The following is a 57671-nucleotide window of genomic DNA, read 5'->3' as shown; positions in this document are numbered from 1 at the left end:
TCTCTTCGGCCACCGAGCTTTGCTCCTCGGCGGCGGCGGCAATCTGTTGGTTCATCTGCTGGATCAATGACACGGCCGCCGCAATGCTGCCCAGGGCACTTTCGGTTTCCAGGGCATCACTGACCGCCAGCTTCACCAGATCACCACTGTGCTGGATCTGCTGCACCGACGACTGCGCCGCGCTGCGCAAAGTACTGACCAGCCGTTCGATCTCTTCGGTCGATTGCCGGGTGCGCTTGGCCAGTGCCCGTACCTCATCGGCCACCACCGCGAAGCCACGGCCCTGCTCGCCGGCACGTGCCGCTTCAATGGCGGCGTTCAAGGCCAGCAGGTTGGTCTGTTCGGCCACACTGTTGATCACGTTCAATACGGTGCCGATATTCTGGATTTGCGCGCTGAGGCTCTCGATACTGGCGCTGGCGCTGCTGCTCGACGTTGCCAACAATTCGATACGTTGCAAACTCATGCGCACCACCTGCTGGCCGCTGTCGACCTTGTCATCTGCCGTCTGCGCGGCTTGAGCCGCTTGCTCGGCATTGCGCGCCACATCGTGCACCGTGGCGGTCATCTGATTCATCGCCGTGGCGACCTGTTCGGTTTCCTCCTTCTGGCTGCTGACCTCGAGGTTGGTCTGCTCGGTGACGCTGGACAGCGAATGCGCGGAGCTGGCCAGTTGTTCGATACCCGCCTGCAAGCCGCTGACCATCTGGCTCAAACCACTGCCCATCTGCTGCATCGCTTGCATCAATTGGCCGATTTCATCACGACGGCTGACCTCCATGCGCCCGCTCAAATCCCCCGCAGCAATTTGCCGGGCTACGGCGATCACACTGCGCAACGGGGCAACGATCAACCGGGTGATCACCCACGCAGCGATCAAACCCACCAGTAAAGCCAGGGCGGATGAACCGATGATCAGCATCGCACTTTGGTGCAACTGCGCCTGCATGGAACGGTCTTCGGCGGCGTACGCCTGGTTGACCTGGCTGACCACTTGTTCGGCCCGGTCATGCAGTTGCGTGTAGACGACTTTTTCCTGGGCCAGCAGCCCGGTGTACTCGCCGAGCTTTTCACTGAACGAAGCGATATGCCCGGACACTTCGTTGAGGACGGTCTGGTAGCCGGGGTCTTTGACAATAACCTTGAGCTTCTCGACTTCAGCCAGCGCCTGGTCGGCTTGCTCGATCTTGCCCTGCTCAGCGCCGTCTGCGTCTGCCTTGCGGCTCTGGTCCAGGCGCACGCGTGCCTCGTTCATGGCTTGCAGCATCAAGCGCGACACCTGGCTGACCTGCCCCGCCTGCTCGATAAACTCCGCGCCTTCCTTGCCTTGGCTTTCCTTGAGGCCATAGGTGCCGTCATCCGCCAGGCCGGCTTGCAACACATCCAGGTTATTCGCCACGCTGGACACCGACCAACTGGCCATTTCCAGCGCCAGGTCCTTGGCCTGGGTCAATTCGACGAACTCATCGAACGCCTTGCGATAAGCAACCAAGGCCTGCTCGACATCGCTCATCACCCGCTCGTTGGCGGCAGACCGTGCCTTGAGGCGGGTGGCCTGGGCCACCAACGCGTCGACACTGGCATGCAGGGCGTCAACGGCCTTGGGGTCGGCGTGCAGTGCGTAATCCTGTTCGATCAAGCGGACCTCGAGCAAGCCGCTGTTGAGCGAAGACATCTGCTTGAGGCCTTCAAACCGCTGGCCGACGGTTTGCAGGGACCACACACCTATTGCCGCCACCAGCGCAGTCAGCACAAGCACCAGGGTAAAACCCAAGCCCAGTTTTTTTGCCATACCGAGGTTGGCGAAACGTCGTTGCACGCCCGAAATCATTGCACTTGAATCCTCTTGCAATGGCATATGCCATGAGCCAGGTTTACAAGCACCGAGATTGGCAACCCCAAGGCATTGAGCACAAGCCGCTGGCGCCGGAATAATGGCAAAAAGCTACATTGGCGTCGTTTTCAGAATGGTTGAGGTCGATCTGGCAGGTCCCATGGCACGGAACAACGCCAATGCCCGCTGATCAGCCGCATAGGACACATTGATACGCAGCCACTCGCTGTACTCACCGTTGGGGCTGAACAACGCCCCGGGCGACAGCAGGACGCCTAGCCGTCGAGCACATGCCTGCAGCCGCGAAGGGTCTGCCAGGCCAGGTCGCACCCACAGGAACATGCCGCCAGCGGGTACGGCAAATACCTGCCAGTCTTCATCCTCCAATACCTGCAAAGTTGCGGCCATCTGCGTACTCAGGCGCTTGCGCAGGCGCTGTACCCACTTACGATAAGTACCGTTGCTCAACAAGGTGGCCACCATGGCTTCGGCAAAACGCGAGGTACCGATCCCTGTCAGGGTCTTGAGATGGGCCACTTGCGCAATGATCGCCGCACTGGCGCAGAGGTAACCCACGCGCAGGGCACTGCTCAGGGTCTTGGAAAAACTCGAAACATAGATCACCCGGTCATCATGGGCCAGTGCTGCCAAGCGTGTGCAACTGGCATGTTGCAGGTCGCCGTAGACATCTTCTTCGATGATCAGGAAGTCTCGGTCGCGCGCCAGCTCCAACAAACGTTCCGCCACGGTACGACACAGGCTGGTGCCGGTGGGGTTGTGATACAGGCTGTTGATGAACAGGCACTTGGGGCGGTGGGTTTGCAGCAGCAGTTCCAATGCGGGGATATCCGGGCCTCCTCGGGTGCGTGGCACCTCCAGCAGCGTGACGCCCTGAAAGGCCAATTGACGATAGAGGTTGCCGTAACCCGGCGTCTCGACCACCACCTCATCACCGGCCTTGAGCAATGTGCGTATCAGCAGGTCCTGGGCATGGCTGGCGCCATGGGTAGTGAGGATACGATCCAGGCTGGTAGCCACATGAATCCGGGTCAGGCGCCTGAGCAGTTGCGCGCGCAACGCCGGCAGCCCCAGGGGCGTGCTGTAGTTGAACAGGCCGCCGGTATCGGTGCGGCTGGTTTCGCGGATCGCGTAACTGATGTCATCGCTCTCGCGCCAGGCGTCCGGTAACCAGCCACACCCCAGTTTCAGCTCGCCCAGCGGACTATCGGTGAAAGCGCCCCATCCCTGTTCCGCACCTTCATACCAGTGCTGTTCGTGGCCAGTGGCTGGTTGCGCCACCATGAACCCCGAGCCGTGCTTGGAAGCCAGCAGCCCCTGGGCCACCAACCGTTCGAATGCCTCGATCACGCTGGACTGGCTGAGCAGGTTGTCGAGGGCCAATTGCCGTATGGACGGCAAGCGTGTCCCGGGGCTCACCTCATTCTTGCGAATCCATTCCGCCACCGCGCTGACGATCTGCTGAACCACCGGTACCGGGGCTTGTCGATCGATCCCTAAATCCATGAGCCACTCACTTCAACTGTCTGTTAACCCAAAACAGTTAAGCACAGAAGCTCGGCAAAATTTGCCGCCGATATTTATTAAAGTATTGATTTTATTGAGTTATTTACCTACTGATACATATTCGGCCGAGGCAGTCTGCCAGCTATGGAAACGCCCCACACCGCCCCGGGCCCTTTCGAACGGGGCACGGCGCGCAGTCCTAGATGGCTGTTGCACCACCGTCCACCGCCAAGGCCTGGCCGGTGGTAAAGGCCGCGCCATCACTGCACAGGTACAGCACGGCGCTGGCAATTTCCTCGACCTTGCCAATGCGCCCGACCGGGTGCATGGCCGCAGCAAATTCGGCCTTGCGCGGGTCGGCCTCGTAGGCGCGGCGAAACATGTCGGTATCAATGACTGCCGGGCATACCGCATTCACGCGGATGTTCTTTTTTGCGTACTCGATGGCCGCCGACTTGGTCAGGCCGATCACCGCATGCTTGGACGCGGCATAGATGCTCATCTTCGGCGCTGCCCCCAACCCGGCCACCGACGCCGTATTGACAATGGCTCCACGGCCCTGGGCCAACAGCAACGGCAACTGGCACTTCATGCACAACCACACGCCCTTGACGTTAACCCCCATGATGGCGTCGAACTCGTCCACGCTGCCATCGGCCAGCTTGCCCTTCTCGATCTCGATCCCGGCGTTGTTGAAGGCGTAGTCCAGGCGTCCATAGGTGGCAACCGTCTGCGCCATCAATTGCTGCACGTCCGTTTCGAGCGTGACATTGCAACGCACAAACAACGCTTCGCCGCCAGCCTGGCGGATCAGTGCGACAGTGCCCTCGCCACCCGCCACATCGAGGTCGGCGACCACCACCTGCAAGCCTTCGGCAGCGAACGCCAGCGCGGTGGCGCGGCCAATGCCAGCGGCGGCGCCGGTCACCAAGGCAACCTGGCCGGAAAACGTCATGCTCATGGGAAGTGTCCTATGGGAGTAGTTGCAGTGGGGGCGAGTCTAGCCAACCCAGGGAAAGACGCGTCAGCACTATCAGAGGGCCGGTTGGCACTGCATGAATCGCAGTGATAACTCCACCTGGGTGATCATCAGCGATGCCTATTGACGGGCATTCGCCTCCCTCGGACTACCTTGCCCTGCTGCCATTGAAGGTCTATCACTCATGATTCATTTCTACAGAGTCCCTGCCATGACCGCCCAGACCAACCGCCAATTCCTGCTCGCCAAACGCCCGGTCGGCGCGGCCACGCGGGAGACGTTCACCTACCAGGAAGTGCCGGTGGGCACGCCAGCTGACGGCCAGGTGCTGGTGCGCAACGAATACTTGTCACTCGACCCGGCCATGCGTGGCTGGATGAATGAGGGCAAGTCCTACATCCCGCCGGTAGGCATCGGCGAAGTCATGCGCGCCCTGGGCGTAGGTAAAGTGATCGCCTCGAACAACCCGACATTCGCGGTGGGTGATTACGTGAATGGCGCCCTTGGCGTGCAGGATTATTTCCTGGGCGAGCCCCGTGGTTTCTACAAGGTTGACCCCAAGCTTGCGCCCCTGCCCCGCTACCTGTCCGCCCTGGGCATGACCGGCATGACGGCTTACTTCGCTTTGCTGGATACCGGTACGCCGAAAGCCGGCGACACCGTGGTGATCTCCGGTGCTGCGGGCGCCGTGGGCAGCATCGCCGGGCAGATCGCCAAGATCAAAGGCTGTCGCGTGGTGGGCATTGCCGGAGGCGCCGACAAATGCAAGTTCCTGGTGGGTGAACTGGGCTTCGACGCGGCCATCGACTATAAAAACGAAGACGTGCCTGCCGCCCTCAAGCGCGATTGCCCCAAAGGCGTGGACGTGTATTTCGATAACGTCGGCGGCGACATTCTCGACGCCGTGCTCAGCCGCCTGGCGCTGAAAGCCCGCGTGGTCATTTGCGGCGCCATCAGCCAGTACAACAACAAGGAAGCCGTCAAAGGCCCGGCCAACTATTTGTCATTACTGGTCAATCGCGCGCGGATGGAGGGGTTTGTGGTGATGGACCACGCCGCGAACTTCCCGGCAGCAGGGCAGGAAATGGCCGGCTGGATGGCCCAGGGCAAGCTCAAGAGCAAGGAAGATATTGTCGACGGGCTGGAGACGTTCCCGGAAACGCTGATGAAGCTGTTCAACGGTGAGAACTTTGGGAAGTTGGTTTTAAAAGTCAGCTGACACAGCTTCGATGTGACGCTGTCGCGCAGCAAACTGTTTAGTAAGAGGGGTTCAGCTAACCAGGATGTTGGGGGGAGTGACCGAGTACATATCCGTTATTTAGGTAACGGCCACTTAGGGTTCCGCTCTTACAGCGGCTCACTTTTAGAAGGACCGGAATGCCGGCCCAGCCAAAAGTAAGCAAAAGGTCCTCGCCCCACCACTCGGCACCTCGCCTAGGCTCGGTGTGCCCGAACGCAGGCTTGGTTTAACAGGGCGCCTGAGATCAAAAGCCAAGTCAAAAGCAGAGCAAAAGCAGGTGAATATTTGCCTGATGTGTGGGGATCAAACTGTGGGAGGGGGCTTGCCCCCGATGGCGGTGGGTCAGTCACAGATGTGTTTACTGACACTCCTTCATCGGGAGCAAGCCCCCTCCCACATTTGCACCGAGTATCGCCAACCTGAATCGGTCGGCTCTAAGGCCGCCTCGCTGTGTTTTTGATTTTGATCTCAGGCGCCCCGTTAAACCACGCTGGCCGGAATTCGATATTGATTTGGGGGGTAAACCGGCAGGGATGCCGGTTTAGCCGCCCCGCGCCATGGATGGCGCGTGGCGGCGGCCCCCCAAATCCATGTCGGATTACGGGCACACCGAGCCTAGGCGAGGTGCCGAGTGGTGGGGCAAGAGCCTTTTGGTTACTTTTGGACTCTTTTCAAAAGTGACCCGCTGTAAGAGCGGAACCAATAGCCGCCGTTACCGCAGCAATGGATATGTACTCGGTCTGAAAACCAACAACCTGCTCGGCTGTCAGTCCGCCATCGGGGGGCAAGCCCCCCTCCCACAGGTATCAGGCGATTTCAGCAACCACTGCTGCCAGTGCCTTGGCAGGATCCGCCGCCTGGCTGATCGGACGGCCAATCACCAGATAGTCGGAGCCCGCATCCAGGGCCTGGCGCGGCGTCAGGATACGGCGCTGGTCATCCTGGGCGCTGCCCGCGGGGCGAATACCCGGGGTCACCAGTTGCAACGATGGGTGGGCGCTCTTCAGGGCCTGGGCTTCCAGGGCCGAGCACACCAGGCCGTCCAGGCCGGCTTTCTGCGCCAGGGCCGCCAGGCGCAGGACCTGCTCCTGGGGCTCGATATCCAGGCCGATGCCCGCCAGGTCTTCGCGCTCCATGCTGGTCAGCACGGTCACGCCGATCAGCAACGGTTTCGGGCCGCTGCGCTGCTCCAGCACTTCGCGACACGCGCTCATCATGCGCAGGCCGCCGGAGCAGTGCACATTGACCATCCACACGCCCATTTCGGCCGCAGCTTTCACTGCCATCGCCGTGGTGTTGGGAATGTCATGGAATTTCAAGTCGAGGAACACTTCGAAGCCTTTGTCCCGCAGGGTGCCGACGATTTCCGCAGCGCAACTGGTGAACAGTTCCTTACCGACCTTGACCCGGCAAAGCTTGGGGTCCAACTGGTCAGCCAGCTTCAGTGCGGCGTCACGAGTGGGGTAATCCAGGGCGACGATGATAGGAGTCTGGCAGACGGACATTGGAATGGGCTCTCAGGCAAGTCGAAATCGGCGCGGATTGTAGCGCAAGCAGCGCCGTTGCGGGATCCGATGATCGGTAAATACTGATCAAACGCCCGAGATACGCCATTTCGGGCAATTGTTTCAAAGCCGATACATACACGACACGCCCCCAACACGCCGCCCGGCTAGCCTCGCGCACATGACCGCCCGCCCGCACTTCCAGCCATGGAACCGGGCGCCTATGCTGACAGCAACAACCCAGGCAGATGATCGCACTATGCAGACCCCTTCCGTCCCTGTAAACGAAGAGCCAAAAGGCGCGGTGATCGCCGAAGACAAGCGCTGGAACACCCGCGCGCTGATCGTCGACGACGACGTGCCAATCCGCGAACTGTTGATCGACTACCTGGCGCGCTTCAATATTCTCGCCTCGGGCGTCACCGACGGCACCGCCATGCGCCAAGCCATGCAAGCCGAAACCTTCGATGTGGTGGTGCTCGACCTGATGCTGCCGGGTGAGGACGGGTTATCGTTGTGTCGCTGGTTGCGTGCCGAGTCGGACATTCCAATCCTGATGCTCACCGCCCGCTGCGAACCCACCGATCGCATCATCGGCCTGGAGCTGGGCGCCGACGACTACATGTCCAAGCCCTTCGAGCCCCGGGAACTGGTCGCGCGTATCCAGACCATCCTGCGCAGGGTGCGCGATGACCGCAGCGAGCAACGGGCCAATATCCGTTTCGACACCTGGCGCCTCAACAGTGTGCTGCGCCAACTGGTAGCCGATGATGGCCTGGTGGTACCGCTGTCCAACGCCGAGTTTCGTTTGTTGTGGGTGTTTATCGAGCGCCCGCGCCGCGTATTGAGCCGCGAACAACTGCTGGATGCCGCCCGTGGCCGCTCCATTGAAGCCTTTGATCGCAGCATCGATTTGCTGGTGTCGCGCCTGCGCCAGAAGCTGGGGGATGACCCCAAGGCACCGCAACTGATCAAGACCGTGCGCGGCGAAGGCTACCTGTTCGACGCCCGGGATATCGGTTGATGCGCGCCACCTTCAATACGCTGTTCGGACGACTGTTCGGCCTATTGCTGGTGGCTATTGTGCTGGCCCACGTGTTGGCGATCTTTTGGTTCCACCACTACGGCCCGCCACCACCGCCGCCCCGTGCGGCCTTCGTCGAGCAGCCCGATGGCAGCCTGAAGCCGTTGCACAAGGAGCATCGTCGCCCGTGGTTCGGCGGCCCGGTGGTACCGCTGACGTTTCAATTCATCTCGCTGATCATCGCCGCCTGGTACGGCGCCAAGCTGCTGAGTCGACCGATCCAACGCCTGAGCGCGGCAGCCGAGCGCTTGAGCGTCGACCTCGACAGCCCGCCCCTGGTGGAGTCCGGTCCGCGTGAAGCACGGCAAGCAGCGTCGACCTTCAACCTGATGCAAAAACGCATCCGCGAGCAAGTCAGCCAGCGCGCACGCATGCTCGGTGCGGTCTCCCACGACCTGCGCACCCCGCTGTCGCGGCTCAAGCTGCGCCTCGAACAGATCGAGGACACCAAGCTGCAAGGCCAGATGCGCCAGGACCTGGACGACATGATCGGCATGCTCGATGCCACCCTGAGCTACCTGCACGAGCAACGTACCAGCGAGACACGACACTGGCTCGACGTGCAGGCGTTGGTCGAATCTCTCAGCGAAAACGCCCAGGACCAAGGCTGCGACGTGCAATTTTCCGGCACCTGTGCGCCGTTGCAGGTGCAGCCGATGGCCCTGCGCTCATGCCTCAACAACCTGATCGACAACGCTCTGCGCTACGCCGGTACAGCCCGGATAGAACTGGCCGACAGTCGCGGGGCCTTGGTGATCAGGGTAATCGACCACGGCCCGGGGATCGCCGCGGATAAACGCGAAGCGGTGTTCGAGCCGTTCTTCCGCCTGGAGGGATCGCGCAATCGCAATTCCGGGGGCGTCGGCCTAGGCATGACGATTTCCAAGGAAGCGGTGGAACGCCTCGGCGGCCATCTGAGCCTGGAGGAGACGCCTGGCGGCGGCTTGACCGCTGTCATGTGGCTGCCAAGGGCTTGATAGCTGCCACCTATCTAAGCCCACTCCCAGATTGACCGCTATCCGTCAGTTACAACGGTTTGTCTTCACGGCGCACCTGCGCCTGAGTCGCGCTCCAGTCTGTCAACAGGCTGTAAGCCACCGCCAACAAGGTCGGGCCGATAAACAGGCCGATAAAACCGAACGCTATCAACCCACCGAACACGCCCAACAACACAATCACCAGCGGCAGGTTGCCGCCACGGCTGATCAGGTACGGCTTGAGTACGTTATCCACGCCGCTGATCACGAACGTGCCCCATACACCCAGGAACACCGCATAGGTATAGTCGCCCTTCCACGCCAGCCAGGCCGTGGCCGGGATCCACACCAGCGGCGGGCCCATGGGGATCAGGCTGAGCAGGAAGGTGACGATGCCCAGCACCAGCGCGCCCGGCACGCCGGCGATCAGGAAGCCGATCAGCGCCAACAGGGCCTGGGCGGCAGCGGTGCCGATCACACCGTTGACCACCCGTTGTACCGTGCCGGCCACCAGTTCGATGTAGTAGCCGGCACGCTCGCCGATCAGGCGCTCCAGCAGGCGGTGTACAAACATCGCCAGGCGTGGGCCATCGCGATAGAAAAAGAACACGAAGACCAGGCTCAAGGTCAGCTCGAGAATGCCACCGCCAATTTGCGCACTGCGCGCCAGCAACCAATTGCCGACCTGGCCAAGGTACGGCTTGATGCTGACCATCAGCGCCGCGCCTTGTTGATCAATGCTGTCCCACATCGCCACCAGGCGCTCGCCGACAAACGGGATCGAGCCCAACCAAGTCGGCGCCTCGGGCAAGCCGTCGACCTGGATATCCTTGATCAGCGCCACCGCATCCCGCACATGGTCGGCCAGGTTGAACCCCAGCCAGACCAGCGGCACCGCCACCAGCAGCATCCAGCCCAGGGTCAGGATGCCAGCAGCCAGGGACTCCCGGCCACCCAGCCAACGGGTGAGCAAACGCATCAGCGGCCAACTGGCAAACGCCAGCACCGCCCCCCAGAACAGCGCCGACCAGAACGGTGCCATGACCCAGAAGCTGGCACCGAACAGCACCAGCAGCAGGATTTGCACCAGCAGGCGATCGTTATTGAGCATCGGGTATCTCGAGAATAGGCTGTAGGAAGAGAGCTTAGGCGAACGGCGCGGGTCCGTTCGCCCTGTAACGGTCAGCGTATCAGATGCAGGTGCAAACCCTTAGCATCACCGGTGCCGGTTTCCAGGCGCGCGGCACGCACTCCTGCATCGACCAGGCCCTGGCGCCAGGCTTCGGCGTTCGGTCCGCTCAGGCTGATGCGCAACGTGGTGTCAAGGTTCAGCCCGCGGGAAATCAAGGTCAGCCAGGTGGCGTCAGGCTCGGCGCCCAGCGCGGGAAAGTCCAGCTCGCCAGTGCTTTTGAGTTCACGCAGCAGGGTGGCCGAGGTGGGCAGCAGATTGCCCAGAGGCGCGCTGGCGTCGAGTTGCTCGACATGCAGATAAGCGCGACGATTACCGCGGGTGATGCCGTACAGCGCTACCAACGAATTGTCCTGCGGGGCGGCCAGGCGCAGCAGCAGGTATTCCTGCTGGCCGTCGGCGCCCACCAGCTTGGCGTTGCCGAACACTTCGTTGGCCCACAGGCTGCTTTCGCCGCAGTCCCGGGCCTGGCACCAGAACAACAACTGCGCGCCCTTGGCCTGCAAGGCTTCGCGCGTTGCGGTGAAGGCGGCGCTGGAGCTGTGCTCGGCGGGCAGTTCATAGGTGATTGCAGTGGCCTGGCCGCGTGCGGTGGCCTGGCCTTCGGAGCGCAACTGGCCGCTGATCTTGCGGATCGCGCCCATGGGGTAGATGCGTTCCTTTTCTTCAGCGGGGCGATAATCGACGATTTGCGCGTCAACCTGGCGGGATACGGCAGGTAAATCCTGGCTGCCTGGAACATCGGCTGCAAACACCAGGGGGCTGAAACAGCAAAGGCCAAGGGCACGGATACATCCTTTACCCAGGCTCATCGGATCAATGAGCCCTGGCCAATGGTGGTCACAGCGGTATTGGGTTTGTTCATGGTTGACTCCCTTTCAATCCGCCCAGCCTCGGCAGTTGACCCCGCCAAGTCAAGGCGTGGAGAAGAACCGATTGAAACAGTCTGCAACAAGAGCGGCGCCGGGCTCATCATTCAGGTGTAAATGATGGCCGCCTGGCAGCGTGGTGACGCTGAAGGGTAGCTGAGAAAGCAATTCGGAATGTTTCGCCAACATGCCGTCAGCCGCGACCACCAACTGCGTAGGGCAACCCACACGACGCACGAAAGCCATGGCCTGCTCATCGGTCAGGCGCGCTGGCGATGCGAGGGTCAGGCGGCTGTCGCTGCGCCAGGTGTAACCGCCCGGTACCGGCATCAAGCCGCGCTGGGCCAGCAGTTCGGCGGCTTCGCGGCTGACTGCCACCACGCCTTTCATTCGCGCTTCAACCGCCCGATCAAGGGTGTGGTAGACCGGCTTGCGCTTGTCCTGCAGGCTTAATTGCGCCTGCAAGGCCATGCCCAGGCGCTCGGCCGCGTTCTCGCCGCTAGCGGTGGGTGGGATCACACCGTCGATCAATCCCAGGTGCGTCACCCGCTCCGGCAGGGCACCGGCCAACACCAGGGAGACGATGGCGCCCAAGGAGTGACCAAGTAATGCAAAACGTTTCCAGCCCAGTTGCTCGGCCACTTGCAGCACGTCGTAGACGTAGTCCCACAAGGCATAACCGGCCCCTGCAGGACGATGAGCCGAGTGCCCGTGCCCAGCCATATCCAGCGCGACGATGCGTAACCCGTTCAGCTTCGGCGCCAGGCGAGCAAAGCTGTTGGCGTTGTCCAACCAGCCATGCAGGGCAATCACCGGCAGGCCGTCCTCGGGTCCGAACAGATGAGCGGCCAGTTCGATGTGCGGCAGGCTCAGGCGAACTTCTTCGACAGGTGTGCTCATGCGCAGTTGCGCTCACGGGCTTGCCAGCGGGCGAACAGGTTCTTGATCAAGGTGGCGGTGTCCTGGGGGCGTTCGAGGGGAAACATATGGCCACCCGGCATGGTGAGCATTTCGCCCATGGGCAGGCGGTCGACGCCGCTGGCATGGTGGCGCATCACCACCCGGCTCTGGCGCCCCCGCACGACCGCCAGTGGCACCTTCAACTGGCGCACCTGGCCCGGGCTGGTGTGGGGCACGCCGCGGTAGATGCTGATTTCGGTGGCCGGATCGAAACGCAGGCGCAGGCGATCGCCCACTTGCTGCAGGCCATGTTGCAGGTACGCGTCAAAGCAGTCGGGGTCGAAGCCACGAAACAGGGTCTTACCGGCGAAGTAGCTGCGCGCGGCATCCTGGTCGGTGAATTCTTCACGTCGACCGAGGGTGCGTCCGGCCGGAGTCAGGCGGTCGATAAAACCAAAGCGCTTGGCGGCGCGGATCACCCAGCGGTCTGCGCGGGTCAGTACCGGCGAATCCAGCATCACCACGCCACGGTACAGTTGCGGGCAACGCATGGCCGCGTGCAAATGCAGCACGCCTCCGAGGGAATGGCCCACGCCCCACACTGGTTCTGGTTGCTGTTCCAGATGGTGGATCAGCTCGTCCACCAGGTTCTGCCAGTTATCGTCCACGGGGAACCTGGGGTCGTGACCGTGCTGCGGCAGATGAGCCACCGTATATTCCGGGGCCAGGGCGGCAAACAACTTGCCGTAGGTGGCCGACGGGAAGCCATTGGCGTGGGTAAAAAACACGTGCTGCGACATACAGGTTCCATCAACAAAAACAGAGATTGATTGTCACCATGCCGGGTGCCTACAGCAATGACTGTAACTGCCAGGAATGATGACACTCACGCCACGCCTATCGCGCCGGCGGTTTTTCGCCCAGCGGCACCACGGCCATGGTCAGGCGCGAGACGCAACTGGCCTTGCCATCGTCGCTGCTCAGGCGGATGTCCCACACCTGGGTCGTACGCCCGATATGAATGGCCTTGGCCACCGCCGTCACACGCCCGCTGCGCACACCACGCAAGTGGTTGGCGTTGACCTCCAGGCCCACGCAATAGAACTTGCTGGCATCGATGCACAGGTAGGCCGCCATGGAGCCAACGCTCTCGGCCAGCACCACCGAGGCGCCACCGTGCAACAGGCCGTAGGGCTGATGGGTGCGGTGATCGACCACCATGCTGGCGGTGAGGGATTCGTCGTCGAAGCTTTCGAAGCGAATATCCAGCAACTCACCGATGGTGTTTTTCTGGATGGCATTGAGTTGTTCGATATTCGGTTGGGTGCGCCACAGGCTCATAGGGTTGTCCTTGTTGATTTTATTACGTGCCTAATCCTGCCACAAAACGGTTTCGGCACGCTCGCTCCATGCCTGCAATTGTGGCCCGTACGTCGCCTCGATCACGCTGCGCTTAATCTTCAAGGTCGGGGTCAGAAAACCGTTTTCCACCGCCCAACTGTCTTTCACCACCACCAACTGGCGCACGCGCTCATGTTTATCCAGAGCAGTGTTGACCTGTTCCAACCAGCGCTCGAGGCCGCTGCCGAGCGCTCGACGGTCGTCATTCCCCGCCGACAACACACACAGCCCTACGGGTGCGCCGAGCCCCTCCCCGACGACACACACTTGTTCGATGCGCGCATGTTCGGCCAGGCGATTTTCAATCGGCGCCGGGGCCACATATTTGCCTTTGCTGGTCTTGAAGATTTCCTTGAGGCGCCCGGTCAAGCGCAGACGGCCGTCAGCGTCCTGTTCGCCCTTGTCGCCGGTACGCAGGTAGCCGTCCTCAGTCAGCGTCTCAGCGGTTTTCTGCGGGTCCTTGAAATAGCCCAGCATGGTCGCGCCGCTACGCACCTGCACTTCGCCTGACGGGTCGATGCGCACTTCCACACCTGGGCAAGGCAGGCCGATCCAACCGAGCTTCTGCGCACCCGGGCTACACACATGGGAATAGCCGCAGCTTTCGGTCATGCCATACACCTCCAGCACATCCAGGCCCAGGCGCTGATACCAACGCAGCAAGGCCTCGGGCACCGGGGCCGCGCCGGACAAGGCAATGCGCAGCGCATCCAGCCCCAGGCCCGCCAGGACTTTATGGCCGACGCGCTTGCCGATAAAGGGCAGGCGCAGCAGGGTATCGAGGCGTTTTTCCGGAATCTTGGCGTAGACGCCCAGCTGGAATTTGGTCCAGATACGGGGCACGCCAAACAAGGCCGTCGGCCGTGCCCTGCGCAAGTCAGCCAGGAAGGTCTCCAGGCTTTCAGCAAAAAATACGGTTTGCCCGGTATAGATCGACGCCAGTTCCACAAACATCCGTTCGGCCACATGGCAAAGCGGCAGGTAGGACAGCAGCCGGTCGCCCTCCCCCAGGCCGAACAACTCAGTACCGCGGGTGGCGGCGAAGCCCAAGGCACCGAAGGTTTGCATCACGCCTTTGGGCAGGCCGGTAGTGCCGGAGGTGTAGACGATGGTGGCAAGTGCCGAGGCAACGGGCTCGGGGTTGTCCTGGATCGGTGAGCAGGCTTGCAGGTCCGCCCAGCTGAAATCGAACGCCCCCTCCGGGCACAGCGGCAGGCTGATGGTCGGCACGCCCGCCGGGATACCCGGCGCCATCGCCGGCCAGTCATCGAGCTTGCCGATCAACGCCAGCGCCGCTTCGGAATGGGTGAGCACATGAGCAACGGAGTCGGCGGTGAGGTTGGGATAGAGCGGCACCGAGACATGCCCGGCCATCCAGATGGCGAGGTCGGCGATGATCCAGTGCGCGCAGTTTTTTGAGATCAGGGCAATGTGTGAGCCCTGGGGCAACTCCCGGGCCCGCAGCCAATGGGCGGCGCAACGGGCCTGATGGCCGACGTCACCCCAGGAAAGGGCCTGCACCTCGCCGTTGCCGACGGGTTGCACCAGGAAGACTTTGCGCGGGTGCCGCGCTTCACGCTCGAAGAAGACCTGCAACGGCAAACGAAAAGCGACAGGCATGGGACGCGCTCCTTTGTGGTCCGACATACAGCCAACCAAGCACTTGCTCGGTTGACTGTATAGCACACACAAAGACGAGTTTCGTCCTACGGATTCTTCACATCGACCAGTCTCATCAAGCCTGCCAGCGGAAAGTCACCCTCAAGCTCTGCCAGGCTGGCCGTGTACATCGGTTGCGGCTGACGCTGATGCCCGTGCTGCAAAAAGCTGATCAGGCTGCCCACCAGCGGTTGGTGGCTGACCAGCAGCACGTTGTCGTCGGTATCGAGTTTTTCCAGCACCTGCAGGGGGTTGCTCTCGGGCGTCAGCCACGGCGCCGTGCGGATCTCGGGCTGAAAATCCAACACGTCGCGCACCAATTGCGCCGTCTGCTGCGCCCGCACATAGGGGCTGGCGATGATGGCGCTGAGAGGTTGACCGATCAGGTGCGCTGCACTGCGTAATACTTCGGCCCGACCATGCTCGGTGAGGTTGCGTTCGGCGTCGGTGCGGGCATGCCCTTGGGCCTCACCGTGGCGCAGGATCCACACCTTCATAGCTTTGGCTCTTCATCACGTACCGGGTGAGGAGCCGGCGGCACGCTGTGAGCCGCTTCGCCCTCCGGTGCACGCGGGGTTGGCCAATCGGCGAACGGCCAAGGCTTTTGCTCGGTATGAAAGCTGCCGAAGCGGCCGATCTGCGCAAGAAACTGGCTGAGGCTGTCGCCAACATTCATCAGGCCCAGGTTCGGAGCGCCGTAAATCAGGCGGTAGATCAGTTGCACGACCACTAGCGCGCCGAGCAGGAATTGCGTGACCTGCCACACCAGCGCAAACACCAGCATCCACACAATGCGCAAGACAATCGACTCGTATTTGGGGGCTGCTTTCGGATCGTTCATGACGCGTTCCTCAGTTGAAACCGCTGGTGGAAATAAAGTCGACATCGGTCTTGGGCTCGGCCCGCATCAACAACTCAATGACCTGGTCCAAGGTGCGCCCTTCGAACAGGATCGCGTGCAACCCGGCGACCAGCGGCATATACACGCCCACTTCCTGGGCCTTGGCTTTCAACACCTTGAGGGTGTTGACCCCTTCGGCCACTTCGCCCAGGCGCGTCACCGCCTCCTCCAGGCTCAGCCCTTGGCCCAGGGCAAACCCGACCTGATAGTTGCGGCTCTTGGGCGACGAGCAGGTGACGATCAGATCACCCACGCCCGCCAGGCCGAGGAACGTCATCGGGTTGGCGCCCTGGTTCACCGCAAAGCGGGTCATTTCGGCCAGGGCACGGGTGATCAACATGCTCTTGGTGTTTTCGCCCATGCCCAAGGCCACGGCCATGCCGGCGATGATCGCGTAGACGTTCTTCAGTGCCCCGCCCAACTCGACGCCAAAGCGATCGCCGCTGGCGTACACCCGGAAAGTTCGGCCATGCAACACCGCCTGCACGCGCTCGCACAAGGCTTCGTCTTCGCTGGCGACCACGGTGGCGGTCAACGCATGTTCGGCCACTTCCCGCGCCAGGTTCGGCCCGGACAGCACGCCGATGCGCGCCTGCGGGGCGATCTCTACGAGGATTTCACTCATCAACTTGAAAGTGTGTGCCTCGATGCCCTTGGTCAGACTGACCAGCAGCTTGCCCGCCAGGCGTTCGGCATGGGGCGCCAACACCGAGCGCAAGGCGCTGGAGGGCAACGCGACAAAGCACAGGTCGCAGGCCGTGAGGGTGTCCAGCAGGTCGGTGACCGGCTCCACCGCTGGATGAATCTTGATGCCTTTAAGGTAACGGGGGTTTTCCCGATGCACGCGGATGGCTTCGGCCTGCTCGGGGTCGCGCATCCACTGACGCACCGCGTGGCCGTTCTCGGCCAGCAGGTTAGCCACGGCGGTACCAAAGCTTCCGCCTCCCAGGACCGCGATAGGGCGCTGTTCTGTCATATGCAATCCGTTAATCCATACCAGTGGCGATGGCGGCATTATACGGGGCGCCCCGCTTGCGGCCAGCCCCCGCTTCAAATCGAGTGCCCGTCAGAAAATGCCACGTTTGTGCGCAGTAATTGCAAGTCCGACGACTGGCAAATAGCCGCGCCTCGGTTAACATGGGCGGCTATCCGTCATTAACAAGGCCGTGCCGTGTATCTGGGCCCTCCTCCTCGCTCATCTCTGCTGTTGATGCTGTTGTGCAGCCTACCTGCACTGGCTGACGATCTGTTTCTCGACAGCCAGCCGCTGCCGCAGGTCTTGACCGCCACGCGCCTCAAGCAATCGGCCGCTGCCGTGCCTGGCAGCATGACGGTGATCGACAGCGAACTGATCAAGGCCAGCGGTGCCCGGGACATTTCGGAATTGTTGCGGTTGGTGCCCGGGATGATGGTCGGCTACACCACTGGCAATCAAGCGTCGGTGAACTACCACGGCACCAGCGCCAGTGATGCACGGCGCATGCAGGTGTTGATCGACGGTCGCTCGGTCTACCGCGCCGGCCTGGCCACAGTGGACTGGAGCGATATTCCGGTGGCCATGGAGGATATCGAGCGCATTGAGGTATTTCGTGGCCCCAACACCGTCAGCTACGGTGCCAACGCGTTGATGGCGGTGGTGAATATCCTCACGCGCTCGCCGGCCAACAGCCAGGGCTCTCGGGTAAAAGTCACTCGCGGCGAACGTGGAATCAACGACTTCTATGCCAGCCAGGGCGTGGGCTGGGAGACCGGCGATTTGCGCCTGTCCCTGTCCGGGCAACAGGACGACGGTTTTGACAGTGATGCCGTCGGCGCCGACCGCCGTGATGGTCAGCGTCTCAACCGTTTCAGCCTGGCGGTGAGCCAGACCCTGAACTCGCAACAGAGCCTCGATTGGCAACTGAACGTCAAGGAAGGCACCAACCAGCGTCCTTACACCTACACCCCAGTGTTTGACGGGATTACCGAAGGCGGCAGCAATTCCGATGTTGTCGCCAAGGACTACGCTGGCTCTTTGCGCTGGAACTTCGACTTCAACCCTGATCACAGCCTGTATATCCAGGGCTCGGCCCAGCAATGGGACCGCCGTCAGATCTGGAAAGCCTGTGACGCCAAGGTCTCGTTCAGCCCGGAGCTGACCCAGCTCTGGCAGCTCAACCCCAACTATGCCGAATTGTTGGCGCGGCATATGAACACCTACAGCCCAGGATCGCCGCCGCCCGGCAGCGCCGCCGAACAGGCATTGGCCAACCAGGTGCTGGATCAATGGAACAACCACGGTGGCAAGAACCCCGTCTGCGGCGATATCGACCAAAGCACCCGTGAAAGCCGCTACGACCTTGAGGTCCAGGACACCCTCAGCCTCTCCGACAGCCTGCGCCTAGTCAGCGGCATGAACTACCGCTACGACCGCGCTGACTCCGACACCTACTTCAATGGAACACTGAACGACACTACCTGGCGCCTGTTCGGGCACCTGGAATGGCGCGCCAGCGAACACTGGCTGCTGCAAGGCGGCGCCATGTACGAAAACACCCACCTGAGCGGCAACTCGCTGACACCGCGTGTGGCGGTCAATTACCTGATCAACCCACGCCACGGCTTGCGGGCGGTTTATTCCGAAGCGATCCGCTCGCCAGACATGTTCGAGAACAACGTCAATTGGAGCTACCGTGTCACCAATCTCAGCTCCCCGGCCTATGGGAAGAACTCGGGGCAATATTTCGTCGTGACACGCGGTCCTGGCGACCTGGACAAAGAATTGATGCGCTCACGGGAACTGGGCTACAACGGTTTCTTTGCCGATCTGGGGCTGAACGTCGACGTGAAGCTGTTCTATGACGAAATCACTCAGATGATCAGCTCGCCGCTGCGCAACAACCAATACATCGCAAGCAACGCCAACAGCTCGCGCTTTACCGGTGTCGAGTCACAGTTCGACTGGCGCGTGAGCAACGCCGACCGCCTGCGCCTGACCTATGCTTATGTCGACGCCGCCTCCAGCAACCCGCTGGACAAGGCGCAAACCGCTCGCAACAGCGGATCGGCCGGCTGGCTGCGTGAATGGGGCCAGGGTTGGTCCAGCGCAGTGTTCTACTATGGCGACGACGCACTCAACCGCTATCGCTTCCAACGGGTTGACCTACGAGTGGCCAAGCGTATTGCCCTGGGCACAACCAATGTGGAGCTGGCCGGCATGTTGCAACAACGCCTCGATAACCAGCCCACCACCTGGGCCGACAACAACTACGACCATCGCCACGTCCTCTACTTCAGCGCGCAGCTGGACTTCTGACATGGGCGATCAGTCACGGATGACCCTCTTCTTTATTTTACTGCGCGGGTGTCGCGGCCTGCTGCTGGCGTGCCTGCTGCTGGCGGCTCCTGCATGGAGCGCCGAAATCCTGCTGACTGCAGCCGAAGACGGTGCCGGCGTTCAAGCCTTCACCCAGGCACTTGCCCAAGAGCGCCCCGCAGACCATGTCACCTTCACGCCGTTCAAGGACTTGCCGTCGCCAAGCCAATTGCCCGCCAGCAGCCGCCTGATCCTCCTCGATCTGCCCAGCCTCGACTGGCGCCTGCAGGAGACCCAAGGCCCGCCGACCCTGGTGCTGCGCATCAGCCGCCTGCAGGCGCAGCAACGCCTGGGCAACCTGCACCCGGCGAAAATCAGCCTGCTGTGGAGCGACCCACCGCTGCAACGCCAGTTGCACCTGATCGCCGACATCCTGCCCCAGGCCCAACGCATCGGCGTGCTTTACGGCCCCGACAGTGAATTCCTGCTGCGCGAACTGATCCAGTTAGCCAAACCCATGGGCCTGGAGATCGTGCCCCAACTCTGGAACAACACCAACGACAGCCGACCGCTGCAAACCCTGTTCAAATACAGCGACGTGCTGCTCGGCCTCGACGACCCGCAACTGTACAACCCCAAAACGGTTAAAAACCTGTTGCTGAGCAGCTACGCCCAACAATTGCCGCTGGTAGGGCCCAATGCCGGGTTTGTCAGGGCCGGCAGCCTGGCCAGCACCTATAGCGACCAACCTGATTGGCTCGCGGTGCTGAACCGCCTGCTGGACCAGCCTCCGGGCAATTGGCCACGCACGCTTTACCCGCAACACTTCAAAGTCGTGGGCAACCCGCAAGTTGCGCGCTCACTGGGCCTCGAACAAGTCGATGAAGCCGCCGTCGCCGCCCGCGTGGCCGAAGGAGAAAAACGCCCATGACCTTGCGTCGTCGTTGGGATATCAACACCCGCACCCAGCTCATCACCCTGGGCCCCGCGCTGTTGCTGACCCTGCTGCTGATCAGCTTTTTCACCTTCGTGCGTATCCAGGATCTGCGCCAGGAACTGGACCACACCGGCCAACTGATCGCCAACCAACTGGCACCCGCTACCGAGTATGGGGTGATCTCCGGCAACAACGATGTACTCGAGACGTTGCTGCGCGCGACCCTGGCCACGCCCCACGTGCGCTTCCTGGAGATTCAGGACAGTGCCGAGAACATCCTGGTGTACGTCGAGCAGCCGTCGGAGAGACATGACCGCTCACTGTCGGTGAAAGTGTTCCAGGCGCCGATCCGCCTTCAACATATCCAGTTGGGCACTGACTTTTTCCAGGACAACCTCAGCGAACCCAAGGCGCCACGTGCAGACTACCTGGGCCGGGTGATCGTCGGCATGTCCAATGATGCGTTCAGCCAGCGCCAGCAAGAAATCCTGTTCAAGGCAGGGATCCTTGCCCTGTTCGCCCTGCTGTTTACCTTCCTGCTGGCGCGACGCCTGGCGGCAAGCCTGTCGCAGCCGATCAGCGCCATGGGCCATGCGGTCAAGGCCATCCAGCAAGGCGACTACAAGACCCCGCTACCGATTGTCGATGACTCTGAATTGGGCGACCTGTCGCGACATATCAACAACCTCGCCGATGGCCTCAACCAGGCCAGCCGCGAGCAGCAGCAAGCCATGGCCCAGTTGATCCAGACCCGTGAAGAAGCCGAGCGTGCGAACAACGCCAAGTCAGATTTTCTGGCGATGATGAGCCACGAACTGCGCACGCCCATGAACGGCGTGCTGGGCATGCTGCAACTACTGGAAACCACCGAGATGACCGAGGAACAGGCCGAGTATGCGGCGCTGGCTTGCGAGTCCACCGAGCACCTGCTCAAGGTGATCAACGACATCCTCGACTTCTCGCGCATTGAACGCGCCGCCCTGGAACTGGAACACATCCCTTTCAACCTGGCGGACCTGATCAACAGTTGTGCCCAGGCTTTCCAGCACAGTGCCCAGCAACGTGGGCTGACCCTGGAGCTGCCGATTCCCATGGGCATGGATGCCCTGCGAGTGCGGGGCGATCCGACGCGGATCCGGCAGATTCTGGTAAACCTGATCGGCAATGCGTTGAAATTCACCGAACACGGCAGCGTGACCGTCGAGCCCCATTGGCAAACCCTCGACCACGAATTGGTGTGGTTCACCTGCACCGTGCGCGACAGCGGTATCGGCATTTCCGCCGAACGCCTGGAACTGATGTTCGATGCGTTCCAGCAGGCCGACAGTTCTATTTCAAGACGTTATGGCGGTACCGGCCTGGGCCTGCCAATTGCCCGCACCCTGGCCGAACGCATGGGCGGCACCTTGCGAGCCCAGAGCGAAGAAGGCAGGGGCTCGATGTTCACCTTGGAAATACCGTTGGCCATCGACCAGCAACATGTGCCAGCCATTGCTCCAGATACCCCTGGCAAAGCCAGCGCCGGCGATGGGCGCCACGTGCTGTTGGTGGAGGACAACCCGGTCAACCGCACGGTGGTCGAAGCGATGCTGCGCAGCCTGGGTTTCGAAGTCAGCCTGGCCACCGACGGCGCCGAGGCGATCCGCAGCGCCGAGAGCCTGATTTTCACCGCTATCTTGATGGATTGCCGCCTGCCCCTAATCGACGGCTATGAAGCCACTCGGCAGATTCGCCAACTGCCCGGCTGCGCCGATCTGCCGATCATCGCCCTGACGGCCAACGCCTTGCAGGGCGACCGCGAGGCCTGCCTGGCAGCCGGAATGAACGATTACCTGGCAAAGCCGTTCAAACGTACGGATTTGCAGCAAATCCTGCAGCGCTGGGTGCAATAGCGCCCCGCCATCAGGCAACTGCGACTGGCGTGAAAGACGAAAGTGCGGCAGTCTTAGGCACCCGAACGGGCCGATAAACAGGCCCGGTTTAAAATTTCAGTGAACAAGTGTACATTCAGTGCCTTGCCGCTGTGACTTTCACTACAACGCAATAGTCTATGTGTAGGCTGCCGCTATGAGGCATGAACGCTTCATTCGGTTCGGGAGGATTTGCCCTACCCTGCCGCATGGGATTATTGAGGAGCTCGCATGACCAAACAAAACGCCTTTACTCGGGAAGACCTGCTGCGCTGCAGTCGCGGTGAGCTGTTCGGCCCAGGTAACGCGCAACTGCCCGCCCCGAACATGTTGATGGTGGATCGAATCACCCATATCAGCGAAGAGGGTGGCAAGTACGGCAAAGGTGAATTGGTCGCCGAACTGGATATCACCCCGGACCTCTGGTTCTTCGCCTGCCATTTTGAAGGCGACCCTGTGATGCCCGGCTGCCTGGGCCTCGACGCCATGTGGCAACTGGTTGGCTTCTACCTGGGCTGGCAAGGCCTGCCGGGCCGCGGCCGAGCCCTGGGTTCGGGCGAGGTGAAGTTCTTTGGGCAGGTCCTGCCGACCGCCAAGAAAGTCACCTACAACATTCAAATCAAGCGCGTCCTCAAGGGCAAGCTGAACCTGGCCATCGCCGACGGTTCGGTGACTGTCGACGGTCGCGAGATCTATACTGCCGAAGGCCTTCGGGTCGGCGTATTCACTTCCACTGACAACTTTTAAGGGTTATCCGCATGCGCCGCGTCGTTATCACTGGTCTGGGCATCGTTTCTTGCCTGGGCAATGACAAAGAGACCGTCACCGCTAACCTGCGTGCAAGTCGCCCTGGCATCCGCTTCAACCCGGAATATGCCGAAATGGGTCTGCGTAGCCAGGTTTCCGGCTCCATCGACCTGCCCCTCGAAGAGCTGATCGATCGCAAGATCTATCGCTTCGTCGGCCACGCTGCCGCCTACGCCTACCTGGCCATGAAAGACGCGATCGCCGATTCCGGCCTGAGCGAAGACCAGGTCTCGAACGTACGCACCGGCCTGATCGCCGGCTCCGGCGGCGCATCGACCCTCAACCAGATGGAAGCGCTGGACATCCTGCGCGAAAAAGGCGTGAAGCGCGTTGGCCCGTACCGTGTAACACGGACCATGGGCAGCACCGTTTCGGCCTGCCTGGCCACCCCGTTCGCGATCAAGGGTGTGAACTACTCGATCTCCTCGGCGTGTGCCACCAGTGCTCACTGCATCGGTACTGCCGTTGAGCAGATCCAACTGGGCAAGCAGGACATCGTGTTCGCCGGCGGCGGTGAAGAAGAGCACTGGAGCCAGTCGTTCCTGTTCGACGCCATGGGCGCACTGTCCACCCAGTACAACGAAACCCCGGAAAAAGCATCCCGTGCCTACGACGCCAAGCGTGACGGTTTCGTCATTGCCGGCGGTGGTGGCATGGTCGTGGTCGAGGAGCTGGAGCACGCCCTGGCCCGTGGCGCGAAGATCTACGCCGAAATCGTTGGCTACGGCGCGACGTCCGATGGCTACGACATGGTTGCGCCAAGCGGCGAAGGCGCTATCCGCTGCATGCAGATGGCAATGTCCACCGTGGATACCCCAATTGACTACCTGAACACCCACGGCACCTCGACTCCGGTCGGCGACGCCAAGGAAATGGAAGGCGTGCGTGCGGTATTTGGCGACAAGGCTCCGGCGATCAGCTCGACCAAGAGCCTGTCCGGCCACTCCCTGGGCGCCGCTGGCGTTCACGAAGCGATCTACTGCCTGCTGATGATGGAAGGCAACTTCATGGCCGGTTCGGCCAACATCGAAGAGATCGACCCGGCCGTTGCCGACATGCCGATCCTGACCAAGACCGTCGAAAACGCCAAGATCGACACCGTGATGAGCAACAGCTTCGGTTTTGGTGGCACTAACGCCACCTTGGTACTGAAACGCTGGAAATAAGCTAAGAGCGACAAGCTACAAGCGGCAAGAGAAAGCAGTTATTCACCTGCTTCTAACTTGCCGCTTGTAGCTTGTAGCTTGCCACTGCTCCCCCCCTACACCGAAAACCGCGCCACCATCGTGTTCAGATCCACCGCCAACCGCGACAACTCCTGGCTCGCCGCACTGGTCTGGTTCGCCCCGGTAGACGTCTGATGCGCCAGGTCGCGGATATTCATCAAATTGCGATCCACCTCCCGCGCTACCGCCGCCTGTTGCTCCGAAGCACTGGCAATCACCAGGTTGCGTTCGTTGATCAGGGTAAACGCCGAGGCAATCTCTTCCAGCGCCATACCCGCCGACTTGGCGATTTCCAGCGTGGAACGCGCTCGCGTGTTGCTCTGTTGCATGGAGCTGACCGCCTGGTCGGTGCCCTGCTGAATCCCACTGATCATCTGCTCGATTTCCTGGGTCGACTGTTGCGTGCGATGGGCCAAGGCGCGCACTTCATCAGCCACCACCGCAAAACCGCGCCCGGCATCGCCGGCTCGCGCCGCTTCAATCGCCGCGTTCAGCGCCAGCAGGTTGGTTTGCTCGGCAATCGAACGAATCACGTCCAGCACTTTGCTGATACCGTAGACCTTCTGCGCCAGATCCTCGACCTGGGTCGCATTGGCGGTCACATCGGTAGCCAGGGCTTCAATCGACACCACCGTTTGCTGTACCTGCTCACGTCCCTGCTGGGCGATACGGTCGGACTCGCGCGAAGCATGGGAAGTGGCCACCGCGTTACTCGCCACCTCTTCTACCGCCGCCGTCATCTGGTTGACCGCCGTGGCAGCCTGTTCGATTTCCTGGTTCTGCTGGTGCAGGCCCCGCGTGGCGTCCTCAGTCACACAATTAAGCTCCTCTGAGGCAGAGGCTAATTGGTTCGACGATTCGGCAATACGCCGGATGGTATCGCGCAGGTTCCCCTGCATGTCCTTGAGGGCCTGCTGCAAACGCGCCGGCTCATCGCTGCCGGTCACACTGATCTCGCCAGTCAGGTCACCAGTGGCTACGCCCTGGGCTACTTTCAGCGACTGCGCCAGTGGCAGCACAATGCTGCGGGTCAGCCAGACCGCCAAGCCGATGGTGATCAACGCCGTGAGGATGATCATGCCAATGACCCCAGTCCGCGATTGACTGAACACGCTTTGCGCGAGGCTCGCCGCCTGGTTGGCATTGATCTTGTTCAGGTTGACCAAGTCGTGCAGGGTCACGGCCATGTCATCGGCCAGTTGATTCATTTCACCGTTGACCACCTTGATCGCCGCGTCGAGCTGGCCGGCTTTGGAGAACGCCATCACCTGCTCCTGGCGTTGCAGGTATTGTTGCTCCTGGCTCTTGAAGCGGTCGAACAAGGTGCGCTCTTCAGGGAGGACAATCAGCCCTTCATAGAGCGTTTGCGCGTGATGCAGACCACCTTTGAGGTCTGTCAGCTTTTGCTCATTCTGCGACACCGCCTGCGGATCGCGATTGACCAATAGGCGCAAGGTCAGGGCGCGCACACGCAGCAAGTCCTGACTCATCTCCCCCACCGCCATCACGCTGGGCAGCCAGTTGTTCTCCACCTGGTCCGACTGCTGGCGCATATTGGCCATCTGCAACAGGGCGAAGCCGCCCAATGCGAAGACCATCAAGGCCAGCACGCCAAAGCCCAAGCCGGCGCGCGGTGCAATATTCAAACTACGGATACTCATGCCAGGATTCCTTCCAAAAGAACTGCATCCACCTGCAGCGGGTCTCTTGGACGTTATCGGCACCCGGCCCCGTTTACATAAGACCGAAACGCGATATCAACGCGCGCCCCCATCGCGAGGTGGCTTGGGCAGTATGGCGAGGAAGTTATCCCGTGCGACCTTGCGGGCCACATCCTCGGGCAAGGCATCGAGGAACGGCTCGAAGCGGCGCATCTCCCTACCCAATTTATTGAAACGCCCTACCACGTCGGACCCCAGCATGAAGCGCTCCGGGAAGCGCTCCACCAGCTTTAACCATTCTGGCCGAGGCTTGCCCGCCTCATCCAGCAGGTAAGGTGTGAGCACGCTCCAGGACAGGTCGATATACAGATTGGGGTATGCCTCAAGCATGCGGCTCAAGGTAGGCAGCAAAAAGTCCATCTGCACCTGGTGCCGGTGGATTTCCTTGCTGGTGCCAGCATGGGCCCAGATGAAGCGCGTATGCGGGTGGTTGCGCAATGGCTCTTCGACTTCCGCCAGGTACAGCGGGTTGCGCTCGCGCTTGGAGGTGATGTTGGAGTGCAGCATCACTGGCAGGTCGTTTTCGGCGGCCAAATGATAGATGCGCGTCATGGCTTCGTTGTTGGCGCGAGGGGTGTCACCGGAGGTCAGGGCGGTGAGGTCGTCGTGGCGGGTGAACACTTCGCCGATGCCCTGCCACAGCCCCGGGTCAAGGTCGAGCATGCGCTGGATATGGGCAGCGGAGTTCTTGTCGTTAGGATTGAAGCCGGCCAGGAACGGATGAAAGTGCTGACGTTGCTCGGGGGTCAGTTTATTCACCGCCGCCGCGACAATCACATCAGTGGCGCTGTACCAATAGGCATCGGCATCGTCACCGGCGTAATAGCGCGGACGCTTGGGCTCGTCTTCGTGCCATTTCTTGGCCACGGGAATGCCGGAGATCATCACATGCTCGACGCGGTTTTTCGCCATGGCCTCGAGCAGTTTGTCCATCCCTGCCGTCTCCTGGAAGAAATCCACGTAATGCAGGTGCGCGTCGCTGTAGGCATAGTCGCGAGCCTGCGCGGCAAGGCTGCTGGCGGCGAGCAACAGGGCAAGACTCAGGCGGGTCCGAAGCACGGTAAAACCTCAATAAGGGCTGATACGGGTAGACCTTGCGCCAGGCATCCGGGTTCAGCGCAGAAAAAACCGGAACACTCGCGGGCCAGCATGTTCTATAACTGCATGACCTTCATCCTGCCCATTGTGAGGTGCTCTATGCCTGTTACCGTAAATACCCTGAATCACGATAACTTTCGTCACAGCGTCAACATCAATAATCACGAGCTGTTTACCGACCTGCCCAAAAGCCTGGGCGGCGATGACTCGGCGCCCTCGCCCCACGATTACTTCGATGCTGCACTGGCGTCGTGCAAAGCCTTGACCGTCAGGCTCTACGCGCAGAAAAAAGATATCCCGCTGACCGGCGTGACGGTGGAGGTCAGCCACGACAGCACCGAGGAGCAAAAGGGCAAATACAAGCTAAACGTCAAGCTGACCCTCAAGGGCGTCCTCACCGACGCGCAGCGCGATGAGCTGCACCGCGTCGCTGACAAGTGCCCGGTACACAAGCTGATGACCACCGCCGAGGTCACTATCGAGACAAAATTGTCGGAAGGCGCCTTCAGCCAATAGTCCCAACCTCCTGTCGAGCGGGTTATGCTCATTACCATCTAACCCGCTCAGACAGGGATGCCCCATGACCACCCTCACCGTGATCCACGCCCGCGCTGAAGATGTAGAAGGCCAGCCGATCCTGCGCCCGCTGCCCTCCCGTGAATGCCGCAGCGTGGGGCCGTTTGTGTTTTTCGACCATATGCTGCCGACCTGCTATGCCCCGGGTACCGGCATGAATATCCGCCAGCATCCGCATATCGGCCTGTCCACCCTCACCTATCTGTTTGAAGGCGTGTTGCAGCACAAGGACAGCCTTGGCTCGGACCAGGTGGTGCAGGCCGGCGATGTCAGCTGGATGACCGCTGGCAGCGCAATTGCCCACGTCGAGCGCACGCCTGAAAACCTGAAGGCCAGTGGTTTCAACCTGCATGGCCTGCAAGTGTGGCTCGCCTCCCCCAAGGACCACGAGACCGGGCCGGGCCATTACAGCCATCACCCGGCGTCGAGCCTGCCGATGAGCGATAACCTCGGCGTGCAGGTGCGCCTGATCGCCGGCGATGGCTTCTGCCTCAAATCACCCGTGCCAGTGCTCTCGCCGACGCTGTATGCCGAGGTGCAGATGCAAACGGCTACCACCCTGCTGATCCCCGATGAACATGAGGAGCGCGCGGTGTATGTGCTGGAGGGAGAGGCGCAGTTGGAGGGCGAGTTGCTTGAAGTACATAGCCTGGTGGTTTTGCCTGGCGGACAAGAAATGACACTGTTTGCCGAGACCGATTGCCATGTGGTGATATTTGGCGGTGCTCCGCTGGATGGGCCACGGCGGATCAACTGGAATTTCGTGGCAAGCGATCCGGCGATGATCGAGCAGGCCAGGCAGCGGTGGGCGGCTGGGGATTGGCCCACAGTGCCGGGGGAGTCAGAAAGAATTGAGTTGCCTGTGAGATAGCATTCGCGAGCAAGCCCGCTCCCACATTTTGACCGCATTTATCCTGCAAGAATGCGGTCAAAATGTGGGAGCGGGCTTGCTCGCGAAGAGGCCGGAACAGGCGCTGAAAAATCAGCCCTTGAACACTTCATCCAGCAGGTTATGCATTGACTGGAACGCCCGCGCAGCAGTCTTCGCGTCGTACATCATCTTGCCCGGCACATTGGCATGGGGGTCGGTAAAGGAATGCACCGCGCCGCCATAGCTCAGCAATTGCCAATCCACACCCGCCGCGTTCATCTCATCTTCGAATGCCGGCAGCTGCTCTTTGGGCACCAACGGGTCGCTAGCACCGTGCAGTACCAGCACTGAGCCCTTGATGTTTTTCGCATCGGCCGGGTTCGGCGTGTCGAGCGTGCCGTGGAACGAGATGGCCGCCTTGAGCGGTGCACCGGTACGCGCCAGCTCGAGTGAGCAGCAACCGCCGAAGCAGAAACCGAACGTCGCCAGCTTCGAGGTATCAACAACTGCCTCGGTCTGGCCCTGCAATTGTTCGAAGGCCGCCTGCATGCGCTTGTTCAGCAACGGACGATCGTTTTTCAAGGGCATCATCGCCGCGCCGGCTTCATCGCCATTGCTCGGACGCACAGTCTGCCCGTAGAGGTCGGCAATCAACACCACGTAGCCTTCACCGGCAACGCGCTTGGCAATCTCTTCAGCACCTGCACTCACCCCCATCCAGTTCGGCGCCATCAGTAACCCGGGGAGCGGGCCCTTGTGGCTGGCATCGAACGCCAGGCGGCTTTCATACGACTGGCCATCAATCTGATAGACCACGGAACGCACAGTGACTTGGCTCATCATTTACTCCAGTTGAGGGGGCATTAAACGAAAAAACCCGCCGAAGCGGGTTTTTCTACAACGTTGTCAGACCGACAGTTCAACCAACAGCTTGTTCAGTCGGCGCACATAAGCGGCCGGGTCTTTCAGGCTGTCGCCGGCTGCGAGGGCGGCCTGGTCGAAGAGGATGTGCGACAAGTCGCCAAAACGCTCTTCGCTCTGCTCGCCATCGAGCTTCTCGATCAACGGGTGAGCCGGGTTGAATTCAAAGATCGGCTTGGAGTCCGGCACTTTCTGGCCGCTGGCTTCCAGGATCTGGCGCATCTGCATGCCCAGGTCCTGCTCGCCGATGGCCAGGATCGCCGGAGAATCGGTCAGGCGGTGGGAAACCCGCACTTCGCTGACTGCTTCGCCCAGGGATGCCTTGATCCGCTCAACCAGGCCTTCTTTGGACTTGGCGACTTCTTCGGCTTCTTTCTTCTCTTCTTCGGAATCCAGGTTACCCAGGTCAAGGTCACCACGGGCCACGTCGACGAAGGATTTGCCATCGAACTCGGTGAGGTAGCTCATCAGCCACTCATCGATACGGTCGGTCAACAGCAGCACTTCGATGCCTTTCTTGCGGAAGACTTCCAGGTGCGGGCTGTTCTTGACCTGGGCGTAGGTTTCGCCGGTCAGGTAGTAGATCTTATCCTGACCTTCCTTAGCGCGTGCTAGGTAGTCAGCCAAGGACACAACCTGCTCGCCGTCATCGCCCTGAGTCGAAGCAAAACGCAGCAAGCCGGCGATTTTTTCCTTGTTGGCGAAGTCTTCCGCCGGGCCTTCCTTCATCACCTGGCCGAAGTTCTTCCAGAAGCCCTTGTATTGCTCAGGCTCGTTCTTCGCCAGTTTTTCCAGCATGTCGAGCACGCGCTTGGTCAGCGCTGACTTCATGGAATCGATGATCGGATCTTTCTGCAGGATTTCCCGCGAGACGTTCAGCGACAGGTCGTTGGAATCAACCACACCTTTGATAAAGCGCAGGTACAGCGGCAGGAAGGATTCTGCCTGGTCCATCACGAACACGCGCTGCACATACAGCTTCAGGCCTTTTGGCGCTTCACGCTGGTACAGGTCGAACGGAGCACGGGCTGGCACGTAGAGCAGCGAGCTGTATTCCAGCTTGCCTTCAACCTTGTTGTGGCTCCAGCTCAGCGGGTTTTCGTAGTCGTGACCGATGTGCTTGTAGAACTCCTGGTATTCCTCGTCCTTGATCTCGGTACGCGGACGGGTCCACAGGGCGCTGGCACGGTTGACGGTTTCCCATTCTTCGGCCGGTTTCTCTTCGCCTTCGGCAGCACTCTGCTCCTTGGGCAACTCGATCGGTAACGCGATGTGGTCGGAGTACTTCTTGATGATGTTGCGCAGGCGCCAGCCATCGGCGAATTCGTCTTCACCGGATTTCAGGTGCAGCACGATGCGGGTACCGCGGTCAGCCTTATCAAGGGTGGCGATTTCGAACTCGCCCTCGCCTTTGGAAGCCCAGTGCACGCCTTCGCTGGCGTCGAGACCGGCACGGCGGCTGAACACTTCAACCTTGTCGGCGACGATAAAGGCCGAGTAGAAGCCCACGCCGAACTGGCCGATCAGGTGCGAATCCTTTTTCTGGTCGCCCGACAGGTTCTTCATGAAATCAGCAGTACCGGATTTAGCGATAGTGCCCAAATGGGTGATCGCGTCTTCACGGCTCATGCCGATACCGTTGTCTTCGAGGGTGACGGTCTTGGCGTCTCTGTCGTAGCTCACACGGATTTTCAGTTCCGCGCCGCCTTCCAGCAATTCAGGCTTGGACAGGGCTTCGAAACGTAATTTGTCGACAGCGTCAGAGGCGTTCGAGATCAATTCGCGAAGGAAGATTTCCTTGTTGGAATACAGCGAATGGATCATGAGGTGCAGCAGTTGCTTCACCTCGGTCTGGAAGCCCAGGGTTTCCTTTTGAGTTTCCACACTCATGGTCATCAAACTCCAATTTGGATGGCAGTGGCCGCGCCCTTGAGGGTTGGCGGCGGGTTGTCATCAAAGTTGGGGGCTAAGACCAGGATTTCAAGGGCGGCCCAATTCCTCAATTTTGAAATGTGCGCGGGCAGTAGCAATCGGTTCGGCCGCAGTGCTCTGCCAGGCGGTGATCGCCACATTGGCCACGCGCCGGCCCTGGCGCCACACCTGGCATTTGGCGTAGGTGTCGCGAAACTGGCCGGCGCGCAGGTAATCCAGGGAAAAATCGATGATTTTCGGTAAACCCGGGGCACCCGTGAACACCAGCAAGTGCATCGCCGCCGACACCTCCATAAAGCCGGCGATCACCCCGCCATGCAATGCCGGCAATATGGGGTTACCAATGTTGTCCTTGTTGGCCGGCAGGCGAAATAGCAGCTCATCGCCCAGGCGAGTGCATTCGATACCGATCAGCTTGGCATAGGGCACCAGATCGAGCAGTGCGTCGTAATTGCCGCGATCGAGGGCTTGCTCCAGGCGGGTCTTGAATCGATGGGTCATGCCTGTTCTCCCTTGATCGTGCTGCCCAGCCCCTGCGTGCCTTTGAGACGCTTGCCCATGCGCATGAACGTGCCGACCACATGGGCGATGGGTTGTTGCGGGTCATCCTGATAGGCAACGCCACGGGTAAAGATCACGTCGGTGGTCACCCGGTAGCATTGCGCAAAGCCATAGACCGGTTTGTGGGGCTCGGCTGGGTGCATGTAGTCGATGCGCAGGTCCAGGGTCGGGCACACCTCGAATTCAGGTAATACACACAGGGTGGCGATCCCGCAGGCGGTATCCATCAGAGAGGTCAGTGCGCCGCCGTGGATCACACCGGTCCGGGGATCACCGACGATAGGCGGGCCATAAGGCAGCACGAGGGTCATGCCGTCCTCACTGGCCGCATGGACAGCCACACCCAGCACCTGGCAATGGCGCAGCGCTGAAACAAAGCGCGCGGCACGCTCTAACAAAGGGTTTTCGGTCATTGGTTTCAGACTCTTATTAGTGTGAATTCGGCGGACTAAAAACGCCGGAAAAAGTTTTTGTGCGAAAAGCTTTATATATCTGTGGGATAAAAGGAACTAATGCTGGCCCCTTACGCTCGAAAGGCCAGTAGATATCTTCAATAAGGAGAAACACCCCATGCGCAAGACATTAGCTATTTCCATGATGCTGGCCGCTGCCCTCGGCCTGGCTGCCTGCGACAAGAAATCCGAAGACAAAGCCCAAGATGCCGCTGCTCATAAAGAGCAAGCTCAGCAAGACATGGCAAAAGCACAGGATAAAGTGAACGACGCAGCAAAAGAAAACGCCGATGCTGCCAAAGCTCAGGCTGAAGCGAACGAAGCTGCCGCAAAAGAAGCTGCACCTGCCACACAAGTAGAACCTGCCAAGCAGTAATAGCTTGGTTTGACGCTGCACTGCCGCACAAAGAAAAGCCCGCTTACACAGCGGGCTTTCCTTTGCCTGCGATTTGATTCAGCACACAAAGTTGGACTTGCGCAGCCCCCCTAGAGCCCTGGTTCTCTAGACGCCTCCGGCACCGACATATCAGTCGGTGTATAAACCATCACCTCAAGTACGGCGGAATGAAATTCGCGGCGGTAAAGCACCAACACCACCCCGCTGCTCATCAACATGAACAGCCAGGGGCTGACAAACCACGCCAGCATGGTCATGCCGAAGTAATAAGAGCGCAGGCCCAGGTTGAATTGGTTGGCTGCCATGGAAATGACCCGCGCCGCCCGCAAGGCGAACGCCTTGCGCTCCTGTTCGGATACTTGCCGCTCACCGATCATTGGGGCCGAACCCACCAGCACTGCCGCAAAGTTGTACTGGCGCATGCACCAGCTGAAGGTGAAAAAGGCGTAGACGAACACCAGGGCCAGGCAGAGCAATTTGATCTCCGACATGCCCTGTGACGCCTGTTGCACCATGGGAATATCTGCCAGCAACGACACCGCCCGCTCGGAGGCACCCAGCACAGTGAGAATACCGGCAAGAATGATCAGGGTGCTGGAGGCGAAAAACGAGGCGTTGCGCTCCAGATTGCCGATCACACTGGCGTCGGCGATGCGGTTATCGCGCAGCAGCATGCGACGCATCCAGTCTTCGCGGTACAGGTGCAACACGCTGGCCAGGCAGGCGGTGTCACGGGCTTTCCAGATGGCGTATCGGGTGTAGCCGCCCCAGCAGAGAACAAACCAGAGTGCGGCGAGCAGGTGGACTTGATTGGTTTCAACGAACGACATGCGGGTCCTTGTACACGGTAGCTATGGTGAAACGCAGTGGAACTGTGGGGCTTGCTCGCTCCCACACTTACCGATTTCAAGTTAGAAAGATGTAACCTCATACGCATAAAAAATGCCCCGTATCGTTTGATACGGGGCATTTCAATACAGCGTGAAACCGCGTGTTACGCGATCGCCTCAGTACGTTTGCCAAGCAGGCGGTCGACCACCACGGCCACGACCAGCGTCATCACCGACGGCACCAGCCACGCCAGGCCCTGCTCGCTCAGCGGCAGATGCGTCAACTGCGCTGGCATCCAATCCGCCAGGCCCGCGCCCTTGAGTGCATCGATGCAGCCAAAGATGAACGACACCAGCATCACCGGGCCAACGATACGGCCCTGTTCCTGCCAGAAGTCTTTGCAGAAGCTCAAAGCCACCAACACGATGCACGGCGGGTAGATCGCGGTGAGCACCGGGATCGAGAAGGCAATCAGCTTGGTCAGGCCCAGGTTGGACACGAACAACGAGAACAGCGCCAGGATCACTACCAGCGTCTTGTAGGACAGCGGCAGGACTTTGCTGAAGTACTCGGCGCAAGCGCAGGTCAGGCCAACCGCGGTCACCAGGCACGCCAGGGAAATCAGCACGGCGAGGAAGCCGCTGCCCAGGGAGCCGAAGGTGTGTTGCACGTAAGCGTGCAGCACCGCGGCGCCGTTACTGGCACCGGCGGCTACGGCGTGGCTGCCCGAGCCCAGGCGGAACAGGCTGATGTACACCAGCGCCAGGCCCACGCCAGCAATCAGGCCGGCAATGATCGCGTAGCGGGTGATCAGCTGTGGCGACTCGACCCCACGGGAGCGGATGGCATTGACGATGACGATACCGAACACCAGCGCGCCCAGGGTATCCATGGTCAGGTAACCATTGATGAAGCCTTGGGAAAACGGCGCAGCAACGTATTCCGGTGTGGCAATGCCGACATCACCGGCCGGCAAGGCAAACGCGGCGATACCGAGAATGGCCAGGGCGATGATTTTCAGCGGCGCCAGGAAGCGACCAACGGTGTCCAGCAGGCGTCCCGGGTAGAGGGAGACGAAGAACACCACCAGGAAATACACCGAGCTGTAAAGGAACAGTGCCAGCGGGCTTTCGCCGGTCAGCGGCGCCAGGCCCACTTCAAACGACACGGTCGCGGTGCGTGGGGTGGCGAACAACGGCCCGACCGCCAGGTACGCCGCCGCCGCGAGCAGGCCACCGGCGATCTTGCCAATCGGGCTGCTCAGCGCATCCATGCCACCGCCGACCTTGGCCAGGGCGATCACGGTGACCACCGGCAGACCGACCGCAGTGATCAGGAAACCCAGCGCCGCCATCCAGACATGAGGCCCGGACTGCAAGCCAACGATAGGCGGGAAGATGATGTTGCCGGCGCCCACGAACAGGGCAAAGGTCATAAAGCCTAACGCCAGGACATCCTGGCTTTTCAACACTTTCATTTGAGGAAATACCACACTACTGAATCGGAATTTAGAGAGGGATTCCCTATGGATGAGGGAACTGCTGCCGGTCCTTATGGGGACCGACCGGTCTAGCGCGCAGCTTCCTTTTGGGATGCGGACGCATAAAGAGGCGGCTAGGGTACAGAATTAGGCTGACAAACGCACTGTTGCGGGGCGCCCTGTCCGATAAGCGACATTCGGATGTCGCGTTTTCATACAAAATTTGGCAATACAGACAAAAAAATTGGATCGAGTACATCCAAAATGCACAAAGGCCACCCGAAGGTGGCCTTTGTGTGGTGAAGCGTCAGCTAAGCGCGAAGCTTACTTGATCGCCCAGCCAGTCAGCTCGGACAAAGCCTTGCCGATGTCTGCCAGCGAACGCACGGTTTTCACGCCTGCGTCTTCCAGGGCAGCAAACTTCTCGTCTGCAGTGCCCTTGCCGCCAGAGATGATTGCGCCAGCATGGCCCATGCGCTTGCCCGCAGGGGCAGTCACACCAGCGATGTAGGAAACAACCGGCTTGGTCACGTGTGCCTTGATGTAGGCAGCCGCTTCTTCTTCAGCCGAACCGCCGATCTCACCGATCATCACGATCGCTTCGGTCTTCGGGTCTTCCTGGAACAGCTTCAGGATGTCGATGAAGTTCGAGCCTGGGATCGGGTCACCGCCGATGCCGACGCAAGTCGACTGACCGAAACCGGCGTCAGTAGTCTGCTTCACAGCTTCGTAGGTCAGGGTGCCGGAACGGGAAACGATACCGACTTTACCTGGCAAGTGAATGTGACCTGGCATGATGCCGATCTTGCATTCGCCTGGAGTGATCACGCCTGGGCAGTTAGGGCCGATCAGAACTACGCCCAGTTCGTCGCACTTAACTTTAGCGTCCAGCATGTCCAGGGTAGGAATGCCTTCGGTGATGCACACGATCAGCTTGATGCCGCCGAATGCCGCTTCCAGGATCGAGTCCTTGCAGAAAGGAGCCGGAACGTAGATCACGCTGGCAGTGGCGCCAGTGGTTTCTACCGCTTCTTTCACGGTGTTGAACACTGGCAGGCCCAGGTGCTCGGTGCCGCCTTTGCCCGGAGTTACGCCGCCAACCATCTTGGTGCCGTATTCGATGGCTTGCTGGGTGTGGAAACTACCTTGCGAACCGGTAATACCCTGGCAGATAACTTTGGTGTCTTTATTGATCAGGACGCTCATTATTTGCCCTCCGCAGCTTTGACAACTTGTTGAGCAGCGTCGGTCAGGCTGGTAGCCGCGATGATGTTCAAACCGCTTTCTGCCAGTACTTTAGCGCCCAGTTCAGCGTTGTTACCTTCAAGGCGAACAACAACCGGGATTTTAACGCCAACTTCTTTCACTGCACCGATGATGCCTTCGGCAATCATGTCGCAACGAACGATGCCACCGAAGATGTTGACCAGTACTGCAGCGACGTTGGAGTCGGACAGGATGATCTTGAACGCTTCGGTAACGCGTTCCTTGGTAGCGCCACCACCTACGTCGAGGAAGTTGGCTGGTTTGCCGCCATGCAGGTTGACGATGTCCATGGTACCCATGGCCAGGCCAGCACCGTTGACCATGCAACCGATGTTACCTTCCAGGGCTACGTAGTTCAGTTCGAACTTGGCAGCGTGCGCTTCGCGCGGATCGTCTTGCGACGGATCGTGGAAAGTCTTCAGCTTAGGCTGACGGTACATGGCGTTGGCGTCGATGTTGATCTTCGCGTCGAGGCAGTGCAGATCGCCGTCAGCCTTGATCACCAGCGGGTTCACTTCCAGCAGGGCCAGATCGTGATCCTGGAACAGTTTGGCCAGACCTACGAAGATCTTGGCGAACTGGGCAACTTGCTTGCCTTCCAGGCCCAGCTGGAACGCCAGTTCACGACCCTGGAATGGCTGAGCGCCAACCAGTGGATCGATAGTGGCCTTCAGAATTTTTTCTGGGGTTTCGTGAGCGATCTTCTCGATGTCCACGCCACCTTCGGTGGAAGCCATGAACACGATGCGACGGCTCGAACGGTCAACGACAGCGCCCAGGTACAGCTCTTTAGCGATATCAGTGCACGATTCAACCAGGATCTTGGTGACTGGCTGGCCATTGGCATCAGTCTGGTAAGTCACCAGACGCTTGCCCAGCCACTGCTGTGCGAAGGCCTTGGCGTCTTCTTTGCTGCGAACCAGCTTAACGCCGCCCGCTTTACCGCGACCACCGGCGTGGACCTGGGCTTTGACAACCCACTCGCTGCCGCCGATTTTGTCGCAAGCTTCTGCTGCTGCTTCCGGGGTGTCTACTGCGTAGCCCTTGGAAACTGGCAGGCCGTATTCAGCGAACAGCTGCTTACCCTGATACTCGTGAAGATTCATGCTTTTTACCGTCTTCGTTAGGTACTGCGCATTCGGCGCTGCGCTCATTATGAGTGCCGCGCCACCTGTGACTGCTGCTTGCACACCTTCACCGGCCTAGGGCCTGCAAAGCTGCACAAGACTGCGTCCAGCGGATATTCCGCGGTGAGTCTTGCGCGCAAGGCTCACGACGGGCAACTCCGCCGTGGTTTCTTATTATCTCGCTTAGCGCTTCTTCTTGTTGGCGATGTGGATGGCGCCGCCATTCACTGCCAACGCGGCTTCGTGCAGCGCTTCGGACAAGGTCGGATGGGAGAAGACCATCATGCCCAGGTCCTCGGCACTGGTACCGAATTCCATGCCGATCGCGCCTTGCTGAACCAGTTCTGCAGCGCTTGGGCCAATCACGTGGACGCCCAATACGCGGTCAGTCTTGGCATCAGCGATGACTTTGACAAAACCACCGGTGTCGTTAGCTGCCATGGCACGGCCAGAAGCGGCAAACGGGAAGGTGCCGACGTTAACTTCAACGCCTTCAGCTTTCAACTGCTGTTCGTTCTTGCCGACCCATGCAATTTCCGGATGGGTGTAGATAACCGATGGGATCAGGTCGTAGTTCATCTGGGTCTTGTGACCCTTGATGCGCTCTACAACCATGATGCCTTCTTCGGAAGCCTTGTGCGCGAGCATCATGCCACGAACCACGTCGCCGATGGCGTAGACGCCAGGCACGGTGGTCGCGCAGTGATCATCAACGTGGATGAAACCACGCTCGTCGATGTTCACGCCGCTGTCGGAAGCCAGCAGGTCGTTGGTCACTGGACGGCGACCCACGGCTACGATCAGCTTGTCGAAAGTGATGGTCTGCTCGCCATCCTTGTCGGTGTAGGTCACGACCACTTCTTCGCCGTTGACTTTCGAGCCGGTCACGCGAGCGCCGAGCTTGATGTCCAGACCTTGTTTGGTCAGGGTTTTCAGCGCTTCCTTGGAGACTGCGGTATCGGCAGCCAGCAGGAACGTGTCCAGGGCTTCCAGCACGGTCACCTGGGAACCCAGGCGGGACCAGACCGAACCCAGTTCCAGGCCGATCACGCCAGCGCCGATCACGCCCAGGCGCTTAGGAACGGCTTGGAATTCCAGGGCGCCGGTCGAATCAACGATCACGTTCTGGTCAACTGGAGCCGGCGGAATGTCGATTGGACGCGAGCCTGGCGCCAGGATCACGTTTTCGGCTTCGATGACTTCAACCGAACCGTCCGGCTTGGTGACTTCGACTTTCTTGCCGGCCAGCAGCTTGCCGTGGCCCTGGATGGAAGTCACACCGTTGGCCTTGAACAAGGTGGCAACGCCGGACGTCAGGCCTTTTACGATGTTGGCTTTACGGCCGACCATTGCTGGCACGTCCATGGTCACGCCAGCATGGTTGATGCCGTGGATCGCGAAGCCGTCTTGGGCTTCGTGGAATTTCCAGGAGCTGTCCAGCAGCGCCTTGGAAGGAATGCAACCAACGTTCAGGCAGGTACCGCCCAGTGCCAGTTTGCCTTCCTTGTCGGTGTATTTTTCGATGCAGGCAGTCGAGAGGCCCAGTTGCGCGGCCTTGATGGCGGCAACATAGCCGCCAGGGCCTGCACCAATCACTACAACGTCAAATTTCTGTGTCATGAAAATAGATCCTCTATTTGCGACAAGCTTCTAGCCACAAGCTGCAAGCCAAGCTGCTTTTTCCTACAGCTTGTAGCTCACAACTTGCGGCTGCTTCTATCAGATGTCCAGGAGCAGGCGAGCCGGGTCTTCCAGCAGGTTCTTGATGGTCACCAGGAACGTCACGGCTTCTTTACCATCGATCAGGCGGTGATCGTAGGACAGTGCCAGGTACATCATCGGGCGAATCACGACCTGGCCGTTGATGGCCATCGGACGCTGGATGATGTTGTGCATGCCCAGGATCGCGGCTTGCGGCGGGTTGACGATCGGCGTCGACATCATCGAACCGAAGGTACCACCGTTGGTGATGGTGAAGGTACCGCCGGTCATCTCGTCGATGGTCAGCTTGCCGTCACGGGCTTTCTTGCCGAAGCCGGCGATGCCGCCTTCGATTTCTGCCAGGCTCATCAGTTCGGCATTACGCAGAACCGGAACCACCAGGCCACGGTCGCTGGACACGGCAACGCCGATGTCTGCGTAGCCGTGGTAAACGATGTCGCCGCCGTCGATGGAAGCGTTGACTGCCGGGAAGCGCTTCAGCGCTTCGGTGGCTGCTTTCACGAAGAACGACATGAAGCCCAGGCGTACGCCGTTGTGGGACTTCTCGAACAGATCCTTGTACTTCGAACGCAGGGCCATGACTTCGGTCATGTCGACTTCGTTGAAGGTGGTCAGCATGGCCATGTTCGACTGGGCTTCAACCAGGCGCTTGGCCACGGTGGCACGTACGCGAGTCATCGGTACGCGCTTCTCGGTGCGGTCGCCGGCAGCGAACACAGGAGCAGCGGCAGCCGGGGCAGCAGCCTTGGCAGGTGCGGCAGCTGGAGCGTTTTTCTTGGCTTCAACGGCAGCCACCACGTCTTCCTTGGTGACACGGCCGTCTTTGCCGGTGCCCTTGATGGAAGCCAGGTTGATGCCGTTTTCGTCAGCCAGTTGACGCGCAGCCGGTGCGGCGATTGGATCTTCACCACCTGCAGCCGGAGCGGCAGCAGGTGCCGAAGCAGCGGCCGCAGCAGGAGCAGCAGCGGCAGCGGCAGGAGCAGCGGCAGCGCTGCCCTCTTCGATCGAGCCCAGTACCTGGTTCGACAGAACGGTAGCGCCTTCTTCGGCAACGATTGCGCCCAGCACGCCGTCAGCTTCGGCCAACACTTCCAGCACGACCTTGTCGGTCTCGATGTCGACGATCAGGTCGTCACGCTTGACGGCCTCACCTGGTTTCTTGTGCCAGGTGGCAACGGTGCCATCGGCAACCGATTCCGGGAATGACGGGGCTTTGATTTCGATAGCCATTATCTGTAGGTCCTTAAAATTCGGTTTCAGTCAGCGCGAAGGCGTTAAACAGTGAAAGCATCTTGCAGCAGTTTTTCCTGCTGCTCGGCGTGCATCGACGCATAACCACAGGCAGGTGCAGCAGAAGCATCACGACCGGCGTACTCAAGGCCAAGGCCTGTCTTGTGGTTACCGACGCTGCGACGCAAATGATGCTGGCTGCTGTACCACGCGCCCTGGTTCATCGGTTCTTCCTGACACCACACCGCGTTGGTGAGGTTGGTGTAAGGCGCGATGGCCTCCATCAGGTCGTCTTCCGGGAACGGGTAAAGCTGCTCGATGCGCACGATGGCGATGTCTTCGCGGCCTTCGGCACGGCGTTTTTCCAGCAAATCGTAGTAAACCTTGCCGCTGCACAGGATCAGGCGAGTGACCTTGGCGGCGTCCAGCGTGTCGATTTCTGAAATAACGGTCTGGAACGAACCATCAGCCAGATCTTCCAGGGTCGAGACGGCCAATTTATGACGCAACAACGATTTCGGCGTCAGCACGACCAGCGGCTTGCGCAACGGACGGATCACCTGGCGACGCAGCAAGTGGTAGATCTGGGCCGGGGTAGTCGGCACGCACACCTGGATGTTGTGCTCGGCGCACAGCTGCAGGTAACGCTCCAGACGGGCGGAGGAGTGCTCCGGACCCTGACCTTCATAACCGTGTGGCAACAGCATGGTCAGACCGCACAGACGGCCCCACTTGTGCTCGCCGCTGGTGATGAACTGGTCGATGACCACCTGGGCACCGTTGGCAAAGTCGCCGAACTGGGCTTCCCAGATCACCAGCGCCTGAGGCGTAGTGGTCGAGTAACCGTATTCGAACGCCAGTACGGCCTCTTCGGACAGGAACGAATCGTACAGGTCGAAACGTGGCTGGCCTTCGTACAGGTTCTGCAACGGGATGTAGGTGCCCGCGTCTTTCTGGTTGTGCAACACAGCGTGACGGTGCGAGAACGTACCACGGCCGATGTCCTGGCCGGTCATGCGAATCGGGTGACCTTCGAACGCCAGGGTCGCGTACGCCATGGTTTCAGCGTAACCCCAGTTGATCGGCAGGCCGCCGGCTTGCATCTTCTGACGGTCTTCGTAGATCTTCGCAACCTGGCGCTGTACGACAAAGCCGTCTGGAATTTCCAGCAGCTTGGCAGACAGTTCCTGCAGGGTTTTCAGATCGAACGAGGTGTCATGGCGCGCAGTCCAGGCGTGGCCCAGGTACGGACGCCAGTCAACGAACAGCTCTTTGTTCGGCTCTTTAACCAGGCTTTTAACTACATGCAGGCCGTTGTCCAGCGCGTTGCGGTATTCATCGATCTTCGCCTGAACACGCGCATCGTCAACCACGCCGGCCTTGATCAGGCTGTCGGCGTACAGCTCACGGGTGGTGCGCTGTTTAGTGATTTGCTGGTACATCAACGGCTGGGTGCCGCTAGGCTCATCCGCTTCGTTGTGACCGCGGCGACGGTAGCAGACCAGGTCGATCACTACGTCACGCTTGAATTGCATGCGGTAGTCGATGGCGAGCTGGGTCACGAACAACACGGCTTCCGGATCATCACCATTCACATGGAGAATCGGGGCCTGGATCATCTTGGCAACGTCGGTGGCGTACTCGGTAGAGCGCGCGTCCAGCGGGTTGCTGATGGTGAAGCCGACCTGGTTGTTGATCACGATGTGAACGGTACCACCGGTCTTGAAGCCGCGAGTCTGCGACATCTGGAACGTTTCCAGGACCACGCCTTGACCGGCGAATGCCGCGTCACCGTGGATGGAAATCGGCAGGACCTTTTCACCGGTGGAGTCGTTACGACGATCCTGGCGCGCACGTACCGAACCCTCGACCACTGGCGAAACGATTTCCAGGTGGGATGGGTTGAACGCCATGGCCAGGTGAACTTCACCGCCGGTGGTCATTACGTTGGAGGAGAAGCCCTGGTGATATTTAACGTCACCGGAACCCAGCTCGACCTTTTTCTTGCCTTCGAACTCGTCGAACAGCTCACGCGGGTTCTTGCCGAAGGTGTTGACCAACACGTTCAGGCGACCACGGTGAGCCATGCCGATTACGACTTCCTTGGTACCGTAGGAACCGGAACGCTGGATCAGCTCGTCGAGCATCGGAATCAGGCTTTCGCCGCCTTCCAGGCCGAAACGCTTGGTGCCCGGGTATTTGGTGCCCAGGTATTTCTCGAGGCCTTCGGCCGCGGTCACTCGCTCCAGCAGGTGGCTGCGTACATCGGCGGACAAAACCGGACGGCCACGCACGCCTTCCAGGCGATGCTGGAACCAGTGGCGCTGCTCGGAGTCGGTGATGTGCGTAAACTCAGCGCCGATGGTGCGGCAATATGTCTGCTGCAACGCTTCGTGAATTTCGCGTAGGCTCGCTTCCTCTTTGCCGATGAACAGGTCGCCGGCACGGAAGGTCGTATCAAGATCGGCATTGGTCAAGCCGTAATGATTGATCGACAGGTCTGCAGGTGCAGGACGCTGCCACAGCCCCAGCGGGTCAAGCTGGGCTGCCTGGTGGCCACGCATACGGTAGGCCTGGATCAGTCGCAGTACTTCAACTTGCTTCTTCTCATGCTCACTGCTCACGCTGCCGGCGGAAACCGGTTGGGCGCGGCGCTGGTTCTTTGCCAGCAGCACAAACTGATCGCGAATTGTTGCGTGCGATACATCGGTGGCAGCGTTGCCGTCTGAAGACAACGTCTGAAATTTGGTGCGCCATTCTTCTGGCACAGCGTTAGGGTCGTGCAGGTAGAGCTCATAAAGCTCTTCCACATAGGCAGCGTTACCACCTGAAAGATAGCCGCTGTTCCACATGCGCTGCATCACGCTTTCTTGCATGCTTGGTCACCCTCGTTTTGGGGACACCACCGGCGAAAACACCGAGTTTGCTTGCAAAAGGCCAAGTGCAGCGACCAAAACAAGCCACTAGGATCACGCTGATAGTTCGGGTACCAACCCGAATGCCCCTGCTTGTCTCATTTCTTCAAAATAAGAGCCGCGGCTTTGTAAGTCGCTGCTCAAGTTAAAACTACGGCGCCGGTTGAAGCCTGCGCCGCAGCATTTACGGGCACAACGGTCCTGCTTTTACTTCAACGTCAGTTACACGCCGCTCTGCAGCAGCATGTTACGGATGTGACCAATGGCCTTAGTCGGGTTCAGGCCTTTGGGACATACGTTGACGCAGTTCATGATCCCGCGGCAGCGGAATACGCTGAACGGGTCATCCAGAGAAGCCAGGCGCTCGGACGTCTTGGTGTCACGGCTGTCTGCCAGGAAGCGATACGCTTGCAGCAGGGCAGCTGGGCCCAGGAACTTGTCCGGGTTCCACCAGAAGGACGGGCACGAAGTCGAGCAGCAAGCGCACAGGATGCACTCGTACAGACCGTCGAGCTTTTCACGCTCTTCTGGGGACTGCAGACGCTCGATGGCCGGAGCCGGCGTGTCGTTCTGCAGGAACGGCTTAACTTTCTCGTATTGCTTGTAGAAGATGCTCATATCGACGACCAGGTCACGGATAACCGGCAAACCTGGCAGAGGACGAACGATCAGCTTGTTGCCTTTAACGACGGCGGACAGCGGCGTGATGCACGCCAGGCCGTTCTTGCCGTTGATGTTCATGCCGTCGGAGCCGCAGACACCTTCACGGCAAGAGCGACGATAGGAGAAACCCTCGTCCTGCTCTTTGATCAGGGCCAGCACGTCCAGCACCATCAGGTCTTTACCACCGGTATCGACCGAAAATTCCTGCATGAACGGCGCAGCGTCCTGATCAGGGTTGTAGCGATAAACACTGACTTTCAACATGGCAGCCACCCTTAGTAAGTCCGAATCTTCGGTTCAAACGTCGGAACCGTCTTCGGCGAGAAGTTCACGGCACGCTTGGTTACGCGCTTGTCACCCGGGAAGTACAGGGTGTGGCACAACCAGTTTTCGTCATCGCGATCTTCAAAGTCTTCACGAGCGTGAGCACCACGGGATTCTTTACGAACCTCAGCGGCGATCGCAGTCGCTTCAGCCACTTCCAACAGGTTTTGCAGCTCAAGGGCTTCGATACGAGCAGTGTTGAACGCCTGGCTCTTATCATTGATCTTGACGTTGGCGATACGCTTGCGCAGGTCGGCCAGCTGGGCGATACCCTTCTGCATGTATTCGCCGGTACGGAACACACCGAAGTAGTTCTGCATGCAGTTTTGCAACTCGCGACGCAGGGTTGCCACGTCTTCGCCATCAGTGCGCTCGTTCAGAGCGTTGAGGCGCGCCAGGGCAGCTTCAATATTGGCGTCGGTGGCGTCATCGTATTCGATGCCGTCGGTCAGTGCTTTTTCCAGGTGCAGGCCGGCTGCGCGACCGAATACCACCAGGTCGAGCAGCGAGTTGCCGCCCAGGCGGTTGGCACCGTGAACCGATACGCATGCCACTTCGCCTACCGCGAACAGACCATGGATGATCTCGTCCTGGCCGTCGGCGTTCTGGGTGATCGCCTGGCCATGAATGTTGGTCGGCACGCCGCCCATCATATAGTGGCAAGTCGGAACAACCGGAACCGGTGCAACCACCGGGTCAACGTGTGCGAAAGTCTTGGACAGCTCGCAGATACCAGGCAGGCGGCTGTGCAGTACTTCTTCACCGAGGTGATCGAGCTTGAGCAGTACGTGGTCGCCATTCGGGCCACAGCCGTTGCCGGCAATGATCTCTTTAACCATCGAACGGGCCACAACGTCACGACCAGCAAGGTCTTTGGCGTTCGGAGCATAACGCTCCATGAAACGCTCGCCATGCTTGTTGATCAGGTAGCCACCTTCACCACGGCAACCTTCGGTCACCAGTACGCCGGCGCCGGCGATGCCGGTCGGGTGGAACTGCCACATTTCAATGTCTTGTACCGGTACGCCTGCACGCAGTGCCATGCCGACGCCGTCACCGGTGTTGATCAGGGCATTGGTAGTCGACGCGTAGATACGACCTGCACCGCCGGTCGCCAGAACGGTAGCCTTGGCGCGGATGTAGGTGGTTTCACCGGTTTCGATGCAGATAGCGATCACACCGACGAACTCGCCTTGCGCGTTCTTGACCAGGTCAACCGCGTAGTACTCGTTCAGGAACGTGGTGCCGGCTTTCAGGTTGCCCTGATAAAGGGTGTGCAGCAGTGCGTGACCGGTGCGGTCGGACGCAGCGCAGGTACGGGCAGCCTGGCCACCTTTACCGTAATCCTTCGACTGGCCGCCGAATGGACGCTGGTAGATACGACCCTGCTCGGTACGGGAGAACGGCAGCCCCATGTGGTCCAGCTCGAACACCGCGGCCGGGCCTTCCTGACACATGTATTCGATAGCGTCCTGGTCACCGATGTAGTCGGAACCCTTGACGGTATCGTACATGTGCCAGCGCCAGTCATCGTTCGGGTCGGCGGACGCGATGGCGCAGGTGATGCCACCCTGGGCCGATACGGTGTGGGAGCGCGTCGGGAACACCTTGGTGATCACGGCAGTCTTGTGACCACCCTGGGCCAGCTGCAGCGCAGCGCGCATGCCAGCACCGCCGCCACCAATAATGATGGCGTCGAATGAAATAGTTGGAATGTTAGCCATGAATCAGATACCCCAAAGAATCTGCACACCCCAGACGAAGTAAGCGAACATCGCGACGCCGCATACTGCCTGGAAGAGGAAACGTACTGCAGTCGCGGACTTGCCCAGCGCCATCGGCGTCAGGTAGTCAGTCGCGATGGTCCACATGCCAACCCAGGCGTGTGCGCCCAGGGCTACAAGGGCCAGCAGACTGAAGATTCGCATCGCATTGTGGGAAAACAGGCCGTGCCATTGCTCATAGCCGATGCCCGGGTTTGCGACGAGGTATCCGATCAGGAAAATGAAATAAGCCGCGAGAACGACCGCAGACACACGCTGTGCCATCCAGTCATAGAGGCCCGAACGCGACAGATTCGTAACGCTGGTTACCATATCCAAACTCCTGCCAGAACGATCAGCACCACGGAAATGGCGATGATGATTTTCGAGCCCAGGCGGCCGCCTTCCAGCGTCTCACCGATGCCCATGTCCATGATCAAGTGGCGCACACCGGCTACCAGGTGATACAGAAGAGAGGACAAGAGGCCCCATGCTACGAACTTGGCCAGCGGGCTGGTCAAGCATGCCTTCACCTCGGCGTAACCTTCCTCGGAACCCAGGGATTTGCTCAATGCATAAAGCATGATGCCCAAGCCCAGGAACAGGATGATGCCGGAAACACGGTGCAGGAACGACGTAACGCCGGTGATGGGGAGTTTGATGGTCCTTAGGTCTAGGTTTACAGGTCGTTGGCTATTCACGGCTTTTTTCACACTTAAGAGCCCCTAACAATCAGGGCAAAGTTGTCGGGGAGTGCACTGGTCAGGTAAGCACCACCCAGGGAGTGCGACCCCCAATGAAAGCAAGCCCAAAAGCCCTTGGCGGTCGGTGGCCGAGTATAGACAGTTAGGTTACTAATGACAACGCGCACACCTCACCCTAATAGCTGATTGCGCTGACGGGATAAAAGGCGTAAATGGCAGTCAATTTCGACGAAAAAGTACGGTTAAAGCCTTCTGGCGCAAGACTTTAGGCAAATTGACATCTGGATTTATATCAATATAGTGGTGCGGGCCCTGCGTGGGGGGTCTGTCTGATGATTTGAAGCATAAATAGGAGGCCACATGGCTGACAAAAAAGCGCAGTTGATCATCGAGGGCGCAGCCCCCGTCGAGCTGCCCATTTTAACCGGCACCGTTGGTCCCGATGTTATCGACGTACGGGGCCTGACGGCCACGGGCCGTTTTACTTTCGACCCAGGCTTCATGTCGACCGCGTCCTGCGAGTCGAAGATCACCTATATCGATGGTGACAATGGCATCCTGCTTCATCGCGGTTACCCGATCGAGCAACTGGCTGAAAAGTCGGACTACCTGGAAACCTGCTACCTGCTGCTAAATGGCGAATTGCCAACAGCCGAGCAGAAAGCCCAGTTCGTCAGCACCGTGAAGAACCACACCATGGTTCACGAGCAGTTGAAGACCTTCTTCAACGGCTTCCGTCGCGACGCCCACCCGATGGCCGTCATGTGCGGTGTGGTCGGCGCCCTGTCGGCCTTCTATCACGACTCCCTGGACATCAATAACCCGCAGCATCGCGAAATCTCCGCGATCCGCCTGGTTGCCAAGATGCCGACCCTGGCCGCAATGGTTTACAAGTACTCCATGGGCCAGCCCATGATGTACCCGCGCAACGACCTGACGTACGCGGAAAACTTCCTGCACATGATGTTCAACACCCCGTGCGAGATCAAACCGATCAGCCCGACGCTCGCCAAGGCCATGGACCGGATCTTCATCCTCCACGCCGACCACGAGCAGAACGCCTCCACCTCCACCGTACGCCTGGCCGGTTCTTCGGGTGCCAACCCGTTCGCCTGTATCGCCGCCGGTATCGCTGCGCTGTGGGGCCCTGCCCACGGCGGTGCGAACGAAGCCGTATTGACCATGCTCGATGAAATCGGCGATGTGTCCAACATCGACACCTTCATCGCCAAGGCCAAGGACAAGAACGATCCGTTCAAGTTGATGGGCTTCGGTCACCGGGTCTACAAGAACCGCGACCCACGCGCCACCGTGATGAAGCAGACCTGCGACGAAGTGTTGAAGGAACTGGGCATCAAGAACGATCCGCAACTCGAACTGGCCATGCGCCTGGAAGAGATCGCCCTGACCGACCCGTACTTCATCGAACGCTCGCTGTACCCGAACGTCGACTTCTACTCGGGGATCATCCTCAAGGCGATCGGCATTCCAACCAGCATGTTCACCGTGATCTTCGCCCTGGCGCGGACCGTGGGCTGGATCTCCCACTGGAAAGAAATGCTCTCCAGCCCGTACAAGATTGGCCGCCCGCGCCAGCTGTACACCGGCTACGAGTCGCGTGACATTACCAAGCTGGAAGATCGCAAGTAAGCACTCAACTGCTTGGTTGTACTGAAAACGGCCTCCCTCAGTGGAGGCCGTTTTTATGTGTGGTGCCTGGTGTACCGCCATCGGGAGCAAGCCCCCTCCCACACTGGATTGGGTTCACAGATTTCAACTTGTGAACACAGTCAAATGTGGGAGGGGGCTTGCTCCCGATGAGGCCAGCCCACCCACTACAGATTTTCAGGCAAAAAAATACCCCGGCCTTTCGACCGGGGCATTTCTTATTGAGCTACTACCTTAGTGGTTAACCGCCCCGCTCGCCCCCAGGCCAGTCTGCGAACGCACAAACTGCGGGAAGTACAGCGCACGCTCTTTCTCTGCCGCCGCCGACTTGTCGGTGATGGAGAAGAACCAGATGCCGACGAACGCAATGATCATCGAAAACAGCGCCGGGTATTCATACGGGAAGATGGCTTTTTCATGGTGCAGGATCGAGACCCAGATGGTCGGACCAAGGATCATCAGGCCCACGGCACTGATCAAGCCCAGCCAGCCGCCGATCATGGCGCCACGGGTGGTGAGGTTTTTCCAGTACATGGAAAGCAGCAGCACCGGGAAGTTACAGCTGGCAGCAATCGAGAACGCCAGGCCGACCATGAACGCAATGTTCTGGCTTTCGAACAGGATACCCAAGCCAATCGCCAGCACTGCCAGGGCGATGGTGGTGATCTTCGACACGCGAATCTCATCCTTCTCGTTGGCCTTGCCTTTCTTGATCACGCTGGCATACAGGTCATGGGACACCGCCGAAGCACCGGCCAGGGTCAAGCCGGCAACCACCGCGAGGATAGTGGCAAACGCCACGGCCGAGATGAAGCCCAGGAAGATACTGCCCCCCACCGCGTTGGCCAGGTGCACCGCCGCCATGTTGTTACCCCCGAGCAAGGCACCTGCCGCATCCTTGAACGCCGGGTTGGTGCTGACCAGCAGAATCGCGCCGAAGCCGATGATAAAGGTCAGGATATAGAAGTAGCCAATGAAGCCCGTGGCATACAGCACGCTCTTACGCGCTTCCTTGGCGTCGCTTACAGTGAAGAAGCGCATCAGGATGTGCGGCAGGCCAGCGGTACCGAACATCAGGGCCAGGCCCAGGGAGAACGCCGAGATCGGATCCTTGACCAGGCCGCCCGGGCTCATGATCGCTTCACCTTTAGGGTGAACCTTGATCGCCTCGGAAAACAGCGTGTTGAAGTCGAAGTTGACGTGCTTCATCACCATCAACGCCATGAACGAGGCGCCCGACAGCAACAGCACCGCCTTGATGATCTGCACCCAGGTGGTCGCCAGCATGCCGCCGAACAACACATACATGCACATCAGGATGCCGACCAGGATCACTGCCACATGGTAGTCCAGGCCGAACAGCAGCTGGATCAGTTTGCCCGCGCCTACCATCTGCGCAATCAGGTAGAACGCCACCACCACCAGCGAACCACATGCCGACAGGCTGCGGATCTGGGTTTGCCCAAGGCGGTAGGACGCCACGTCGGCAAAGGTGTACTTGCCCAGGTTGCGCAGGCGCTCGGCGATCAGGAACAGAATGATCGGCCAGCCCACCAGGAAGCCGATCGAGTAGATCAGGCCGTCGTAGCCGGAGGTGAACACCAGCGCGGAAATACCCAGGAAGGACGCGGCAGACATGTAGTCGCCAGCGATCGCCAGGCCGTTCTGGAAACCGGTGATCTTGCCGCCGGCCGCATAGTAGTCGGCCGCCGACTTGTTGCGCTTGGACGCCCAGTAGGTGATGCACAACGTCGCGCCGACAAAGGCCACGAACATCAGGATCGCTGCAATGTTCAGCGGTTGCTTGTGCACTTCACCGGTCAATGCATCTGCCGCCCAAACGGCAGGCGCAATGACTGAAGCGCCGAGTACAGCCAATAGACGACGGATCATTGCGCAGCCTCCTTGAGAATCGCATTGTTCAGGTCGTCGAATTCGCCATTGGCGCGGCGTACATAGATGCCGGTGAGGATGAAGGCCGACACAATCAGCCCAACCCCGATAGGGATGCCCCAGGTGATGGATGAACCGGGGCTGAGTTTGGCACCCAGTATTTGTGGCCCGTAGGCAATCAACAGGATGAAACCGGAGTAAAGCCCTAGCATGATCGCCGAGAGAATCCAGGCGAACCTTTCCCTTTTTCTAACCAGCTCCTTGAAACGCGGGCTGTTTTGAATCGAGAGGTAAATGCTGTCGTTCATTGTTTTTATCCTCGCAGCACAGCTTTTTTATTATTGGAACGTATCCACTGTATGCGGCTGCGGAACAGGTTCCAGACGACCTTAGTAGTAGAGGGAGTGTAGCGAGGGTTAGCGGGTGCACAGAAAAATTTGAGGCGGTGCAAAACTAATGTGGGAGGGGGCTTGCTCCCGATAGCGGTGCGTCAGTCAAATTTGCATTGACTGGCACACCGCTATCGGGAGCAAGCCCCCTCCCACAGGGACTGCATCAAGCGGCAGGGTTATTTAGCAATCCACTGCGCCACACGCTCAGGGTGCTTGGCGACCCAATCCTTGGCCGCTGCGTCTGGCTTGGCGCCCTCTTGAATAGCGAGCATGACTTCGCCGATCTCATCCTTGGAGGCCCACTGGAATTTCTTCAGGAAGGCCGCGACTTCCGGCGCTTTCTTCTCCAGGCCCTTGCTGCCGATGCTGTTGACGGATTCAGCAGCACCATAAATCCCTTTAGGGTCGTCCAGGAAACGCAGTTTCCACTTGGCGAACATCCAGTGCGGCACCCAACCGGTCACCGCAATGGATTCCTGTTTGTCTTCGGCACGGGTCAGTTCGGCGATCATCGCCGCGCCCGAGCTGGCTTGCAGTTTATAGTCCAGGCCATATTGCTTGATCGCTTCGTCGGTCTTGAGCATCACGCCTGAGCCCGCGTCGATGCCGACGATCTTGTTCTTGAAGGTGGTATCGGTCTTGAGGTCTTCGATGGACTTGGCCTTGACGTACTCCGGCACGATCAAGCCGATCTTCGCATCCTTGAAATTGGGGCCATAGTCGACCACCTTGTCCTTGTTCTTGGCCCAGTATTCACCGTGGGTCACGGGCAGCCAGGCGGAAAGCATGGCGTCGAGTTTGCCGGTGGCAACGCCCTGCCACATGATCCCGGTGGCGACGGCTTGCAGTTTCACGTCGTAGCCAAGCTTTTCCTTGATCACTTCTGCTGCCACGTGGGTGGTGGCCACGCTGTCGGACCAACCGTCTACGTAGCCGATGCTCAGGGTCTTGCTGTCGGCGCTGGCCAGTGTGGAGCCCATCGCAACTACCAGAGTGGCAGCTGCGCCCAAGAGTCGTCGCATCTTCATAGTACTTCCCCGAAAGTGCTGCGCCCGACGGATGCCGAGCGACGTCAATCTGTTGTTATAGGGTGCACCGCGCCCCCTTCACGCGCATCGATCCGGTTGCTCAAGACATCAGTGGAGTGCTGACACTTCGATCATCAACCTGCCGGACCCATGAACCTGCTCTGTCAGCGACCTCGGCTAAGCAAGGAACGACATCACATAGCCAGCAAGACACTTCCTAGGACTTGACGTCAGAATCCCGCCCGAACTTTGCATGTCAAAACTATGCGGCCCCACTGGGATGCGCCAATTGCAGGTAAGATGCGCGCCTTTGCTCCCCCAGATAAGCCGACCATGCCCGCGACTGCCCGCTTCCCTGCCCTGCCCTATTTTCTTGCCTTGATCCTAGGCCTGCTTGCCCTTGTCGGCTATTGGTACGGCCTCGGCCGGCCAGTGGTGTTGCCGGACGTCGCCAGCGCCAGCCATAAGATGCAATGTGCGTCCTACACGCCGTTCGACAAGGACCAATCTCCGTTCGACCAGCCGTTCAAGCTGCGCCCCGAACGCATGGACGCCGACCTGGCACTGCTCGCCACGCGCTTTGAATGCATTCGCACCTATTCCATGACCGGTCTGGAAGCCTTGCCGGAGCTGGCGCGCAAGCATGGCTTGACGGTGATGGCCGGGGCCTGGGTCAGCAGTGACCCCGTGGCGACCGAAAAGGAAATCAACGAGCTGATCGCTTCCGCCAACGCCTATCCCGACATCGTCACCTCGGTGATCGTCGGCAACGAAGCGCTGTTGCGCAAGGAAGTCACCGCCAAGCAGCTGGTGGCGCTGATCCATAAGGTCAAAAGCCAGATCAAGCAGCCGGTCACCTATGCCGATGTCTGGGAATTCTGGTTGCAACACCCGGAAATCGCCCCGGCGGTGGACTTCCTGACGATTCACCTGCTGCCGTATTGGGAAGATGATCCGTCCGGCATCGACCAGGCGCTCAAGCACGTGGGTGATGTACGCCAGACCTTTGGCCACAAGTTCGCACCCAAGGACATCGTGATCGGCGAGACCGGCTGGCCCAGCGAAGGCCGCCAGCGCGAAACCGCCGTGCCAAGCCGGGTCAATGAAGCCAAGTTCATGCGTGGTTTCGTGGCCATGGCCGAAGCCAATGGCTGGCGCTACAACCTGATCGAAGCCTTTGACCAGCCATGGAAACGTGCGAGTGAAGGTGCCGTCGGCGGTTACTGGGGGCTGTTCGATGCAGACCGCCAGGACAAAGGCATCCTCGCCGGCCCCGTAACCAATGTGCCCTACTGGCCGCTGTGGCTGGGGGTGGGCGGGCTCATCCTGCTCGTCACCCTGGTGCTCGGCGGCCGCGTTCGCAGCATGCGCTGCGCATTGATGCTGCCGTTGCTCGGTGCCGTCGCAGCCTGCTCCATCGGCACCTGGGCCGAATTGACCCGCGTCACCGCACGCTTCAACGATGAATGGGTGTGGGCGGGCTTGCTGGTGGTGTTGAACCTGCTGGTGCTGGCCCATGCCGCCCTGGCCCTGAGCGCCCGCGAAGGCTGGCGCGAGCGAGCATTCGACTGGCTGGAGCAGCGCGCAGGCTGGCTGGTGGCAATCGCCGGGTTTGCGGGGGCGGTGATGATGCTGGCGCTGGTGTTTGACCCGCGTTATCGCAGCTTCCCAAGCGCGGCGCTGGTGCTGCCGGCCCTGGTGTATCTGGTACGCCCGGTGACTGGACCGCGTCGGGAGATTGCACTGCTGACCTTCATTATCGGTGCCGGTATTGCGCCGCAGTTGTACCGTGAAGGCTTGATGAATCAGCAGGCATGGGGTTGGGCAGTGGTCAGCTTGCTCATGGTTGTAGCCTTGTGGCGTTGCTTGCGGGTGCGCAAGGCTTAAGACCGCTTTCGCGAGCAAGCCCGCTCCCACATTGGATTGGGTTCACAGATTTCTATTTGTGAATACAGACAACATGTGGGAGCGGGCTTGCTCGCGAAGAGGCCCTATCAGGCGCCCCGCGACTTGCGGACCAACCGCAACCCCGCAATCACCACGGCAAACACCGCAAACGTGGTGTTGTACAACGCCAATGCCGGAAACCCGAACACCATCCCCAGCACCGCCAAGGCCCAACCGGTACGCCCCGGCACGAAAAACGCCAGCACCGACGTCACCAGCGCTGCCCACCCCAGCACCTTGAAGTGAATCATCAGCCCCAGGTTCGAACGCACCTGGCATTCCCAGCGGCTGGCCTCATCAGCACATAGCCCGACCCACTGCCCATCCTCCATAAAGCCGTAGCGTGCGGCATAACTGGCGGCCAGCCATAACGGCAAGGCAATAAGCAGCAGGATCAACGGCAAACGACGGGACATGGGGCACTCCGATAGGCAAAAACGGCGCTCAGCTTAATCCCACGGCGGCCGTTAGCAAGGTGTTAGCGCAGATATCTATTCAACATAGCCTGGCAAAGTGTATCTTCTGGCAACTATTACCCCGATTCCGACGCTTTTTCCGACTTTTCGTGCCGCAGGCTGGCACTTCGGTGGCAACGCGGTGGTCATAGCCTGCGAACTTCATTCAGCACGTTTCCTCTTAGGGATTAAGTCATGCTCCGTTCCTTGCGCTGTGCTGCCTTGCTGGGCAGCCTATTTTTGAGTGCGTCAGCACTGGCGGTCGATATCGACGCAGCCAGCTATGGCTACCCTTTGACCAATCCGTTCGAAGCGACCATCGCCACCACCCCCCCCGACCTTCGGCCAAAACTGCCGACTGACGACGAGATCAACCAATCCGATTACACCTTGAATATGCGCCCCGAGCGCGAGTTCAGCCTGCCGGACAACTTCTGGGCGGTGAAAAAACTCACCTACCGCATTGCCAAGCAGGACCGCGCCGCGCCGCTGATCTTCCTGATCGCCGGCACCGGCGCGCGGTTTGACAGCAGCATCAACGAATACCTGAAAAAGCTGTATTACCAGGCCGGCTACCATGTGGTGCAGCTGTCATCGCCTACCAGCTTCGACTTCATCAGCGCCGCTTCACGCTTCGCCACCCCGGGTATCACCCAGGAAGACGCCGAAGACATGTACCGCGTGATGCAAGCCGTGCGCGCACAGAACGCCTCGTTGCCGGTGACCGACTTTTACCTCACCGGCTACAGCCTCGGCGCCCTGGATGCAGCGTTTGTGAGCAAGCTGGACGAGACCCGTCGCAGCTTCAACTTCAAGAAAGTGCTGCTGCTCAACCCGCCGGTCAACCTCTACACCTCGATTACCAACCTCGACAAGCTGGTACAGACCGAGGTCAAGGGCATCAACAACACCACCACCTTCTATGAGCTGGTGTTGAGCAAACTGACGCGTTACTTCCAGCAAAAAGGCTACATCGACCTCAACGATGCGCTTCTCTATGACTTCCAGCAGTCCAAGCAGCACCTGAGCAACGAACAGATGGCCATGCTGATCGGCACCTCGTTCCGCTTTTCGGCAGCCGACATCGCCTTCACCTCGGACCTGATCAACCGCCGCGGCCTGATCATTCCTCCCAAGTATCCAATCACCGAAGGCACCAGCCTCACGCCGTTCCTCAAGCGTGCGCTGCAATGCGACTTCGACTGCTACCTCACCGAACAAGTGATCCCGATGTGGCGCGCCCGCTCCGACGGCGGCAGCCTGCTGCAACTGATCGACCAGGTCAGCCTGTACGCCCTCAAGGACTACCTGCGCGACAGCCCGAAAATCGCCGTGATGCACAACGCCGACGACGTGATCCTCGGCCCTGGCGACCTGGGTTTCCTGCGTAAAACCTTCGGCGATCGCTTGACCGTCTACCCGCTGGGCGGCCACTGCGGCAACCTCAATTACCGCGTCAACGCCGACGCCATGCTGGAGTTCTTCCGTGGCTAAATATCTTCTGCTGCTTGCCGCACTGATGTGCGCAGGCGTGGCCAATGCCGACAACAGCAAGGCCCATGAACCGGTCAAGGTCGATACTGACGGCTTCAAGGAGCCGCTGACCAAGCTCAAGTTCAACCCGGGCCTGGACCAGCGCGAGTTTGAACGCTCATCGCTGACCGCCCTCAACGTGTATGACCCGTTGGAGTCGTGGAACCGCCGCGTGTACCACTTCAACTACCGCTTCGACCAGTGGGTGTTCCTGCCAGTGGTCAATGGCTACCGTTATGTCACACCGAGTTTCCTGCGCACCGGCGTGAGCAACTTCTTCAACAACCTGGGCGACGTGCCCAACCTGTTGAACAGCCTGCTGCAACTCAAGGGCCACCGCTCCCTGGAAACCACCGGGCGCCTGCTGGTCAACACCACCATCGGCGTCGCCGGCCTGTGGGACCCAGCCACCGCCATGGGCCTGCCGCGCCAGAGCGAAGACTTCGGCCAGACCCTGGGTTTCTACGGCGTGCCCGGCGGCGCGTACGTGGTACTGCCGATTTTCGGCCCCTCGAACCTGCGTGACACTACCGGCCTGATCGTCGACTACGGCGCCGAAACCCAGATCAACTTCCTCAACGTGTCCGAAGTCAGCTCCAACCACCCGGAAATCTGGGCCCTGCGCGCGGTGGACAAGCGCTACCAGACCAGCTTCCGCTACGGTCAGATGAACTCGCCGTTCGAGTATGAGAAGGTGCGCTACATCTACACGGAATCACGCAAGTTGCAGATTGCCGAGTAACAAACGCCCACTAAAAAGGCCATTCGAATGAATGGCCTTTTTTATTGCCGTCAGCATCAAGCCTTCAGCGCTTTCCACGCCTTGCCGACCACTGCGACCACTGCCAGCACCACCGCCCCAGCGATAATCCCCGCCACACCATTGAGCAGCGTCGGTACCAGCCACGCCACCCCGCCCGCGCCCTGGCTGACCGTTTCGATCCAGTGATGCACCACCGGCACGCCATGGGTGAGAATCCCGCCGCCTACCAGGAACATCGCCGCCGTACCAATCACCGACAGGCTCTTCATCATGTACGGTGCTGCACGCAGGATGGCGCCGCCAATACTGCGCGCCGCCTGGCCAGGCTTCTGAGTGAGCCACAGGCCCAGGTCATCCAGCTTGACGATGCCGGCCACCAGCCCATAGACGCCTACGGTCATGACAATGGCAATGCCCGACAGCACGATCACCTGCTGCATCAACGGCGCGTCGGCCACGGTGCCGAGGGTGATGGCGATGATTTCCGCCGAGAGGATAAAGTCGGTGCGGATCGCGCCTTTGATCTTGCCCTTTTCAAAGGCCACCAGATCGGTCGCCGGGTCGGCCACGGCTTCGACCAACTGCGCATGTTCGGCCTGATCCTCGGCCTTGCTGTGCAGGAATTTATGCGCGAGTTTCTCGAAGCCTTCAAAACACAGGTACGCGCCGCCAAGCATCAACAGCGGCGTTACCGCCCACGGGGCAAAGGCGCTGATCAACAGCGCGGCGGGCACCAGGATCAACTTGTTGATAAACGAGCCCTTGGCCACCGCCCACACCACCGGAATTTCCCGCTCGGCGCGCACACCGGAAACTTGCTGGGCATTGAGTGCCAGGTCGTCACCCAGTACACCGGCGGTCTTCTTTGCCGCCATTTTTGTCATCAGTGCAACGTCATCGAGAACCGCGGCGATATCGTCGAGCAAAACCAACAAGCTGCTTCCTGCCATGAATCAAGTATCCGTAAGGGGGAGATCGGGCGAGCATAGCGCGGCGCAAGGCGTTGTGGGCAGATTGTTGAGGCACCCGGATGGCCGGTGCTACCATGCGCAACCGCCTGTCATGGCAAGGAAATCTCTGGTTTATGAGCAGCATTCGCGAGCGCAACAAAGAAAAAATCCTGCGGGCGGCGAGCGAGGAGTTTGCCGACAAGGGCTTCGCCGCGACCAAGACCAGCGATATCGCCGCCAAGGCCGGGCTG

The 57671-nt window shown here is 60.0% G+C and carries 51 protein-coding genes and 2 pseudogenes (2 of these 53 running past the window's edge); 16 read left to right on the top strand and 37 right to left on the bottom strand.

Features of this window, described 5'->3' with window-relative positions; genetic code table 11:
- The 4 genes and pseudogenes from FRT59_RS27495 to FRT59_RS05865 all read right to left on the bottom strand — a co-directional run.
- Positions 1-706: the 5' portion of a methyl-accepting chemotaxis protein gene (locus FRT59_RS27495; RefSeq protein ID WP_416146739.1), read on the bottom strand. 137 nt of this gene lie to the left of the window's left edge; 706 of the gene's 843 nt are visible here — the first part of the coding sequence; the start codon lies at positions 704-706; its stop codon lies beyond the left edge, outside the window.
- A gap of 18 nt (positions 707-724) precedes the next feature.
- Positions 725-922: pseudogene (locus tag FRT59_RS27490) on the bottom strand (HAMP domain-containing protein); the annotation flags it as partial.
- Between the two features lie 1023 nt (positions 923-1945).
- On the bottom strand, positions 1946-3358 hold the full coding sequence (locus FRT59_RS05870; protein ID WP_153870625.1) for an aminotransferase-like domain-containing protein: 1413 nt from the start codon (positions 3356-3358) through the stop codon (positions 1946-1948).
- Positions 3359-3557: 199 nt separating this feature from the next.
- Positions 3558-4319: an SDR family oxidoreductase gene (locus tag FRT59_RS05865; RefSeq protein ID WP_153870624.1), complete on the bottom strand. Its 762-nt coding sequence runs from the start codon at positions 4317-4319 to the stop codon at positions 3558-3560.
- Between the two features lie 229 nt (positions 4320-4548).
- On the opposite strand from FRT59_RS05865, the gene FRT59_RS05860 reads away from it, so the two are divergent.
- The gene (locus FRT59_RS05860) at positions 4549-5556 is read left to right on the top strand and encodes an NADP-dependent oxidoreductase (RefSeq protein WP_153870623.1); all 1008 of its coding nucleotides are present in this window, start codon (positions 4549-4551) and stop codon (positions 5554-5556) included.
- 827 nt (positions 5557-6383) lie between these two features.
- Here FRT59_RS05860 and pyrF read toward each other — a convergent pair.
- Positions 6384-7082 (bottom strand): orotidine-5'-phosphate decarboxylase, encoded by a 699-nt coding sequence (gene pyrF, locus FRT59_RS05855; RefSeq protein ID WP_034118948.1) that lies wholly within the window; start codon positions 7080-7082, stop codon positions 6384-6386.
- Positions 7083-7341: 259 nt separating this feature from the next.
- Here pyrF and FRT59_RS05850 point away from each other — a divergent pair, with 259 nt between their 5' ends.
- Together FRT59_RS05850 and FRT59_RS05845 are read left to right on the top strand one after the other, a co-directional pair.
- Complete coding sequence (locus FRT59_RS05850) at positions 7342-8106, top strand: response regulator (RefSeq protein WP_034118958.1); 765 nt, start codon at positions 7342-7344, stop codon at positions 8104-8106.
- A complete protein-coding gene (locus FRT59_RS05845) occupies positions 8106-9143 on the top strand; it encodes a sensor histidine kinase (protein ID WP_153837829.1) in 1038 nt (345 codons plus the stop codon). The genes FRT59_RS05850 and FRT59_RS05845 overlap by 1 nt, the downstream gene beginning before the upstream one ends.
- Before the next feature lie 49 nt (positions 9144-9192).
- Here the strand turns inward: FRT59_RS05845 and FRT59_RS05840 are convergent, their stop codons facing one another.
- The 9 genes from FRT59_RS05840 to FRT59_RS05800 all read right to left on the bottom strand — a co-directional run bounded on the left by FRT59_RS05840 (position 9193) and on the right by FRT59_RS05800 (position 17038).
- Positions 9193-10254: an AI-2E family transporter gene (locus tag FRT59_RS05840; RefSeq protein WP_034118946.1), complete on the bottom strand. Its 1062-nt coding sequence runs from the start codon at positions 10252-10254 to the stop codon at positions 9193-9195.
- Between the two features lie 71 nt (positions 10255-10325).
- The gene (locus FRT59_RS05835; RefSeq protein ID WP_034118945.1) at positions 10326-11144 is read right to left on the bottom strand and encodes a DUF4892 domain-containing protein; all 819 of its coding nucleotides are present in this window, start codon (positions 11142-11144) and stop codon (positions 10326-10328) included.
- Between the two features lie 102 nt (positions 11145-11246).
- Entirely contained in the window at positions 11247-12101 is an 855-nt protein-coding gene (locus tag FRT59_RS05830; protein WP_153870622.1) for an alpha/beta hydrolase, read from the bottom strand.
- A complete protein-coding gene (locus tag FRT59_RS05825; RefSeq protein ID WP_153870621.1) occupies positions 12098-12901 on the bottom strand; it encodes an alpha/beta fold hydrolase in 804 nt (267 codons plus the stop codon). The genes FRT59_RS05830 and FRT59_RS05825 overlap by 4 nt, the downstream gene beginning before the upstream one ends.
- A 97-nt stretch (positions 12902-12998) precedes the next feature.
- Entirely contained in the window at positions 12999-13442 is a 444-nt protein-coding gene (locus FRT59_RS05820) for a hotdog fold thioesterase (protein WP_034118942.1), read from the bottom strand.
- A 30-nt stretch (positions 13443-13472) separates the two neighbouring features.
- Positions 13473-15122, bottom strand: coding sequence for an AMP-binding protein (locus FRT59_RS05815; RefSeq protein ID WP_153870620.1), 1650 nt, complete (start codon positions 15120-15122; stop codon positions 13473-13475).
- An 86-nt stretch (positions 15123-15208) separates the two neighbouring features.
- Entirely contained in the window at positions 15209-15658 is a 450-nt protein-coding gene (gene sixA, locus FRT59_RS05810; protein ID WP_034118940.1) for a phosphohistidine phosphatase SixA, read from the bottom strand.
- Complete coding sequence (locus FRT59_RS05805) at positions 15655-16002, bottom strand: DUF4389 domain-containing protein (protein ID WP_153870619.1); 348 nt, start codon at positions 16000-16002, stop codon at positions 15655-15657. Before FRT59_RS05805 ends, sixA begins: the two co-directional genes overlap by 4 nt.
- A 10-nt stretch (positions 16003-16012) precedes the next feature.
- Positions 16013-17038 carry an NAD(P)H-dependent glycerol-3-phosphate dehydrogenase gene (locus FRT59_RS05800; RefSeq protein WP_153870618.1) on the bottom strand — a complete coding sequence of 342 codons (1026 nt, stop codon included), beginning with the start codon at positions 17036-17038 and terminating at the stop codon, positions 16013-16015.
- Positions 17039-17233: 195 nt separating this feature from the next.
- Between FRT59_RS05800 and FRT59_RS05795 the strand changes: the two genes are divergently transcribed.
- The 5 genes from FRT59_RS05795 to fabB all read left to right on the top strand — a co-directional run bounded on the left by FRT59_RS05795 (position 17234) and on the right by fabB (position 24177).
- Complete coding sequence (locus FRT59_RS05795) at positions 17234-19357, top strand: TonB-dependent receptor plug domain-containing protein (RefSeq protein ID WP_325168005.1); 2124 nt, start codon at positions 17234-17236, stop codon at positions 19355-19357.
- A gap of 1 nt (position 19358) precedes the next feature.
- Positions 19359-20288 carry an ABC transporter substrate binding protein gene (locus FRT59_RS05790; protein ID WP_153870617.1) on the top strand — a complete coding sequence of 310 codons (930 nt, stop codon included), beginning with the start codon at positions 19359-19361 and terminating at the stop codon, positions 20286-20288.
- Positions 20285-22186 (top strand): ATP-binding protein, encoded by a 1902-nt coding sequence (locus FRT59_RS05785; protein WP_034118935.1) that lies wholly within the window; start codon positions 20285-20287, stop codon positions 22184-22186. The genes FRT59_RS05790 and FRT59_RS05785 overlap by 4 nt, the downstream gene beginning before the upstream one ends.
- A gap of 249 nt (positions 22187-22435) precedes the next feature.
- Positions 22436-22951 (top strand): 3-hydroxyacyl-[acyl-carrier-protein] dehydratase FabA, encoded by a 516-nt coding sequence (gene fabA / locus FRT59_RS05780; protein WP_003210552.1) that lies wholly within the window; start codon positions 22436-22438, stop codon positions 22949-22951.
- Positions 22952-22962: 11 nt separating this feature from the next.
- Positions 22963-24177 carry a beta-ketoacyl-ACP synthase I gene (gene fabB / locus FRT59_RS05775; protein WP_153870616.1) on the top strand — a complete coding sequence of 405 codons (1215 nt, stop codon included), beginning with the start codon at positions 22963-22965 and terminating at the stop codon, positions 24175-24177.
- A 95-nt stretch (positions 24178-24272) separates the two neighbouring features.
- On the opposite strand, the gene FRT59_RS27485 is transcribed toward fabB, so the two are convergent.
- The 3 genes and pseudogenes from FRT59_RS27485 to FRT59_RS05765 form a co-directional block, all read right to left on the bottom strand.
- Positions 24273-25136: a methyl-accepting chemotaxis protein gene (locus FRT59_RS27485; protein ID WP_411829029.1), complete on the bottom strand. Its 864-nt coding sequence runs from the start codon at positions 25134-25136 to the stop codon at positions 24273-24275.
- Positions 25128-25898, bottom strand: a pseudogene (locus tag FRT59_RS27480) (MCP four helix bundle domain-containing protein); the annotation flags it as partial. The pseudogene FRT59_RS27480 and the gene FRT59_RS27485, both read right to left, overlap by 9 nt.
- A 96-nt stretch (positions 25899-25994) precedes the next feature.
- Positions 25995-27017 (bottom strand): amidohydrolase family protein, encoded by a 1023-nt coding sequence (locus FRT59_RS05765; protein ID WP_198809867.1) that lies wholly within the window; start codon positions 27015-27017, stop codon positions 25995-25997.
- A 138-nt stretch (positions 27018-27155) separates the two neighbouring features.
- Between FRT59_RS05765 and FRT59_RS05760 the strand changes: the two genes are divergently transcribed.
- Both FRT59_RS05760 and FRT59_RS05755 read left to right on the top strand, forming a co-directional pair.
- The gene (locus FRT59_RS05760) at positions 27156-27572 is read left to right on the top strand and encodes an OsmC family protein (protein WP_034118931.1); all 417 of its coding nucleotides are present in this window, start codon (positions 27156-27158) and stop codon (positions 27570-27572) included.
- 64 nt (positions 27573-27636) lie between these two features.
- The gene (locus FRT59_RS05755; RefSeq protein ID WP_153870615.1) at positions 27637-28503 is read left to right on the top strand and encodes a pirin family protein; all 867 of its coding nucleotides are present in this window, start codon (positions 27637-27639) and stop codon (positions 28501-28503) included.
- Between the two features lie 111 nt (positions 28504-28614).
- On the opposite strand, the gene FRT59_RS05750 is transcribed toward FRT59_RS05755, so the two are convergent.
- The 4 genes from FRT59_RS05750 to FRT59_RS05735 form a co-directional block, all read right to left on the bottom strand.
- Positions 28615-29343 carry a dienelactone hydrolase family protein gene (locus FRT59_RS05750; RefSeq protein ID WP_153837823.1) on the bottom strand — a complete coding sequence of 243 codons (729 nt, stop codon included), beginning with the start codon at positions 29341-29343 and terminating at the stop codon, positions 28615-28617.
- Between the two features lie 66 nt (positions 29344-29409).
- Positions 29410-31314 carry a molecular chaperone HtpG gene (htpG, locus tag FRT59_RS05745; RefSeq protein WP_153870614.1) on the bottom strand — a complete coding sequence of 635 codons (1905 nt, stop codon included), beginning with the start codon at positions 31312-31314 and terminating at the stop codon, positions 29410-29412.
- 90 nt (positions 31315-31404) lie between these two features.
- Complete coding sequence (locus FRT59_RS05740; RefSeq protein WP_034118928.1) at positions 31405-31857, bottom strand: PaaI family thioesterase; 453 nt, start codon at positions 31855-31857, stop codon at positions 31405-31407.
- On the bottom strand, positions 31854-32330 hold the full coding sequence (locus FRT59_RS05735) for a PaaI family thioesterase (protein WP_153870613.1): 477 nt from the start codon (positions 32328-32330) through the stop codon (positions 31854-31856). The genes FRT59_RS05740 and FRT59_RS05735 overlap by 4 nt, the downstream gene beginning before the upstream one ends.
- A gap of 157 nt (positions 32331-32487) precedes the next feature.
- Between FRT59_RS05735 and FRT59_RS05730 the strand changes: the two genes are divergently transcribed.
- Positions 32488-32745, top strand: a complete 258-nt coding sequence (locus FRT59_RS05730) for a hypothetical protein (RefSeq protein WP_034118926.1) — start codon at positions 32488-32490, stop codon at positions 32743-32745.
- Positions 32746-32855: 110 nt separating this feature from the next.
- On the opposite strand, the gene FRT59_RS05725 is transcribed toward FRT59_RS05730, so the two are convergent.
- From FRT59_RS05725 to sdhC, 11 genes are all read right to left on the bottom strand, one after another.
- Entirely contained in the window at positions 32856-33596 is a 741-nt protein-coding gene (locus FRT59_RS05725; RefSeq protein ID WP_034118925.1) for a DUF599 domain-containing protein, read from the bottom strand.
- A gap of 164 nt (positions 33597-33760) precedes the next feature.
- Positions 33761-35074: a branched-chain amino acid transport system II carrier protein gene (gene brnQ, locus FRT59_RS05720; RefSeq protein ID WP_034118924.1), complete on the bottom strand. Its 1314-nt coding sequence runs from the start codon at positions 35072-35074 to the stop codon at positions 33761-33763.
- Between the two features lie 327 nt (positions 35075-35401).
- Positions 35402-36283, bottom strand: a complete 882-nt coding sequence (gene sucD, locus FRT59_RS05715) for a succinate--CoA ligase subunit alpha (RefSeq protein WP_034118923.1) — start codon at positions 36281-36283, stop codon at positions 35402-35404.
- Entirely contained in the window at positions 36283-37449 is a 1167-nt protein-coding gene (gene sucC, locus FRT59_RS05710; protein ID WP_003190011.1) for an ADP-forming succinate--CoA ligase subunit beta, read from the bottom strand. Before sucC ends, sucD begins: the two co-directional genes overlap by 1 nt.
- Positions 37450-37653: 204 nt before the next feature.
- Positions 37654-39090: a dihydrolipoyl dehydrogenase gene (lpdA, locus tag FRT59_RS05705; RefSeq protein WP_034118922.1), complete on the bottom strand. Its 1437-nt coding sequence runs from the start codon at positions 39088-39090 to the stop codon at positions 37654-37656.
- Between the two features lie 99 nt (positions 39091-39189).
- Positions 39190-40422, bottom strand: a complete 1233-nt coding sequence (odhB, locus tag FRT59_RS05700) for a 2-oxoglutarate dehydrogenase complex dihydrolipoyllysine-residue succinyltransferase (RefSeq protein ID WP_153870612.1) — start codon at positions 40420-40422, stop codon at positions 39190-39192.
- Between the two features lie 44 nt (positions 40423-40466).
- Positions 40467-43298, bottom strand: coding sequence for a 2-oxoglutarate dehydrogenase E1 component (locus tag FRT59_RS05695; RefSeq protein WP_034118920.1), 2832 nt, complete (start codon positions 43296-43298; stop codon positions 40467-40469).
- A 261-nt stretch (positions 43299-43559) separates the two neighbouring features.
- The gene (locus tag FRT59_RS05690; protein ID WP_034118919.1) at positions 43560-44264 is read right to left on the bottom strand and encodes a succinate dehydrogenase iron-sulfur subunit; all 705 of its coding nucleotides are present in this window, start codon (positions 44262-44264) and stop codon (positions 43560-43562) included.
- Positions 44265-44275: 11 nt separating this feature from the next.
- Positions 44276-46048 (bottom strand): succinate dehydrogenase flavoprotein subunit, encoded by a 1773-nt coding sequence (gene sdhA, locus FRT59_RS05685; RefSeq protein WP_003190007.1) that lies wholly within the window; start codon positions 46046-46048, stop codon positions 44276-44278.
- Positions 46049-46051: 3 nt separating this feature from the next.
- Complete coding sequence (sdhD, locus tag FRT59_RS05680; protein WP_003172805.1) at positions 46052-46420, bottom strand: succinate dehydrogenase, hydrophobic membrane anchor protein; 369 nt, start codon at positions 46418-46420, stop codon at positions 46052-46054.
- Positions 46414-46800, bottom strand: a complete 387-nt coding sequence (gene sdhC, locus FRT59_RS05675; protein WP_198809868.1) for a succinate dehydrogenase, cytochrome b556 subunit — start codon at positions 46798-46800, stop codon at positions 46414-46416. Before sdhC ends, sdhD begins: the two co-directional genes overlap by 7 nt.
- Before the next feature lie 351 nt (positions 46801-47151).
- Between sdhC and gltA the strand changes: the two genes are divergently transcribed.
- Positions 47152-48441, top strand: a complete 1290-nt coding sequence (gltA, locus tag FRT59_RS05670) for a citrate synthase (protein ID WP_034118918.1) — start codon at positions 47152-47154, stop codon at positions 48439-48441.
- 252 nt (positions 48442-48693) lie between these two features.
- On the opposite strand, the gene FRT59_RS05665 is transcribed toward gltA, so the two are convergent.
- The 3 genes from FRT59_RS05665 to FRT59_RS05655 all read right to left on the bottom strand — a co-directional run bounded on the left by FRT59_RS05665 (position 48694) and on the right by FRT59_RS05655 (position 51772).
- The gene (locus tag FRT59_RS05665) at positions 48694-50352 is read right to left on the bottom strand and encodes a cation acetate symporter (protein ID WP_034118917.1); all 1659 of its coding nucleotides are present in this window, start codon (positions 50350-50352) and stop codon (positions 48694-48696) included.
- A complete protein-coding gene (locus FRT59_RS05660; RefSeq protein WP_034118916.1) occupies positions 50349-50660 on the bottom strand; it encodes a DUF485 domain-containing protein in 312 nt (103 codons plus the stop codon). The genes FRT59_RS05665 and FRT59_RS05660 overlap by 4 nt, the downstream gene beginning before the upstream one ends.
- Before the next feature lie 260 nt (positions 50661-50920).
- Entirely contained in the window at positions 50921-51772 is an 852-nt protein-coding gene (locus tag FRT59_RS05655; protein WP_034118915.1) for a glycine betaine ABC transporter substrate-binding protein, read from the bottom strand.
- A gap of 333 nt (positions 51773-52105) precedes the next feature.
- Between FRT59_RS05655 and FRT59_RS05650 the strand changes: the two genes are divergently transcribed.
- On the top strand, positions 52106-53659 hold the full coding sequence (locus FRT59_RS05650) for a glycoside hydrolase family 17 protein (protein WP_153870611.1): 1554 nt from the start codon (positions 52106-52108) through the stop codon (positions 53657-53659).
- 107 nt (positions 53660-53766) lie between these two features.
- Here the strand turns inward: FRT59_RS05650 and FRT59_RS05645 are convergent, their stop codons facing one another.
- Positions 53767-54135 (bottom strand): hypothetical protein, encoded by a 369-nt coding sequence (locus FRT59_RS05645; protein WP_034118914.1) that lies wholly within the window; start codon positions 54133-54135, stop codon positions 53767-53769.
- Positions 54136-54369: 234 nt separating this feature from the next.
- Here FRT59_RS05645 and FRT59_RS05640 point away from each other — a divergent pair, with 234 nt between their 5' ends.
- Positions 54370-55668, top strand: a complete 1299-nt coding sequence (locus FRT59_RS05640) for a serine/threonine protein kinase (protein ID WP_153870610.1) — start codon at positions 54370-54372, stop codon at positions 55666-55668.
- On the top strand, positions 55661-56449 hold the full coding sequence (locus FRT59_RS05635) for an MlaA family lipoprotein (RefSeq protein ID WP_034118912.1): 789 nt from the start codon (positions 55661-55663) through the stop codon (positions 56447-56449). The genes FRT59_RS05640 and FRT59_RS05635 overlap by 8 nt, the downstream gene beginning before the upstream one ends.
- 56 nt (positions 56450-56505) lie before the next feature.
- Here the strand turns inward: FRT59_RS05635 and FRT59_RS05630 are convergent, their stop codons facing one another.
- On the bottom strand, positions 56506-57420 hold the full coding sequence (locus FRT59_RS05630; RefSeq protein ID WP_153870609.1) for a DUF808 domain-containing protein: 915 nt from the start codon (positions 57418-57420) through the stop codon (positions 56506-56508).
- 134 nt (positions 57421-57554) lie between these two features.
- Between FRT59_RS05630 and FRT59_RS05625 the strand changes: the two genes are divergently transcribed.
- Positions 57555-57671: the beginning of a TetR/AcrR family transcriptional regulator gene (locus tag FRT59_RS05625; protein WP_153870608.1), read on the top strand. Its footprint extends 489 nt past the window's final position; 117 of the gene's 606 nt are visible here — the first part of the coding sequence; its start codon is at positions 57555-57557; the stop codon falls past the right edge of the window.

The sequence above is a fragment of the Pseudomonas haemolytica genome (genome assembly GCF_009659625.1).
Classification (GTDB): domain Bacteria; phylum Pseudomonadota; class Gammaproteobacteria; order Pseudomonadales; family Pseudomonadaceae; genus Aquipseudomonas; species Aquipseudomonas haemolytica.
Note: the sequence above shows the minus strand (reverse complement) of the source record. Positions and strands in the feature narration are given on the sequence as shown.

Excerpts from the sequence above, each read along its gene's own strand:
- FRT59_RS05790 (WP_153870617.1), top strand. The coding sequence starts at position 19,359 with ATGGGCGATCAGTCACGGATGACCCTCTTCTTTATTTTACTGCGCGGG.
- FRT59_RS05655 (WP_034118915.1), bottom strand. The coding sequence starts at position 51,772 with ATGAAGATGCGACGACTCTTGGGCGCAGCTGCCACTCTGGTAGTTGCG.
- FRT59_RS05820 (WP_034118942.1), bottom strand. The coding sequence starts at position 13,442 with ATGAGCCTGTGGCGCACCCAACCGAATATCGAACAACTCAATGCCATC.
- odhB (WP_153870612.1), bottom strand. The coding sequence starts at position 40,422 with ATGGCTATCGAAATCAAAGCCCCGTCATTCCCGGAATCGGTTGCCGAT.
- FRT59_RS05835 (WP_034118945.1), bottom strand. The coding sequence starts at position 11,144 with ATGAGCCTGGGTAAAGGATGTATCCGTGCCCTTGGCCTTTGCTGTTTC.
- FRT59_RS05840 (WP_034118946.1), bottom strand. The coding sequence starts at position 10,254 with ATGCTCAATAACGATCGCCTGCTGGTGCAAATCCTGCTGCTGGTGCTG.
- FRT59_RS05860 (WP_153870623.1), top strand. The coding sequence starts at position 4,549 with ATGACCGCCCAGACCAACCGCCAATTCCTGCTCGCCAAACGCCCGGTC.
- FRT59_RS05845 (WP_153837829.1), top strand. The coding sequence starts at position 8,106 with ATGCGCGCCACCTTCAATACGCTGTTCGGACGACTGTTCGGCCTATTG.
- FRT59_RS05830 (WP_153870622.1), bottom strand. The coding sequence starts at position 12,101 with ATGAGCACACCTGTCGAAGAAGTTCGCCTGAGCCTGCCGCACATCGAA.
- FRT59_RS05815 (WP_153870620.1), bottom strand. The coding sequence starts at position 15,122 with ATGCCTGTCGCTTTTCGTTTGCCGTTGCAGGTCTTCTTCGAGCGTGAA.
- sixA (WP_034118940.1), bottom strand. The coding sequence starts at position 15,658 with ATGAAGGTGTGGATCCTGCGCCACGGTGAGGCCCAAGGGCATGCCCGC.
- FRT59_RS05630 (WP_153870609.1), bottom strand. The coding sequence starts at position 57,420 with ATGGCAGGAAGCAGCTTGTTGGTTTTGCTCGACGATATCGCCGCGGTT.
- FRT59_RS05725 (WP_034118925.1), bottom strand. The coding sequence starts at position 33,596 with ATGTCGTTCGTTGAAACCAATCAAGTCCACCTGCTCGCCGCACTCTGG.
- htpG (WP_153870614.1), bottom strand. The coding sequence starts at position 31,314 with ATGAGTGTGGAAACTCAAAAGGAAACCCTGGGCTTCCAGACCGAGGTG.
- FRT59_RS05640 (WP_153870610.1), top strand. The coding sequence starts at position 54,370 with ATGCTCCGTTCCTTGCGCTGTGCTGCCTTGCTGGGCAGCCTATTTTTG.
- FRT59_RS05805 (WP_153870619.1), bottom strand. The coding sequence starts at position 16,002 with ATGAACGATCCGAAAGCAGCCCCCAAATACGAGTCGATTGTCTTGCGC.
- FRT59_RS05750 (WP_153837823.1), bottom strand. The coding sequence starts at position 29,343 with ATGAGCCAAGTCACTGTGCGTTCCGTGGTCTATCAGATTGATGGCCAG.
- FRT59_RS05690 (WP_034118919.1), bottom strand. The coding sequence starts at position 44,264 with ATGTTGAAAGTCAGTGTTTATCGCTACAACCCTGATCAGGACGCTGCG.
- FRT59_RS05730 (WP_034118926.1), top strand. The coding sequence starts at position 32,488 with ATGCGCAAGACATTAGCTATTTCCATGATGCTGGCCGCTGCCCTCGGC.
- FRT59_RS05825 (WP_153870621.1), bottom strand. The coding sequence starts at position 12,901 with ATGTCGCAGCACGTGTTTTTTACCCACGCCAATGGCTTCCCGTCGGCC.
- FRT59_RS05695 (WP_034118920.1), bottom strand. The coding sequence starts at position 43,298 with ATGCAAGAAAGCGTGATGCAGCGCATGTGGAACAGCGGCTATCTTTCA.
- FRT59_RS05645 (WP_034118914.1), bottom strand. The coding sequence starts at position 54,135 with ATGTCCCGTCGTTTGCCGTTGATCCTGCTGCTTATTGCCTTGCCGTTA.
- FRT59_RS05870 (WP_153870625.1), bottom strand. The coding sequence starts at position 3,358 with ATGGATTTAGGGATCGATCGACAAGCCCCGGTACCGGTGGTTCAGCAG.
- FRT59_RS05755 (WP_153870615.1), top strand. The coding sequence starts at position 27,637 with ATGACCACCCTCACCGTGATCCACGCCCGCGCTGAAGATGTAGAAGGC.
- FRT59_RS05650 (WP_153870611.1), top strand. The coding sequence starts at position 52,106 with ATGCCCGCGACTGCCCGCTTCCCTGCCCTGCCCTATTTTCTTGCCTTG.
- gltA (WP_034118918.1), top strand. The coding sequence starts at position 47,152 with ATGGCTGACAAAAAAGCGCAGTTGATCATCGAGGGCGCAGCCCCCGTC.
- sdhD (WP_003172805.1), bottom strand. The coding sequence starts at position 46,420 with ATGGTAACCAGCGTTACGAATCTGTCGCGTTCGGGCCTCTATGACTGG.
- fabB (WP_153870616.1), top strand. The coding sequence starts at position 22,963 with ATGCGCCGCGTCGTTATCACTGGTCTGGGCATCGTTTCTTGCCTGGGC.
- FRT59_RS05665 (WP_034118917.1), bottom strand. The coding sequence starts at position 50,352 with ATGATCCGTCGTCTATTGGCTGTACTCGGCGCTTCAGTCATTGCGCCT.
- brnQ (WP_034118924.1), bottom strand. The coding sequence starts at position 35,074 with ATGAAAGTGTTGAAAAGCCAGGATGTCCTGGCGTTAGGCTTTATGACC.
- FRT59_RS05850 (WP_034118958.1), top strand. The coding sequence starts at position 7,342 with ATGCAGACCCCTTCCGTCCCTGTAAACGAAGAGCCAAAAGGCGCGGTG.
- pyrF (WP_034118948.1), bottom strand. The coding sequence starts at position 7,082 with ATGTCCGTCTGCCAGACTCCTATCATCGTCGCCCTGGATTACCCCACT.
- sucD (WP_034118923.1), bottom strand. The coding sequence starts at position 36,283 with ATGAGCGTCCTGATCAATAAAGACACCAAAGTTATCTGCCAGGGTATT.
- sdhA (WP_003190007.1), bottom strand. The coding sequence starts at position 46,048 with ATGGCTAACATTCCAACTATTTCATTCGACGCCATCATTATTGGTGGC.
- FRT59_RS05660 (WP_034118916.1), bottom strand. The coding sequence starts at position 50,660 with ATGAACGACAGCATTTACCTCTCGATTCAAAACAGCCCGCGTTTCAAG.
- FRT59_RS05865 (WP_153870624.1), bottom strand. The coding sequence starts at position 4,319 with ATGAGCATGACGTTTTCCGGCCAGGTTGCCTTGGTGACCGGCGCCGCC.
- FRT59_RS05735 (WP_153870613.1), bottom strand. The coding sequence starts at position 32,330 with ATGACCGAAAACCCTTTGTTAGAGCGTGCCGCGCGCTTTGTTTCAGCG.
- sucC (WP_003190011.1), bottom strand. The coding sequence starts at position 37,449 with ATGAATCTTCACGAGTATCAGGGTAAGCAGCTGTTCGCTGAATACGGC.
- FRT59_RS05740 (WP_034118928.1), bottom strand. The coding sequence starts at position 31,857 with ATGACCCATCGATTCAAGACCCGCCTGGAGCAAGCCCTCGATCGCGGC.
- FRT59_RS05785 (WP_034118935.1), top strand. The coding sequence starts at position 20,285 with ATGACCTTGCGTCGTCGTTGGGATATCAACACCCGCACCCAGCTCATC.
- lpdA (WP_034118922.1), bottom strand. The coding sequence starts at position 39,090 with ATGACACAGAAATTTGACGTTGTAGTGATTGGTGCAGGCCCTGGCGGC.
- FRT59_RS05760 (WP_034118931.1), top strand. The coding sequence starts at position 27,156 with ATGCCTGTTACCGTAAATACCCTGAATCACGATAACTTTCGTCACAGC.
- FRT59_RS27485 (WP_411829029.1), bottom strand. The coding sequence starts at position 25,136 with ATGCAGGGGAACCTGCGCGATACCATCCGGCGTATTGCCGAATCGTCG.
- fabA (WP_003210552.1), top strand. The coding sequence starts at position 22,436 with ATGACCAAACAAAACGCCTTTACTCGGGAAGACCTGCTGCGCTGCAGT.
- FRT59_RS05800 (WP_153870618.1), bottom strand. The coding sequence starts at position 17,038 with ATGACAGAACAGCGCCCTATCGCGGTCCTGGGAGGCGGAAGCTTTGGT.